Annotated in this window: 61 protein-coding genes and 1 pseudogene (2 of these 62 cut by a window edge); 3 read left to right on the forward strand and 59 right to left on the reverse strand. The window is 34.5% G+C overall.

Translation table 11 applies throughout. The features are described from left to right. A protein-coding gene (locus tag M9897_08865; protein MCO5268990.1) for a hypothetical protein crosses the window boundary here: on the reverse strand, window positions 1-631 show its 5' portion. 119 nt of this gene lie to the left of the window's left edge; the window shows 631 of its 750 coding nt (coding positions 1-631); the start codon lies at window positions 629-631; the stop codon falls past the left edge of the window. Between the two features lie 261 nt (window positions 632-892). Here M9897_08865 and M9897_08870 point away from each other — a divergent pair, with 261 nt between their 5' ends. Next, a complete protein-coding gene (locus M9897_08870; protein ID MCO5268991.1) occupies window positions 893-1,081 on the forward strand; it encodes a hypothetical protein in 189 nt (62 codons plus the stop codon). 273 nt (window positions 1,082-1,354) lie between these two features. On the opposite strand, the gene M9897_08875 is transcribed toward M9897_08870, so the two are convergent. The 42 genes from M9897_08875 to M9897_09080 all read right to left on the reverse strand — a co-directional run bounded on the left by M9897_08875 (window position 1,355) and on the right by M9897_09080 (window position 40,902). Beyond that, a complete protein-coding gene (locus M9897_08875; GenBank protein MCO5268992.1) occupies window positions 1,355-2,158 on the reverse strand; it encodes a M15 family metallopeptidase in 804 nt (267 codons plus the stop codon). 16 nt (window positions 2,159-2,174) lie between these two features. Beyond that, window positions 2,175-3,122, reverse strand: a complete 948-nt coding sequence (locus M9897_08880; GenBank protein MCO5268993.1) for a GNAT family N-acetyltransferase — start codon at window positions 3,120-3,122, stop codon at window positions 2,175-2,177. Between the two features lies 1 nt (window position 3,123). Continuing rightward, the gene (locus M9897_08885; GenBank protein MCO5268994.1) at window positions 3,124-3,948 is read right to left on the reverse strand and encodes a 1-acyl-sn-glycerol-3-phosphate acyltransferase; all 825 of its coding nucleotides are present in this window, start codon (window positions 3,946-3,948) and stop codon (window positions 3,124-3,126) included. Window positions 3,949-3,972: 24 nt separating this feature from the next. Continuing rightward, window positions 3,973-5,262 (reverse strand): SPOR domain-containing protein, encoded by a 1,290-nt coding sequence (locus M9897_08890; protein ID MCO5268995.1) that lies wholly within the window; start codon window positions 5,260-5,262, stop codon window positions 3,973-3,975. Window positions 5,263-5,784: 522 nt separating this feature from the next. Beyond that, window positions 5,785-6,462 (reverse strand): hypothetical protein, encoded by a 678-nt coding sequence (locus M9897_08895; protein MCO5268996.1) that lies wholly within the window; start codon window positions 6,460-6,462, stop codon window positions 5,785-5,787. Then, entirely contained in the window at window positions 6,428-7,048 is a 621-nt protein-coding gene (locus M9897_08900; protein ID MCO5268997.1) for an outer membrane lipoprotein carrier protein LolA, read from the reverse strand. The genes M9897_08895 and M9897_08900 overlap by 35 nt, the downstream gene beginning before the upstream one ends. 3 nt (window positions 7,049-7,051) lie before the next feature. Beyond that, window positions 7,052-7,807, reverse strand: coding sequence for a polysaccharide deacetylase family protein (locus M9897_08905; protein ID MCO5268998.1), 756 nt, complete (start codon window positions 7,805-7,807; stop codon window positions 7,052-7,054). Beyond that, entirely contained in the window at window positions 7,800-8,861 is a 1,062-nt protein-coding gene (locus M9897_08910) for a beta-ketoacyl synthase chain length factor (protein ID MCO5268999.1), read from the reverse strand. Before M9897_08910 ends, M9897_08905 begins: the two co-directional genes overlap by 8 nt. 7 nt (window positions 8,862-8,868) lie before the next feature. Beyond that, window positions 8,869-10,062 carry a beta-ketoacyl-[acyl-carrier-protein] synthase family protein gene (locus tag M9897_08915; GenBank protein MCO5269000.1) on the reverse strand — a complete coding sequence of 398 codons (1,194 nt, stop codon included), beginning with the start codon at window positions 10,060-10,062 and terminating at the stop codon, window positions 8,869-8,871. Between the two features lie 3 nt (window positions 10,063-10,065). Then, entirely contained in the window at window positions 10,066-10,323 is a 258-nt protein-coding gene (locus tag M9897_08920; protein ID MCO5269001.1) for a phosphopantetheine-binding protein, read from the reverse strand. Window positions 10,324-10,332: 9 nt separating this feature from the next. After that, window positions 10,333-10,935 carry a 3-oxoacyl-ACP synthase gene (locus tag M9897_08925; GenBank protein MCO5269002.1) on the reverse strand — a complete coding sequence of 201 codons (603 nt, stop codon included), beginning with the start codon at window positions 10,933-10,935 and terminating at the stop codon, window positions 10,333-10,335. Continuing rightward, a complete protein-coding gene (locus M9897_08930) occupies window positions 10,935-12,086 on the reverse strand; it encodes a beta-ketoacyl synthase (GenBank protein ID MCO5269003.1) in 1,152 nt (383 codons plus the stop codon). The genes M9897_08925 and M9897_08930 overlap by 1 nt, the downstream gene beginning before the upstream one ends. Window position 12,087: 1 nt before the next feature. After that, window positions 12,088-12,531, reverse strand: coding sequence for an acyl-CoA thioesterase (locus M9897_08935; GenBank protein MCO5269004.1), 444 nt, complete (start codon window positions 12,529-12,531; stop codon window positions 12,088-12,090). Further along, entirely contained in the window at window positions 12,506-13,780 is a 1,275-nt protein-coding gene (locus tag M9897_08940; protein MCO5269005.1) for an ABC transporter permease, read from the reverse strand. Before M9897_08940 ends, M9897_08935 begins: the two co-directional genes overlap by 26 nt. Further along, a complete protein-coding gene (locus M9897_08945; protein ID MCO5269006.1) occupies window positions 13,773-14,513 on the reverse strand; it encodes an ABC transporter ATP-binding protein in 741 nt (246 codons plus the stop codon). Before M9897_08945 ends, M9897_08940 begins: the two co-directional genes overlap by 8 nt. Then, window positions 14,514-15,512 (reverse strand): BtrH N-terminal domain-containing protein, encoded by a 999-nt coding sequence (locus M9897_08950; protein ID MCO5269007.1) that lies wholly within the window; start codon window positions 15,510-15,512, stop codon window positions 14,514-14,516. It lies immediately after the preceding gene. After that, window positions 15,505-15,906, reverse strand: coding sequence for a hypothetical protein (locus tag M9897_08955; protein ID MCO5269008.1), 402 nt, complete (start codon window positions 15,904-15,906; stop codon window positions 15,505-15,507). Before M9897_08955 ends, M9897_08950 begins: the two co-directional genes overlap by 8 nt. A gap of 358 nt (window positions 15,907-16,264) precedes the next feature. Next, window positions 16,265-16,720 carry an ABC transporter permease gene (locus tag M9897_08960; GenBank protein MCO5269009.1) on the reverse strand — a complete coding sequence of 152 codons (456 nt, stop codon included), beginning with the start codon at window positions 16,718-16,720 and terminating at the stop codon, window positions 16,265-16,267. Window positions 16,721-16,730: 10 nt separating this feature from the next. Continuing rightward, window positions 16,731-17,171, reverse strand: a complete 441-nt coding sequence (locus M9897_08965) for a hypothetical protein (protein MCO5269010.1) — start codon at window positions 17,169-17,171, stop codon at window positions 16,731-16,733. A 4-nt stretch (window positions 17,172-17,175) separates the two neighbouring features. After that, window positions 17,176-18,315: a beta-ketoacyl-ACP synthase III gene (locus M9897_08970; GenBank protein MCO5269011.1), complete on the reverse strand. Its 1,140-nt coding sequence runs from the start codon at window positions 18,313-18,315 to the stop codon at window positions 17,176-17,178. A 4-nt stretch (window positions 18,316-18,319) separates the two neighbouring features. After that, the gene (locus M9897_08975) at window positions 18,320-19,228 is read right to left on the reverse strand and encodes a dialkylresorcinol condensing enzyme DarA (protein MCO5269012.1); all 909 of its coding nucleotides are present in this window, start codon (window positions 19,226-19,228) and stop codon (window positions 18,320-18,322) included. Between the two features lie 60 nt (window positions 19,229-19,288). Next, a complete protein-coding gene (locus M9897_08980; protein MCO5269013.1) occupies window positions 19,289-19,837 on the reverse strand; it encodes a 4'-phosphopantetheinyl transferase superfamily protein in 549 nt (182 codons plus the stop codon). Window positions 19,838-19,905: 68 nt separating this feature from the next. Continuing rightward, the gene (locus tag M9897_08985; protein ID MCO5269014.1) at window positions 19,906-21,408 is read right to left on the reverse strand and encodes a VWD domain-containing protein; all 1,503 of its coding nucleotides are present in this window, start codon (window positions 21,406-21,408) and stop codon (window positions 19,906-19,908) included. Window positions 21,409-21,509: 101 nt separating this feature from the next. Continuing rightward, window positions 21,510-23,123 carry a phosphoenolpyruvate carboxykinase (ATP) gene (pckA, locus tag M9897_08990; GenBank protein ID MCO5269015.1) on the reverse strand — a complete coding sequence of 538 codons (1,614 nt, stop codon included), beginning with the start codon at window positions 23,121-23,123 and terminating at the stop codon, window positions 21,510-21,512. 107 nt (window positions 23,124-23,230) lie between these two features. Continuing rightward, window positions 23,231-23,626 carry a DUF423 domain-containing protein gene (locus tag M9897_08995; GenBank protein MCO5269016.1) on the reverse strand — a complete coding sequence of 132 codons (396 nt, stop codon included), beginning with the start codon at window positions 23,624-23,626 and terminating at the stop codon, window positions 23,231-23,233. Further along, a complete protein-coding gene (locus tag M9897_09000; protein ID MCO5269017.1) occupies window positions 23,619-25,262 on the reverse strand; it encodes a DNA repair protein RecN in 1,644 nt (547 codons plus the stop codon). Before M9897_09000 ends, M9897_08995 begins: the two co-directional genes overlap by 8 nt. Beyond that, window positions 25,262-26,164: a DUF4835 family protein gene (locus M9897_09005; protein ID MCO5269018.1), complete on the reverse strand. Its 903-nt coding sequence runs from the start codon at window positions 26,162-26,164 to the stop codon at window positions 25,262-25,264. The genes M9897_09000 and M9897_09005 overlap by 1 nt, the downstream gene beginning before the upstream one ends. Beyond that, window positions 26,161-27,360 (reverse strand): bifunctional phosphopantothenoylcysteine decarboxylase/phosphopantothenate--cysteine ligase CoaBC, encoded by a 1,200-nt coding sequence (gene coaBC, locus M9897_09010; GenBank protein MCO5269019.1) that lies wholly within the window; start codon window positions 27,358-27,360, stop codon window positions 26,161-26,163. The genes M9897_09005 and coaBC overlap by 4 nt, the downstream gene beginning before the upstream one ends. Before the next feature lie 15 nt (window positions 27,361-27,375). Beyond that, window positions 27,376-27,693 carry a DNA-directed RNA polymerase subunit omega gene (locus tag M9897_09015; protein ID MCO5269020.1) on the reverse strand — a complete coding sequence of 106 codons (318 nt, stop codon included), beginning with the start codon at window positions 27,691-27,693 and terminating at the stop codon, window positions 27,376-27,378. 12 nt (window positions 27,694-27,705) lie between these two features. Further along, on the reverse strand, window positions 27,706-28,698 hold the full coding sequence (gene bamD / locus M9897_09020) for an outer membrane protein assembly factor BamD (GenBank protein ID MCO5269021.1): 993 nt from the start codon (window positions 28,696-28,698) through the stop codon (window positions 27,706-27,708). Window positions 28,699-28,811: 113 nt separating this feature from the next. After that, window positions 28,812-29,096 (reverse strand): DUF1648 domain-containing protein, encoded by a 285-nt coding sequence (locus M9897_09025; GenBank protein ID MCO5269022.1) that lies wholly within the window; start codon window positions 29,094-29,096, stop codon window positions 28,812-28,814. 98 nt (window positions 29,097-29,194) lie between these two features. Beyond that, entirely contained in the window at window positions 29,195-30,034 is an 840-nt protein-coding gene (locus M9897_09030) for a hypothetical protein (protein MCO5269023.1), read from the reverse strand. 218 nt (window positions 30,035-30,252) lie between these two features. Next, window positions 30,253-30,846, reverse strand: coding sequence for a hypothetical protein (locus M9897_09035; protein MCO5269024.1), 594 nt, complete (start codon window positions 30,844-30,846; stop codon window positions 30,253-30,255). An 80-nt stretch (window positions 30,847-30,926) separates the two neighbouring features. Next, window positions 30,927-32,495, reverse strand: a complete 1,569-nt coding sequence (locus M9897_09040; GenBank protein ID MCO5269025.1) for an IS1182 family transposase — start codon at window positions 32,493-32,495, stop codon at window positions 30,927-30,929. 405 nt (window positions 32,496-32,900) lie between these two features. Continuing rightward, window positions 32,901-33,341: a DUF2141 domain-containing protein gene (locus M9897_09045; GenBank protein MCO5269026.1), complete on the reverse strand. Its 441-nt coding sequence runs from the start codon at window positions 33,339-33,341 to the stop codon at window positions 32,901-32,903. Between the two features lie 99 nt (window positions 33,342-33,440). Continuing rightward, window positions 33,441-36,533 (reverse strand): efflux RND transporter permease subunit, encoded by a 3,093-nt coding sequence (locus M9897_09050; protein MCO5269027.1) that lies wholly within the window; start codon window positions 36,531-36,533, stop codon window positions 33,441-33,443. Between the two features lie 30 nt (window positions 36,534-36,563). Next, window positions 36,564-36,920 (reverse strand): four helix bundle protein, encoded by a 357-nt coding sequence (locus M9897_09055; protein MCO5269028.1) that lies wholly within the window; start codon window positions 36,918-36,920, stop codon window positions 36,564-36,566. 32 nt (window positions 36,921-36,952) lie between these two features. Then, a complete protein-coding gene (locus M9897_09060; GenBank protein MCO5269029.1) occupies window positions 36,953-38,032 on the reverse strand; it encodes an efflux RND transporter periplasmic adaptor subunit in 1,080 nt (359 codons plus the stop codon). Between the two features lie 26 nt (window positions 38,033-38,058). Continuing rightward, on the reverse strand, window positions 38,059-39,423 hold the full coding sequence (locus M9897_09065; GenBank protein ID MCO5269030.1) for a TolC family protein: 1,365 nt from the start codon (window positions 39,421-39,423) through the stop codon (window positions 38,059-38,061). A gap of 11 nt (window positions 39,424-39,434) precedes the next feature. Further along, a complete protein-coding gene (locus M9897_09070; protein MCO5269031.1) occupies window positions 39,435-39,995 on the reverse strand; it encodes a cytochrome b/b6 domain-containing protein in 561 nt (186 codons plus the stop codon). Window positions 39,996-40,005: 10 nt separating this feature from the next. Continuing rightward, window positions 40,006-40,302, reverse strand: a complete 297-nt coding sequence (locus M9897_09075) for a cupin domain-containing protein (GenBank protein ID MCO5269032.1) — start codon at window positions 40,300-40,302, stop codon at window positions 40,006-40,008. Between the two features lie 12 nt (window positions 40,303-40,314). Further along, a complete protein-coding gene (locus tag M9897_09080; protein MCO5269033.1) occupies window positions 40,315-40,902 on the reverse strand; it encodes a TetR/AcrR family transcriptional regulator in 588 nt (195 codons plus the stop codon). A 1,029-nt stretch (window positions 40,903-41,931) separates the two neighbouring features. On the opposite strand from M9897_09080, the gene ltrA (M9897_09085) reads away from it, so the two are divergent. Continuing rightward, complete coding sequence (gene ltrA / locus M9897_09085; protein MCO5269034.1) at window positions 41,932-43,227, forward strand: group II intron reverse transcriptase/maturase; 1,296 nt, start codon at window positions 41,932-41,934, stop codon at window positions 43,225-43,227. A 566-nt stretch (window positions 43,228-43,793) separates the two neighbouring features. Here ltrA (M9897_09085) and M9897_09090 read toward each other — a convergent pair. The 16 genes and pseudogenes from M9897_09090 to M9897_09165 all read right to left on the reverse strand — a co-directional run bounded on the left by M9897_09090 (window position 43,794) and on the right by M9897_09165 (window position 56,314). Then, window positions 43,794-44,588 (reverse strand): annotated as a pseudogene (locus tag M9897_09090) (site-specific DNA-methyltransferase). Then, entirely contained in the window at window positions 44,588-45,154 is a 567-nt protein-coding gene (locus tag M9897_09095; GenBank protein MCO5269035.1) for a hypothetical protein, read from the reverse strand. Before M9897_09095 ends, M9897_09090 begins: the two are co-directional and overlap by 1 nt. Then, on the reverse strand, window positions 45,148-45,990 hold the full coding sequence (locus tag M9897_09100) for a type II restriction endonuclease (protein ID MCO5269036.1): 843 nt from the start codon (window positions 45,988-45,990) through the stop codon (window positions 45,148-45,150). Before M9897_09100 ends, M9897_09095 begins: the two co-directional genes overlap by 7 nt. Beyond that, window positions 45,974-46,900, reverse strand: coding sequence for a DNA adenine methylase (locus tag M9897_09105; GenBank protein MCO5269037.1), 927 nt, complete (start codon window positions 46,898-46,900; stop codon window positions 45,974-45,976). Before M9897_09105 ends, M9897_09100 begins: the two co-directional genes overlap by 17 nt. Before the next feature lie 141 nt (window positions 46,901-47,041). Next, a complete protein-coding gene (locus M9897_09110) occupies window positions 47,042-47,281 on the reverse strand; it encodes a hypothetical protein (protein MCO5269038.1) in 240 nt (79 codons plus the stop codon). 117 nt (window positions 47,282-47,398) lie between these two features. After that, window positions 47,399-48,559, reverse strand: coding sequence for an IS91 family transposase (locus M9897_09115; GenBank protein ID MCO5269039.1), 1,161 nt, complete (start codon window positions 48,557-48,559; stop codon window positions 47,399-47,401). Continuing rightward, entirely contained in the window at window positions 48,556-49,407 is an 852-nt protein-coding gene (locus M9897_09120) for a site-specific integrase (protein ID MCO5269040.1), read from the reverse strand. The genes M9897_09115 and M9897_09120 overlap by 4 nt, the downstream gene beginning before the upstream one ends. 206 nt (window positions 49,408-49,613) lie before the next feature. Next, window positions 49,614-50,432, reverse strand: coding sequence for a KilA-N domain-containing protein (locus tag M9897_09125; GenBank protein MCO5269041.1), 819 nt, complete (start codon window positions 50,430-50,432; stop codon window positions 49,614-49,616). 46 nt (window positions 50,433-50,478) lie between these two features. After that, a complete protein-coding gene (locus tag M9897_09130) occupies window positions 50,479-50,676 on the reverse strand; it encodes a DUF378 domain-containing protein (GenBank protein ID MCO5269042.1) in 198 nt (65 codons plus the stop codon). 69 nt (window positions 50,677-50,745) lie between these two features. After that, a complete protein-coding gene (locus M9897_09135; protein ID MCO5269043.1) occupies window positions 50,746-50,985 on the reverse strand; it encodes a hypothetical protein in 240 nt (79 codons plus the stop codon). A gap of 117 nt (window positions 50,986-51,102) precedes the next feature. Further along, entirely contained in the window at window positions 51,103-52,263 is a 1,161-nt protein-coding gene (locus M9897_09140; GenBank protein MCO5269044.1) for an IS91 family transposase, read from the reverse strand. After that, window positions 52,260-53,111: a site-specific integrase gene (locus M9897_09145; GenBank protein ID MCO5269045.1), complete on the reverse strand. Its 852-nt coding sequence runs from the start codon at window positions 53,109-53,111 to the stop codon at window positions 52,260-52,262. Before M9897_09145 ends, M9897_09140 begins: the two co-directional genes overlap by 4 nt. Before the next feature lie 203 nt (window positions 53,112-53,314). Further along, window positions 53,315-54,133 carry a KilA-N domain-containing protein gene (locus M9897_09150; GenBank protein ID MCO5269046.1) on the reverse strand — a complete coding sequence of 273 codons (819 nt, stop codon included), beginning with the start codon at window positions 54,131-54,133 and terminating at the stop codon, window positions 53,315-53,317. A gap of 40 nt (window positions 54,134-54,173) precedes the next feature. Further along, window positions 54,174-54,371, reverse strand: coding sequence for a DUF378 domain-containing protein (locus tag M9897_09155; protein MCO5269047.1), 198 nt, complete (start codon window positions 54,369-54,371; stop codon window positions 54,174-54,176). 279 nt (window positions 54,372-54,650) lie between these two features. Then, window positions 54,651-55,085 (reverse strand): hypothetical protein, encoded by a 435-nt coding sequence (locus tag M9897_09160; GenBank protein MCO5269048.1) that lies wholly within the window; start codon window positions 55,083-55,085, stop codon window positions 54,651-54,653. Between the two features lie 11 nt (window positions 55,086-55,096). Beyond that, the gene (locus M9897_09165; protein MCO5269049.1) at window positions 55,097-56,314 is read right to left on the reverse strand and encodes a M12 family metallopeptidase; all 1,218 of its coding nucleotides are present in this window, start codon (window positions 56,312-56,314) and stop codon (window positions 55,097-55,099) included. 784 nt (window positions 56,315-57,098) lie between these two features. On the opposite strand from M9897_09165, the gene ltrA (M9897_09170) reads away from it, so the two are divergent. Then, on the forward strand, window positions 57,099-57,671 hold the start of the coding sequence (gene ltrA, locus M9897_09170) for a group II intron reverse transcriptase/maturase (GenBank protein ID MCO5269050.1). It continues 723 nt past the right edge of the window; only the first 573 of its 1,296 coding nucleotides appear in the window; it begins with the start codon at window positions 57,099-57,101; the stop codon falls past the right edge of the window.

The raw sequence follows: 57,671 nt of genomic DNA on the forward strand, positions 1-57,671 counted from the left end.
TTGGCACAGCAGTAGGAGTTAGCGTAACCGTTGTTGCCGTTCCATCAATCGGAAGATTCTCAACATTTGTTTCTTCTACAGAAGACACAGCTCCCGAAAAATCTACCTTTGCCCAACTACCTTTCAAACTTACATGTGTTGCACCTGATGGAATGCTTAGATCATTGACAGGAACAAATCCTTGCAATTCAATAACACCGGTTGCCACATCTACTGTGTAGCTTTTGTACAGGACAGAACCCAAAATTGCTCTGTTGTTAAAATTGAATCCTTTCAAGAGTGCTTTTGCAGCTGGCGTAACGATTCCTTCGCTTACTTTACGCTCACCACGGGAACTGGTTGAATCCATGTTCTTGATTTGTGTCATGACTTTCATTAACCGTGAAGTTACACGACCATCTGAAGCATTCTGCATCATCGTCCGAACCGAATCACGGAGCAATTTCCCAGAGCTGGCAGAAGAGCCGAACTCCGCACCATTTTCACGAGTCCTTGCAAACGCAGGATCGTTTTTGATACGTTCGCCCTCAACACCTCCTTTTTCACGAGCTAAAAAGCCGTCTTTGGATTTGTAGAAAGACAAATCACCAACCTTTCCAGTCAGTTTGATTATCCCTTTTTGTCTTGCCATGTTTCAAAATTTATTGGATAATTAAGCGAGTTATCAGGTCCGCTATTTTACCTGTCTTTGCGCATTGACATCACAAACATCAGATAAAACCAAACACCATCAAAGTCAACACTTCCGAGCAATAAACTTTGTGCTGTTTTAGGTTGTTTTTGCATACAGAACAACCCCTTTAAGCATGTATTTTTGTAAAAGTGAAAAGTATATCATAACCATAGAGCAAGTAAAGAATAAGCATACATAAAGCATAACCTCAATTAGAAAATGAAACGCCTTGTTATCCATACCAAAGATGTAATGATTATCACTGGAAAAAGTGAACGCTATTCGCGTTACCTCATTAAGCAAATAAAGGAAGAAATCGGGAAGCAAAACCACCAGTATTTAACCATACGTGAGTTCTGCGAATACTTGGGATTAAATCCTGATGAGGTGGAAGAGATTTTGTTTTGAGAAGCTTAAAACAGCTTGTTTATCAACCCGACAAAATCATAAAATTTAGTGCCTTTTATTTGTGTTTATCAATGATTTAGATTATATTTGTTTTATCAAAACGTTCTTTAAAATGGTACAACGAACATCGTAAAAAATGTCACCCAGTTTGTCACCAATTTTTAGAAAGTCGTTGAAAGTATTGATATCAGGTTGGTTTTAAAATATTAGTGAATCCCAGCGGGGTCACAAAAAAAGCCATCTTTTCGATGGCTTTTTTGTTTCATACTACTTCTATTTCTCTTTAATAATTTTAACAACCTCAAAGTGCATTCCATCTGGCCTACTAAAATGTCCGCCCCAATAAAAACCCCATTTATGGGCAATAGGAACTAATTCGCGCACAGAACCTTGTTCTCCCACAAGAGCAGGAGTCTTCCCTAAGCCATTCCATGCTACATTGATGTCAAAGGCTGTTCCATAAGAATGATTTGATAGGACTGTTTTACTACCACGAACAAATCTAGGAGCATAAGCCCCGGCATACGTTTTTATTAAATGTAATAAATTCTTTTTTTCAATCTCCAGAAAGAATTGCTGTAATTGATAAGTACCTAATTTATGGAATCGCATACGTGTATATTTTCCACCAGTCGCTTTCGATAGTTGTGGAAGGTCAACATACACTATATTATCTTTTTCAAAAGAATTTGTAATCTTAATCCCCTCTGGGTTATTCGAAGTAGGATTTGCAACAAATGCAATTTTCCCAAATAATTTTTCCCTTTCTGAATTAGAAACAAGAGGAGGAAAACTAGGCTTTTCAGGGTAATTTAAAGTATTTTTAGGTGTTGAAGATATATCTTCAATCTCTAAATCAAAGCCTAAAGAAACCGCTTTTGCCCATGTCATTGGTCCCACTACTCCATCAGCGCCCAACTTATATTTTTGCTGGAATTGTTTAGTTGCCTCTAGTGTTTTATTCCCAAAATCATTATCTATGACTCCTTTGTATAGATTTAGATTTCTTAAGAAGGCTTGCCAATCCCCTACAATTGGTTCTTTCATGCCTTTCCGTAGTACTATTAGTGTTCTCATGATTCGTATTTAGTAGTTATTTATGCTGTATAATATTCTTAATATGCCGTTCAGTTTTATCTTCATAGATATCATCAATTGTTACAATAATACCCGTTTCTTCTACTCCTCCAAAGTCAGGATTAATAGCCGTACCAAAGGATTTCATAGTAGATGACAAATGCATATACACATTCATAAGCGGTGGAACTGTATGCCCGTTAGCACGCACAAACTTGGTCATAGCCCGATATCCTTTGTCGAAATCTAAACCCTTAATTATCTGTTCAAATTTTGCATCAGGAGTCAATGTTTGTATGGGATGTTTGGGTATTACCAATCCTTCATCATCAGGAAAATAATGTCTTAACAAGAACAAGATAAAATCTCTAGACTCTTTATGGAAATCAGGATACATGGTTACTTTTCCAAAGAAATACTTCATTTCAGGGTGAATAACAGTCAATAATCCTAATCCGTCCCAAATATTATCTAAAGCATAAATACCTTTTCTTGGGTTATTAGAAGGCTGATAATTGGGTTGTACCCAACTCCTTCCTAATTCTATGGTATAAGGCAAATACTCTTTACGAAACTTGGATGAGAAGTTAAAATAATGAGAAGTACTCAAGGGAACTTCATCTGCGTCATTTGCAGGAACTATATGAGAACAATCAATAAAACGCATTCCCCCAACGAGTTCCTCTTCTACTGGATCCCATACTACCAATTGTTCATAACAGTTTTCACAAATGTCAAATTCATCAATATCTATCGCCATACCTGTACCCCCACCAGCATCTCTAAACGAAACCTCTCTCAATCTTCCTATTTCCTTCATTACATTTGGAGAGTTATGGTGATTGATGATATATATTTCATTGCCTCCACGTCCTGTATATCGACCAAATCTCTCTTTAGATAATTCTTGTTTAAGAATTTCTTTATCAATAGGATCTATAATTTTTTCAAATTTATCTGACATCTTACTTTCTTAATTTATACACCTCCTCTTTCACAAACTTAGCCCATCCTCTGTGTGACCTTGAATCGTCGAGCTTTTCAATATGAATGAGCTCTCCGAAACTAATTTTAATCTTAACGTTGTGTTGTTTATACAATTCATTCACAAGATAAAGCATTTCTATATTCCCTTTGATACCCAATTTCTTTCGTAGCGAATACAAGTTATAAAAAAAATTAGACAATCTGCCTTCAATATATACAGGAATTATATTCTTTTTGTGCATAATAGACCTGGATATGAAGGTTTTCTTCCATTCTAAGTCTTGTACTACCCCATCTATTTTTCTACTTACTAAACCTGCAGGAAATATACAAATAACGTTATCACTCGTAAACAAATCATCCACTTTCATTAAGGAACCATTTGCTTTTTTATTGACTACATCGACTCCCACAAAGATAGATTTTAGATTATCAAGGTTGAGCAATACATCATTCACAATAAATTTAACATCGGGTCTTTTTTCATGAATAACAGTCACCAATGCCATAGCGTCCATTCCTCCTAAAGGGTGATTCATGGCTAAAACTACTCCCCCGTTCTCAGGTACATTTTCCAAACCTTCTGTGGTGACTTGAATATTAAATTTCTTCATCACCGATAAACAAAAATCTATGGGAGAATCATCTCTATGCTCATGGATAAACTGGTTTACATCATCCTCATGTAGAATCTTTTGGATATACTTAATAATAAAAGAAGGAGCGTACTTATAGAAGCCAGGGCTCTTTTCTTTAATTACCTTTTTAACATCAATAATTTTCCTTTTGTCTTCTTCTGCCATGCTTTATAAACCAACAAGTGCAATTTAATGTTTTAAAATCCAACCACTTACTCCCGATTTTTCTTTCACTGTTTCCACATTTGCTTTCGCTTCTTCTAGGGTAGCGTAGCTTTGAGCAGAAACCTGAGTTAATCCACTTTTTCCTGAAATAATCGTAGCATCTAGTCCTTTTGATTTTAATTCATTTACCAAACGTTCTGCATTGGCTGGATCGCTGAATCCGCCAACAATAATGTGATAGTCTCCCGATGAAGGTGTGGAATTCTCTATTTCATTTGTAGGAGGAGTATCTTGATCTGTTGTAACTGACTCTGTTGAAGATGAGGATTCCTCAGGTGTTTCTTGCGAACTATTTGTTTCCACATTATCTTTTTCTTCAGTTTCCTGAGGAATAACCTTGTTTTCGGGAGCTGGAACTGTTTTAAATTTATCCCATCCCATCCAAGCTTCAATTTTTTCATAATTAAAAGCACCATAGATAGATAGACCTCCTATTGTAACCAGAATAAATAATAATATCCAAAATAAAGGAGATTTCTTTCCTTTACCTTTTTCATTTTCTGATTTAGTTAGTTTGGAGCGTGATTCCTTATATTTATTTTCCTTCTTGTTTTTGAGTGGTTTTTTTATAGGTTTCTCCTCTTTAGGAATTTCTTTTACCTCAGGTTCTTTCTGAATAGATTCTTCTTGCGGAGTTTCAGTTTCTACATTTACAGGTGGCACATATATATTCTGCTTAGAATGTTCTCCTTGAGGAATTTCCTGAACCGGCTCTTCAAAAGAAACTTCCGGAGTTGAGTCGTTTACAGTTTGTGATGGCATTTCCTCTAAGTCTTCAGTAGAAAACGATATTTCATCTTTAAGAACAGGAGTTTCCTCTTCCATTGGGGTGAAATTTGCAAACATGGAAACAACTGAAGAGCTGTCCTCTACTTTTTCAATAGGGGTCTCTTCATTCTCTATAATGTCACTAACTGTTGCTGGTGAAATATTCCTTTCCCTCTCAATATTTCCTTTAAAAAGGTAAGTGCCATCGACCTTGCTGAATTCACCTAATTGAAAGATTGAATAGGTATCTCCTTTATCAAGTTGATATTGTAAATCACGAATAAATTTATTGACAGCATTTTGAGCTTCTTGAATATTCATATTCGACTCTTTCTCGACCAATTCTTCTAACTTGTGGTCATTATAGGTCAGATGTTCATTAAACATTAGCTCCCCTGTCTCTTCATTTTCAAATACAATTGCACCAAATCCAGGTAGTATCACTTTTGAATAGGCCAGTAATAGTTGTTTGATGAATTTATCCATGTGTTCACTTTTTTTCTAAAGATATAAAAAATGTAAATATGCGAAAAGTCAATGTGGAAAATATTGATAACATAAGGTGGTTGAAAGATTTAGTTTAACCGCAAAGACCGAGTTTAACCGCAAAGACCGTAGAGGTTTGGCGCAGAGAACACGAAGTTTTTTTTGAAACACATAGGCACATAGGGAACATAGAGGATTGGGGTGTTCTAAATATGAAGATAGAATGATAATCGCCAATCGCTAGGACGCGCATTATATTTTGACGAAGTGAATATGAACTGAAAGCTACTAAAAATGGAGATAGTTCTGTAGCTTTAGCGGAAGAAATCATCGACATTTTCAGCTTTCAGGAATATTCACAAGGAGAAATATACAGCGCTAGACCCGTACAGCTGTCGGGATTTTTTGTTTCTTTTTTGGGGCGATGCCAAAAAAGAAAGCCAGAAAAGTTAATAGTCAATAGAGAAAATATTGTTTGTTTAACTGCAGAGGGCGAAAAGCTTAGCTTTCTTTGCGGTTACCTTAATCCACCGCCTTAAACGTCATCACGATAGGCATTTTCTTTGACTCAAATCGCAAGGAATCAAGTTGAATAGAATCATCCGGCGTATTTGAAGTATAAAAATCAACTTCGGCTATAGTTTTTCTTCTTTTAGATTGAATTATTTTAGAAAGCACTTGTTTATGATTAATCATTAAAAAAACAGTTCTATTATTCAATGAGGACTTATATCTTGTAGGAATACTCTCAATATAGGATAAGGTCTTAGGCTCGCACATGTTATCAATTCTTTTAGGATATCTGAAAGTTAGTTCATACTCTGACTGTGTAATCAACTGAAAATACTTCTTCAACTTGTTGACGATTATTTTCTTGTTTAAATCCTCTATAACATAGTGCACGATTACCTCCTCTCCTTTAAATTCAAAATCCATCAAGGTATTTCCAAAGTCGGAAACAAGAGCCATACGTGCATGTTGATCACCTAGGCGTTTCAATAAGAAAAAACCATGTAAATCGTTGCCATAAACTTGTATGCTAGCATCGTATTTGTACTCAGCTTGAGGTTCATTAAAATAAGGAACTACATAGCGTTCATTCATCTTATTCGAAATTCCTTCTGCATGCTTTGGACTACAAGAAAGGATAAGAAGAAGAATGCTACTAATTAGTAAAGATTTTCGGGTCAATTTTAGCATTGATTTCCTTATTTACAAACGTGATTTCTGTATAATCCCCAGAAGGTTCAATCAGTTTTACTTTAGAAACCGTAGTTTCATTATTCGGAAAGTAAAGAAATACTTCCTGTATATATTTTTTTAGTCCTTTATCACTTGGTAAAAACTTTGCTAAGGTTTGATTTCCCTCTTTAAAGTAGCTGATTACAAATTCCTTGTCGTTAAATAATTGACCATTTACACTTCCTGAAATAAGCTTATTGATACGCTTAAACACTTCATTATTAGCGTTTACAGAGTTCTTTTTACCGTTATCATCAATATATACCATATTGTTTTTAAAGATGATACTATATTTACTTGGAGATGTATATTCCCATTTCAAGAATCCTTCTTCATTTAAGAACATCTTTCCTTTGGAAATTACATCGTTTGACATAAAACTAAGGTGTTTGTTTTGGTTGAAATCAGTTTTCATGGATTTCATTTGCTTTGTACCTTGTTCTATCTTTGATTTGAATGCTTTAACTTCTTCAGTTGTCAATTGTTTTTGACTATACGTAATCAAACTGAAAATTGTAAATAAGCACACTACTACTCCTTTCATAATTCATTTTTTTAGTATTTCTTCTATTGAAACACAGGTAAAATTGTGTTCGCGAAGATATAACAATAATTGCTCCAAAATACCTGAAGTTTGCTGTGCAGTATCATGTAATAGTATAATACTACCCGGCTTTAGTTGTCTCGTAATGCGATTCAACACTTTTTTTTCATCGTGAATCGCAGTATCCAAGGAGCGTATGTTCCAGCCAATTACGTGATGTTTCGTTTGCAACAAAGCTCTACGTATCATTGGGTTGGTGACTCCAAATGGTGGTCGAAACAAGGTAGATTTTCGTTCTGTATAAGCTTCAATCAAGTCATCAGTTTGCGTAATTTCATCCACCAACACTTCTTTTTTGGTAAATCCTATCTTGGAATGAGAATAGGTATGATTTCCCAGAGCATGTCCTTCTGATACGATTCTTTTTGCTTGATCTGGGAATTTCTCTAGGTGTTTACCAATACAGAAAAAACTAGCTTTCGCATCGTATTTCTTTAAGACATCCAGTACCCCGTCCGTAAACTCAGATGGACCGTCATCAAACGTGATAGCTACTTGATTTGCTGAAGTCTTAAATGATGAAATAGCGTTGATATGATAATTACAACGAACTGTAAAAGAGCCAATTGCCACTAGTGATATCCATACAAAAAAAGCTATCAAATAATAGCCTAGTGGGAAATCATACAGAAAATAAGCGAATCCATAAAAGATTGTAAATAAACCAAAGCCGATATAGCCAATTTGGTGCTTAGACATTTCTTACAAGCATTAAACTATGATCTTTCCCTCTATATTGATTATACATTAAGATAGTACGAATCGGAGTTTGTATGTTTGCTTTATCCTTTAATAAAATCTCAGGAAGATGTTGGGTTTTTAAAATTTTAGCTGCAATCCATAGGGAAACAGCAGGTGCAGTCATAAAATCTCCAAATAGATGTTTATAGAAAGCTTTAGGAATTTGGGGTGTTTCTTGTTCTACGATATCGTAGGCATCATCAAATTGACTATCTCCATTATTTCCTAAAAGAATTAAATCTATATCCTCTAAACTTAAGTTATTGTACGCAAGGAATTGTTCGATGAAAGGTTTTAGTTTATCGTTACTCACTCTATTGCGTTGAGTTACATCAACTAATTCTGCATAAGAAGAAGACTGTAATTGGTCACTTAACACAAAAAAGACAGATCCCTCACTAGGTACACATCCAACAGAACGTTCTTTCAGGATATTTCCTGGGGCTTTACCTTCGTCTTTATAGTGATGAATGCTGCGATACAAGAAGTTCGTATAATTTGAAAGCTCATCAGTCCCTCCTATCAATACATTTGATTTATGGTTCTGAATTTTCATCAAACCATCTAATAAAGCAGACGAAAAAGAAGCACCTCCATTTACATAAGTCACGTTATAGGCTTTGCACTGAAGTCCTAAAGCAATTTGTCCCGCAACAGTATTATGAGTAGATTGAATAAAGGAAGTTGGAGTTAAATATTGTTCATCATTATCCAGTAATGAAGTCAAGAACTTCTCTGAATCTTGAATACATCCTAAGCCGGTTCCAGTGATAATCGCATCAAGTTCTGTAACACCAGCCTCTTCCATTGCAAATTTAGAAGCTAATACACCACTTTTTACAGAAGTGCTCATTCTTCGTAAAGCTCCTGCTGGGATATACGGTTTGTAATCAGGATGTAACATGCGTAACTCAAAGTGTTCAGAGTGATCAATAGCATTCTCTAAAAAACCAGCATCTGTGGTGTTTTGAGCTGTAATACAACCGAGACCATTGATATAACACTTCTTCATATTACTTTTAATTACAGAATATTAAACTCGAGCAATTACCTCCAAATCCGAAGGAGTTTGACATCACTGCATTAATCTTTTTCTCACTAATTTGTGTTTCAGGAATTAAATCAAACTCTTGCATTTTTGTTTGAAAATTCAAGTTTGGTAAAATGATTCCTTTTTGAAGGGCAAAAATACTATAAATCGCCTCCACACTTGCAGCTGTAGCTAGCGTGTGACCTGTAAATGGCTTTGTAGAACTAAATGGAGGCACATGATCTCCAAAAAGTTGTATCATAGCTCTTCCTTCTGACAAATCATTGTTTGGCGTAGCAGTTCCATGCACATTGACATAGTCAATATCGCTTACGCTCAATCCTGAGATTGCTAAAGCTTCCTTCATTGCTAAATAAGCACCTTCTCCATTTTCCGAAGAAGCTGTTTGATGGAAAGCATCGTTGGAATTAGCATATCCTGCTAAATAGGCTATTGCCTTGGCCCCTCTTTCTTGTACAGATTTATCAGATTCTAAAATCAAGTATGCTGCACCTTCTCCTAAATTCAGTCCTTTCCGATTATCATCAAAAGGTTGGTTATAGGTGTCGGAAAGAATCATCAAAGTATTAAATCCATTCATAGTGAATTTACACAAGGCATCCATTCCTCCAACAATCACTTTATCTATACGTCCAGCTTCAATAAGTCTAGCTCCCATCATAATAGCATTCGCTGCTGATGAGCAAGCAGTACTAATCGTTGTAACGTAGCCCTCGATACCTAAATCTTGAGCAATCAATTCTGTATTACTACCTGCATCATGTACATCAATATAATGGCGATGTTCCTCATTAACTTGGAATTCTTTATAATACTGTTCAATGACATCCATTCCACCTACACTGGTAGAATTGATAAAGCCTATGGATGATAAATCGTCTTTGGTGAGTCCTGCACATTGAATAGCCTCTTGGATAGCGATACGGCCTAGCATAGCTGTTCGCGAGTAATCATTCAACTTTGGTATTCCTAGTTGTTGAATTAATTCTTCGTTTGTTTTCTTAATCTCTCCAACGAGAATAGAATCTGCTAGACGTGTTGGAACGTTCTCTATTCGAGAAATACCATTTTTTATTGCCAATAAAGATTGGAGATTTTCTTCCACACTCATTCCAATGGAAGAAACCATTCCCATTCCTGTTATGGCAATTCTTTTATGCATGTTTTATTTTGTTCTATTTGCAGCAATGTACTCAGCCATTGTGTTGATGGATTCAAATATTTTCTTACCATCTTTAGAATCTGTTAATTTAATTCCATAATCCTTATCTAGAATAATAATTAACTCTAGTGCATCAATGGAATCCAATCCCAATCCTTCTCCAAAAAGGAAAGAATCATCTTGAATATCGTCTGGTGTAAGGTCTTCTAAATTTAATGCCTCAATGATTTTTTCTTTTAATTCTCTTTTTAAGTCTTCCATAATCTAAATTTAATCGTACAAATTTAATAAATTTTCTTCAGTTAAAGCAAGTCCTTCTTTGGGTTCAATTAAAAACATAAAGCCGTCGTAGGAATTACCATTTACTTCTAACCATCCTCCTAAAACTGATGTGCATTTCCCCAAATCAATCATTATACGGGCATAATCAATCATAAAAGATGGATTGAAGTGGTCAAATATAAAAAAAGAATTCTCACTTCTCAAGCTATATTTGATACTAATTTCACCCAATGCAATATTTGGAAGTGTATAAACGAAATTTCCAGGGCGAGCTCCCGCTATTCCATCTTCATCTATGTTCTTTTGATGCTCTCTATCTATATCAATGCAAGAAGATTTATTACTCAAGAGCAAGGCAGTATTTGAATCAAGACTCTCTCCTATATTATCCAGCATTAAGCTTCCCATTACCAGCGATAATTTACACAAAGGATCCATTTTGTAGAATTTTGGATAATCCCCTGTGAATTCTTTATATGCAGCTTTGATAAAGTCTAAAAACTCTGTTTGTTCGCCATGGAATATCTCTTTTCCATTCAGGTGAATTTGCTGATTACGAATACGGCAATATTGAGTAATTTGATGTTCCATTATTTCACCTTTTTAAAGATTACCGCAGTATTGGAACCACCAAAACCAGATGCTGTTTTTAATATATAGTTAGTTTCTTTTGGCAATAAGTGCATATTCACATTCAAGGGCAGAGTTAACCCATGCTCTTGAAAATTAAAATTTGGTGGGACTAAATTCTCGTCTGCAAATCGTAAAGAAATTACTGTTTCTAACAAACCAGCAGCTCCTAAGGTATGTCCAAAACACGGTTTTAAACTTGTAACTGGGGTTTCTTGTAAGTTGGAGCGATTAAAAGCCTGAGCTTCCATTTCATCGTTGTACATAGTGGCTGTACCGTGAGATGAAATACAATCAATCAAAGAGGCATCTATATTCGCTTCTATGAGTGCACTTTGAATACTTTGATAAAGTCCTTCACCAGTTCTGGATGGACCGGAAATATGGTTAGCATCATTCACCGAACCATCTCCTACAATTTCATAAGGATGTGCAAAATTCTTCTGTTCCTTAGAGATAAACATGACTGCAGCAGCTTCACCTAAAGTAATTCCATCGCGATTTTTATCGTAGGGCTTGCAAGGTTGTGAACTCACCGCTTGGAAGGCTTGAAAACCTGAAAACACAAAACGAGAGAATAAATCTCCACCAATCACTAAGAAATGATCATAGGTTCCAGCTTGTATCAAACGCTTAGCTACAGAAATCGCCATAATTCCAGAGACACATGCATTGGATAAAACAATTGGAGGACTTTGAATTCCTATCGTAGCAGCTATCTTTTGAGCTAAATCTTGTAAATAATAAGAAACTGAGGAATCGTTTTCTAAGGACTCTATATTTCCTTTAGTGGTTGACAAAATTAAGCCACATCGTTTATTTAATTTAGTCTGAAAAGTAGGAAGTAAGCGATGAATAGTGACAAGTAACATCTTTTCAAGAGTGGTAAATTCTCCCTGATAAGCAATTTGGCTAAATTCCTTATCTAAAACTGTCTTATAGATGATGGCTCCTTGAAACTCAGTTTCTGCTAAATTCGAATCTGAATGTAAGTGAATCCCCGACTCCCCTTTTTTAATCCCCTCCACATTTTCAGATAAGGATATTCCCATAGGAGTAAAACATTCTCCTCCTCCGGTAAAAACAGAAATATGTCGTTGAGAATTGTTCATTCTAATAATTCACTTTCTTTTTCCAGTCTTCGTAAAATTGGGGTGAATATAAGGCTAATTCTCCCTTCAAATCAACAAAAACTTGAATTGTTTTTCCTTCACAAGCTAAGAGACCATCCTTGTTAAATACTTGATAATGCATAATCACTTTAGCTGTAGATGTTTTTTCAATAGAGGTTACCACTTTAAAATATTCCGCATATTTCAAGGTTACTTTATAATCACAAGATAGATGTACAATAGGAGTCGAAAAACCATTGTCGTATATACTACCATAATCCAATTTGTGTTTACGTCCAAAAGCCTCTCTACCCTTCTCAAAGAATTTCACATAATTCCCATGCCATGCAATACCTAGTGGGTCTGCATCGTGAAATGAAACGTAAGATTCGTAAGTAGTTGTAAGATGCTCTACGATCTTAGGCAAGGTTGACTTTCTTTTCATAGAAAATAGAAATTAGGATATTGATTATAAAGAATACGGACAAAAACAGTAAGTATGGAGCTAAAAGCACCAAATTAGTATCTCGTAAAAGTACGTTATAAAAAGCTTCCAAGCCCCAGTTCATCGGCGATATACTTGCTACCTTTTGCATGGATTCAGACATGGCATAAACAGGAAACCAAAGCCCTCCAATCGCAGCCAGTACTACCACAGATGTGGACCCGAAAGGTGCTGCTTGCTCCAACGTTTTAGCGAAAGTTCCTATTAAAACTCCAAACCCAACAGCAGCTAAACCAGAAAAGAATGCTACAATAGTCAGATACACTAATTTACCCTCAATTTCTAAAGCAGGTAGATCCATCAATGGAAATATGTAGATACTAACCAATAACATTAAATAGAACTGTATCATGCACACCAAAAGATATACGATTATTTTGCTCGCCATTAATTGAATGGGGCGCACGGGCAACGTACGTAAACGCACATAAGTGCCCTGATTCTTTTCCTTAACCATGTTGATAGACAAAGGAATAACTATCAAAAACATAGCAAATAAAGCCCATGCAGGCATATTATGCTGAATTGGGCTTGGTGCAATTGCATCTTCATCTACGTCCAGCGTTTGCTCGTTAAATCGAATCAGTTCATCTTCCATCATAAAACTTAAATCCGCTTCAAATTCACGTTCAAAAGATTTATAAATCATGGCTGTTTCCATTTCTGAGGTTATGCGATTAATGTTGGTGCGTATATCAGACTTAATACTTTCGCTAATAATAGGATCAAAGAAGATTTGAACTTCCTTTACAACTATCTCTTCGTCGCTTATCTCTCCTTCAAAAATAGGTGCAACCTGACTGAGAATCTTTGCGATATTCTGATCTATTTTTAATTGTGCATTCTTAGAGAAATCGGCTGGGATAATCATCAATACTTTTTGTTTCCCCTGTTCAATAGCCTCTTTTCCGGATGTTTCCGTTAGAGTTTGTCCATTGATTTGCTCTATAAATTTGATGTTATTCTCTTCTTCAAGTTGTTTTAGTAACTCTTTAGATAAATTTTCTTTATCATTGTTAATCAGAAGAATAGAAATTTTTGATTGATCATCTTTAGTCTCTATACTATATTGAATGGGTGTAATGGTTAAGATTAAAATAACTGGCATTAGAAAGATGATAATCAATCCAAAAATATCTCTTTTCAAGAGAATCAATTCTTTCAATATGGCATGATAAACCTTAAACATTCTTTGTGTTTTCTACAAATATTTCTTCTAAAGACATCTTATTTTCGTGCATATCTAAAATCTCTTGAGTTGTACCTGTAAAGCTTATAACTCCTTGATTTAAGAGACCGAGGTGTGTGCAAAAAGTTTGTGCTTCATGCATCATGTGAGATGTATAGAAGATACTTACTCCTTCTTTTTGATTTAATTCTTCGAGGTAATTGATAATAAACTGTTTAGAATTCACATCTACTCCTACAGTAGGTTCATCTAAGAATAACAACTGAGGTCTATGCAACAAACCAGCTAATAGATTGATTCTACGCTTCATACCTCCTGAAAATGATTCAATTTTTCGATCTGCAAAATCAGTTAAACCCATGCTTTCCATTCCTTGCTCGATACGACTTTTTAAATCCTTTCCTTTTACACCGTATAAGCTTCCAAAAAACTCTAGATTCTCTTTAGCTGTTAGTTTTGGGTAAATAGCGTATTCCTGTGGTACCATTCCCATTATATGGCGGATTTTACGGATATCTCGTACCAAATCGTATCCTTCAATAGTTACCTTTCCATGCTGGAGAGGTAATAAACCTGTCAGAATAGAAATAAGTGTTGTTTTTCCTGAGCCATTAGGTCCTAATAGCCCGAAAATGGATCCTTTTTGTATATCCAAAGAAAAATTCTCCAAGACCTTAAAATCAACGCCTGGATATTGTTGTGAAAGATTCTCTATATGAATACTCAAACTCACTTATATGATTTTCTTTAAATCTTTATAAAACTGACGTTCTTTATCAGCAATGCCGTGCATTAACACGGATATATCTTGATATCCCTCATCACTCTTATCTCTATTTTTGCATAAACGTGAAGCACGCAAAGCAAACTCCCTCCAATCATCCCCAATGGCTGTCATACGCTCTGAAAATTCATTTAATTCAGGTTTATTTAGATAATCCATAGCTTCTTGAAGGAATGCAGCATAGACGAATCTAAAACCTCCTCCTCCAGTGCCAATCTCCTCTTGCATACGTATGATTTGAGCCAAATAATGATTCGTTTTCTTTTTACCATCATGCTTCAGCCAATATGGAATTTTATTAGCAACGAAATCGATTCCGTTAACACCTACAAAAGGTACAGGTGCTTGCATGTGATTAATTGTCTGTGTAATTCCTCGCTTAATTGCCTTCGGGAAATCCAGTTCCTTTGGGAAAGAAATGGGGTAATACATGTGACCTTTAGGAGCAAATACACCTTTGGCAAAACGAGCTCTCTCTAATTCTCGTTTAGTCATGATATTCGTAGTTTCCATGACTGGATCACTCACTAAATAATCATCCCCTTGCTTTCCATAAACAGCAATATTATGCGCATTGAAGTGGAAACGATAATAATCTGGTAAATAACGTAAATAGAAAACTCCCACTTGTAAACCTGTTACAATACCTTTCTCTAGGTTTCTATCTAGCGCTTCAAATGATTTTTCAGGATTGGAGAACTTCTCACGTTTATATTCTATCCCTAAACGTTTAGCTGTACGCGAGAAAATAATTCCCGGCATAGGACGATAGCTTACCGCTGGAGCTTGATTTACACGCAAAAAGGGAATGTAAATAAAGAAAATTCCAGATCCTATTCCAAAAGCCATAGGCTCACTGACATCAATTCCATTGTACTTAAATAGATTAGACGTCACGCCATTCTCACAATGCGCCGACTGATGATGTGTAAACTCTAGTTTATTCATTAAAATTTGTCAATTTTTGAATATCCATATCAAACACATCCGCATACTGCTTCAATATAGATTCTTTTAAATTTTTAAAAACATTGGGTTTAAAATGACGTTTGATGCGCCATTTCGCCATCCCCATATATCCAGCCAAAATGGGTAAATCCATCTTGGAAATAATCATAAAATAATAAATGGGGCTTTTTTCACCTTGATAAACTTCTTTTTTTGCGATTTCGGCTCGTTGAAGTATATCTTCCATCGTTAAATCAAGAGCAATAGTTTTTGCTTCCCAACCTGTGCTAAGTCCGGTAGCATATTTCCCATCTTCATCCACTGCATAGCACAATTCTTTCATCTGCTTTTGCTCCAAACTACTTTTATCTTGTGGTATGTTTTCTTTTTTCATTTGTTTGAATTAAAAGAATTACAAATATAATCTGTTTTTGTTTACAGAGTGCATGGATAGCGGGAATTAAGTACTGATAATTATAGGGGCGAAAGTTATAAAAAAGAAGCCTAGGGTTTCAAAACTCCCCCTTTGGAGGGGGTTGGGGGGAGGAATCTTTTACTCAAACGAATGAAACACTTTTTCCACTCCCCCTTTGGAGGGGGCTGGGGGGAGGAATCCTTTACTCAAACGAATGAAACACTTTTTCCACTCCCCCTTTGGAGGGGGTTGGGGGGAGGAATCCTTTACTCAAACAAATGACAAACACTAAACCCACTCATACTCTCTTCTAGAATGTATGGTACTCTACAGCGTTTTAAGGAATAATAATCAGAGTAAACATGCAATGCGCAATTTTTTCGCCGTTACAGTAAGTACTGCAATCCATTTTACAGTTATATAGATTCTCGACAGGGTGCATAGTAACTAATTCGCCTTTTGTTTCTATAATTGCTCCTACAGGTGGAAGGGAGAATATTTCTGCTTTTTGAATTTTAGAAATAAACCCTTCAACTCGATAATTTTCATCGTAATTTTGTTTTTCAAAATGAGGCCAACCTACGATACCAGAGCATGTCTGAGCAGCATTTTCTATCACCCCTGTTTCATTAAAGCAGCCATTTTCAATAAAAACATTGTCAGCGTCAATTTTAAAGTTTGTATGGATAATCTCTTTAGTGATATAAGTCACAAAATCCACCATTAGCATTGGTTTTCTATGTGGTAAAAAACGTTGCATATTGATAGGATAATCCAAACTTATTTTTGCCATACTGTATATTTTAGTTAGCTGGAGTTTCAGCTGCTATAAAAGTTTTCATTTTAGAGGTAAAAATCACTTGATTATTAAGCAAAATCTCTCCTTCTACTAGGGTAATTCCCATAAATTCTTGAATAATTTTCACACGGGTTTCTAACACTTCTCCAAGTTTAGGGAAATCACTAATAGAAAGATTTGTAACATTACCTATATATCCAACTGGAGCAATTTCATCCCGAATGTAAAAACCGTAACTTGTATGCAACGCGATAGATTGTGCAAAATTTTCAATCAATCCCGATTCATTCATTCTTCCATCTTCTAAGAATAAATTATCTTCTTTAATTGTAAAATGAGTCACCACTTTTTCTTCATCATAATAAGCCAAAGCATCTACCATTGCAAATGGAAATTTTTGCGGTAAAAGTTCTTTTACTTTTGCTTCGGTAATAATGGAATTCATTGACTTATACTACAGTTAATAAAGAATATACATAATTAAATCGAGCGCTTTCAGGAACAGATAATAATATCTTATCACCTTTCTTCAATTTCCCTGAATTCAATAGTTCGTCAAACATTAAAAAGATAGAACCTGCGCCAACATTTCCTACTCTATCCAAGTTAGAGAAAAATTTATCTTTTGAAATATTCAATCCTGCTTCTAAAATTCCATCCAGTAACTTATCCTTGAAAAAATAAGAAGATATATGAGGTAAAAAATACGTAATATCCTCCCCTTTCAGGTTGTGTTTTCTCATCACATTACCGAGACTCTCAACGCCTTTGGAAATAATATTTTTATCTAATAATTTCACATCTTGTTTCAATGCGAAAATAGAATGTTCACTCCACTCATTAGAAGGATAATGGCTCCATGGAATAAATTCTCCATCTTCCATTTTATCAGCACCAGCATACATGCATGTCTCTATCTCATTCGCAAATGATTGACCATCCACCCATTCTACTTCAATATTTAATTCGCTATCAGGATTTGGCTTGTTTTCCAATAAAAAAGCACCTGCTCCATCAGATAGCATCCAACGAATAAATTCTTTCTGAAAAGAAAGGATAGGTGTTTTTTCTAATGACTCAGCGATCAATAACTCATCTTCAAATTTGTCTTGTGACATCCATGTAGATGTACGTTCAGACCCTGCTACTATTGCATTATCGCTAAGTCCCGCATAAACAGACATAAATCCATATTTGAATGCAGCCATTCCCGCAGAACAAGCCCCCGACACTGAATTGATTTCCAAATTAGAATTCAGTCCCATGAGTCCATGAACCATAGCTGCATGTGAAGGCAATAATTGATCAGGGGTTGTTGTACCTACCGATAATATTTGAGCGTCTTTCATTTGAAATCGCGAGTCAAACAATCTCTTTACTGCTTCGTATGTAATTTCAGCATTCGTATGTGTAATTTCTCCTTTTTTATTTATAGCATAATACCTAGTAAGAATCCCATTATTCCTCAAGATAATGCGTTTTACTCTACTAGAACCGTTGAGAAGTCCCAATACTTCTTCCATTTCCTCATTTGAAATGGGAGGATTTGGCAAAAAATTCGATGTCTTTGTAATATAAACTTTATTCATAAACCTACACAACTCCTGTATAGTACAGTCTTTTCTTTTTAGTTTTATTAATTCTTAACGGATATGCCATTAAGAACAAAATATATACGATAGGTGAAATTATCCATATCGCAGTTAGCAAATATATCTTAAAAAATGTCACTTTTAATGCTCTATTTGAATTACTTTTCAAAATAAAGTTAGACCATTTTGTGAACATCTTATTAGCTGTTTCATCCATAAAGATAATAAATGGTGTACAAGGAGTACCTCCATTATCAATTATATTGTTTTGCAAATCATGATAATTATCTTTATTTGCAGCTTCCAATATTAACTCTCCAAATTTAGACGAGTTCTTAATATCGGAATCGGAAACTCCTGGTAAAGGAAAAATACCATATTTTTTATCTTTCTTCCCTCCCATCATCCAATGTGCGATGGTTACTACACTCACGTGATTCAAGTGCTTGTCCACCAATGCAATCTGCCCTACTAAAACACCACCTACATTCTTTATAAAGCCTTTGACCTTTTCTTGCGCTTTTGCCCACATGTTTCTACAACCTACTACAGTGATGACTTTCTTTCCTTTTAATAATTTTTCTGCAAAAGGAGATTTCATAAATGAAGTAAATGGAATAGATGGAGTTAGAAACCATATTTGATAAGCTAAAATCACTAAATCGTATTCCTTATTGAGGATTTCATCTTCAGGATGATGGATAGGTATTGGAATTTGTCGAAAAGATTCTGGAAATGCATTATAAAAATCCTTACTCTTCCAAGGAAATGTATAGTCTTGAACAGGTTTTATTTGATAATAGTCAATGTTATAATTATTTGATCCAACAAAGGGCATACAAAGATTGTCTGCAATCTCTTTAAGTTGACCAGTTTGTGTATAATATATAACCAAAACGTTTCTTTTCATTTGTAATTTAATCTATAGCTACGAAATGAAGCGCAAAGATAATACTATTTTATTTTTCTACTAATTTAATGTCCACATCAACACAAATTGTTTTGATTCTAAATACGAGAGTTTATAAAGTTTATTATCATGCTCTAGCACTATTTGTTTTATTGGAGTCTGAATACTCAAAATAGTTACATTATTTTTTAAATCTGGAATCTCTCCTCCCATCTTTTTATAGAAAGCCTCTTTTGCTGACCATATTAAATATAAGGCCTGCTCATCACTCAAAAAACACTCTTCTCGTTCATTTATAAAATAATTTCGTCCTTTCGATAATTCCCCCTTGTAACGCTGAATATCAATACCTATGTTTTCATTGGATAAATAAATAGCATATAAGCCTTGACTATGTGAAATTGAAATATTTAAAAATTTTGAATTCTTTATAATGGCAGGGCCTCCGTTTTGATGTTTTACAATAGCTCCGGGAAAATAGTGTTGTATTTTTTTAAGTATTTCATCTCTTTCCACCTCCTGTTTTGAAGCATTCGCAACTTTATTTGGATAATCTATATCTTCCCAATAATAAATAATGTGGTCTGTATTTACTTCAATCTTATTCATTCAAAAAAAAATTAAACTCTAAGTTTCCCTAGAGTTTAATTCAAATATAATATTAATTCTTCAAATTACTAACGTGCTGTACGTGTAGAAGGTGGTGTAGAAGATGTATTGGGTCTTCTTGTTGAAGTATTGCCTTGAGGTGTTGTTGGGTGTCTATACGTAGGAGGTGTTGTCCTTGTATAAACAGGTGCATGATGAGTTGCAGCTGCACCAGCTGCTGCTCCAATAAGTATTAAAGTACCTGATTTAGCTACTTCATTACCTACTTGCTTCACTGTATTCTTTTGAGCTCTATCATCATTCACCTTTGGTTCAGTCTCAATCTGTTTTGCTGGCGCAACATAATCTTGATTATAGGCAATTGGTTCTAATCCTAAATGTCCATAATCATATACTGCTCCAAATAAGTCTTCTTCAGCAACACCAGCTTCTTTAGCTTTTCGTAAACCTTCTGCAATTTGTGCATCATCCAATTCAGCTAGAGTCATGTGAATTTCAGGAAACCTTACTTCATCCTCAATATTTGTCATGCGAGTTGTAAAAGTTGATGTATTATCATCTAATTGAAACTGACGGCCATATTCTCTAGAAATAAACACCAAATCACGCGTTGCTCTATCCATCACAATAGGATTCCTTCTATTGGCACCAAAAATATCATCATAATCAGTAGAAATTTCTCCTCTTGTAATTTCTGCCCCTGATTCAGAATCACGGACTACTAAATCATTTCTTATCCCATCATTATTTCCCAATAGACCGCGATAATCGCTTTTACATTTAGGAACGATTACAGCCAAATCATACAGTTGTTTACCTTGAAATTTTCGAACACTAGCTTTCATTTGTTCCCCAGTAGGCCATTTTACAGTATGTGCATTATTTGCATAAGTCACAACACCACCTTGAGGAAGCACAAAATTAGATTTCACATTTGGCATTTGTTGTCCGTTTATAACGAAGATAATTTCTCCATTATGCTCATCAATGGAAAGCATTTCAACCTGATCGCCGTTAACATTCATAGAAACCGCACCGTTTAATGAAATACTTTTATTTAGTCTCACTTGCTGTGTTTGAATCATAAATCGATTATCAGAAGAAGCAGTCAATAAATAATCACCTGCATTTTGAAAATCAAAGCTTTCCCCATCATACGTTCTCATGTGGGGATCTCCATTCGAGTCGCCTCGAGAAGTAGAGCTGCAACGAGAACTTTTAACTACTTTCAGCCATTCTTCCCAATAGTATTGTTCATTTCTACCAGCATTACGCTCATTTTCCAATTCTTGTTGCGCAATTCTCTCTAAGCGGTCAACTCTCTGATCTCCCATAGATTGAAGTAATTCAAAAGGAGTCTTTTCTAGACCTTGTGGTCTGTGAGGTTGTTCCGAATTCATTACTAATGCATTCACGCTGTTGTATAAATATGCACCATTTGTTGCATTCCAAGCGGTAAAAATTTCCTTGATATGATCCGAATCCCTTTGTTGATAAGGAACAGGATTTGTTGTGTTTGCCCAAGTTGCTAGGACAAAGAGATTTGTTAAGAGTAGAAGTATATTTTTCATAGAATTAATTTTAAAGTTGAGTTTCACATTGCAATATTTATACCAAAAAAAAACCACTTCAAAATGAAATGGTTTTTTTGTAGTATAGTTATTTCTTCAAATTACACTAACACTTTTGGTGCAGCAGCCAAGATTTCTTGAGTTACTCCATTTTCAAAAGTTTCGAAGTTTTTAACGAATGCTTGAGCTAATTCATTTGCTTTTCTATCGTAAGCCACTTTATCTGTCCAAGTATTTTTTGGATTTAAGATTTCAGTTGGAACATTAGGACAAGCAGTTGGCATCATTAGATTAAATACTTCATCTTTTGAATATTCAACATTATCTAAGCCACCTGTTAAAGCCGCAGTGATTAAAGCTCTTGTATATTTTAAGCTAATTCTATTTCCAACGCCGTAGCCACCACCAGACCAACCTGTGTTAACTAACCAAACGTTTACATTATCTTTTTCTATTTTTTCTCCTAACATCTCAGCGTATTTTCCTGGATGTAATGGTAAAAATGGAGCTCCAAAACAAGCAGAGAATACAGTTTGAGGTTCAGTTACCCCAGCTTCTGTTCCTGCAACTTTTGCTGTATAACCAGAGATAAAGTGGTACATAGCTTGTCCAGAAGTCAATTTAGAAATCGGAGGCAATACACCAAATGCATCACAAGTCAAAAAGAAAATATTTTTTGGATCTTTTCCTTTGGAAGGATTCATAATATTGTCAATATATTCAATTGGATAAGATACACGTGTATTTTGAGTAATGCTATCATCCGCATAGTCAGGAGTTGAAGTTCCTTCTACGAATCCAATATTTTCAAGGATAGCACCAAACTTAATAGCATTATAGATTTGTGGTTCATGCTCTTGAGAAAGGTTAATTGTTTTTGCATAGCAACCTCCTTCAAAGTTAAATATACTTCCATTAGGAGCCCAACCGTGTTCATCATCTCCAATCAATCTTCTTTCTGGGTCTGAGGATAAAGTTGTTTTTCCTGTTCCTGATAAACCGAAGAACACAGCAGCATCTCCATCATGACCAACGTTTGCAGAGCAGTGCATAGAAAGCACATTCTTTTCGTGAGGTAGAATAAAGTTTAATGCAGAGAATACACCTTTTTTAATTTCACCTGTATAAGCGGTACCACCAATGATAATCATCTTTTTCGTGAAGTTCAAAATAGCAAAATTCTCTTGTCTTGTTCCATCAATTTCAGGAATCGCATGAAAATTAGGTGCACAAACGATTGTCCACTCAGGATTAAAGTTTTCAATTTCACTATCTGTTGGACGAAGGAACATATTATATGCAAACATGTTAGACCAAGGTAATTCAGTCACCACGCGCACATTCATTCGGTAGTTATCATCTGCACACACATAAGAGTCTCTAACATATAGATTTCTTCCCTCTAAATAAGCAGTCATACGGTTGTATAAAGCATCAAATTTATCTGCATCAAACTTGATATTTATTTTTCCCCACCAAACTGCATTTTCAGTTTTTGCATCGCAAACAATAAAACGGTCTTGAGGCGAGCGTCCAGTAAATTTACCTGTTTCAACAGCCACAGCTCCTGAATCAGTTAATCTACCTTCACCCATTAATATAGTGTCTTCTACTAATTCTGCTGGAGTTAGATTCCAAAAAACACTGTCTAAATTATGTAAACCAAGACTCTTTTCTAAATCGGCATTTGAACCTTTTTTACCAAATTCATTCATTTTTATCTATTTTTCGTTTTTTTCGTGTTGCAAAGGTACGGCATTCAAAAGTTTTCTCCTTATTTTTTAAGTATAATTTTCAACAAGGCAAACAAATTGTTAATAACTTACCTTGTATATGTTCTCAAAAATTTAATGAGTAAAATAAGCCATCCTAATATCATAAACAAACCACCTAGAGGTGTGATAGGCCCCAGAAATTTAATGTTTTCTATACCTAAAGAGGGTAATAAAGTGAGTGCAAAGATAGAACCTGAAAATAAAACGGTACCCCACAAAACAGCACGATAGGTAACACGTACATTAAAATCAAATTTATGAACTACTCCAGCTAATGCCATAAAAGCAATTCCCGTATAAATCAGATATCTAACCCCTACCTCAAAGCTTTTAATTCTTTCTGGAGTAACACCAACTTTTTCTAAATAATGTGCTCCCATAGCACCTAAAACAATTCCTAAAGGAATAAAAATAAGGCTTACTAATATCAGTTTTTTATCCATTGTACAATAAATTTTTTGCGTTTAACAAAGCTGCTTCTGTTACTTGACTGCCGCTCATCAATTTAGCTATTTCCACTACTCTCTCTTCTTGTGATAATGCATGTAGAAGTGTTTTTGTAGTACCTTTTTCCTCTTCTTTTTTAACTAAAATATGGTTACTTCCTTTACTGGCAACTTGAGGTAAGTGAGTAATTGCAATTAGTTGCATATTTTTTCCCATATTATGAAGATGAATACCTATTTTTTCAGCCACTTCTCCTGAAACTCCAGTATCTATCTCGTCGAAAATAACAGTTGGCAACTGCTTTTTTTGAGATAACAGATACTGCAAAGCAAGCATTAATCGTGAGAGTTCTCCTCCCGACGCTGCTTTTTCCATTACTTGAGGAGCTATTCCCTTATTGGGTGCAAAAAACAGCGTAATATCATCTATCCCATCAGAAGTAAGAGTTGTTTCAGCAAAATCGAAATGAATTGTCGCATCTTTTAATTTGAGCTGATTCAACAAGCCTGACACATTGTTTTCTACCGATTTTGAAATGTTTTTTCGTTTAGCTGAAAGATCCAAAGCTAAAAGTTGTGCTTTTTGATTTAAGGTGTCAACTTCTTTCTTCTTTTCGCGAATAAGTTCTTCCAACTCTTCTATGCCTTGTATGTCATTTGATAATTGACCAAAGAGAGTAAATAATTCATCTTGAGTCGATAAATTATGCTTTTTAAGAGCGGCAAAAAAAGCGTCCAGCAAATACGTCTTTTCGGCTAATTCTTCGGAATTCATATCTAAATTCCCCAATTCATTATCTGCCGTATCAGCAATATCTTTGAGTTCGACAATTACCGATTGAATTCTCTCCAATAGCAGTTGAATGGTAGTATCTTTTACAGATATGTTTTTTTTAACCAAATTCAATAAATCAATCGCGCCATTTTCAGCTTGCAAAGAAGAAGCAATAATACCAAAAGCGTTTTGGATATCTTCTAATTGAGAGGCTCTTTCAACATCTGTTTGAATGTGAGCGTAATCTCTTTTATCCAAATCTAATTTAGAGAGTTCTTCTAGTTGAAATTGATTAAAATCTTGTTCTAATACTAATTTAGACTTATTTTCCTCTAGTTTTTCAATTTCTGCTTGTAACTGTCTGGCTTGTTTGTATGTGAGCCTTAGGTTTTCTAACAGTTCACCATTCTCTGCTAAAATATCTAAAATAGAGCATTGAAATTTTTTATTTCTTAATTCTAAGGTTTGGTGTTGGGAATGGATATAAATCAACCGTTCAGCTAAGGATTTTAAATCGGATAATTGTACGGGAGTGTCATTGATAAAAGCACGTGACTTACCCGAATTATGAATCTCTCTACGAATAATTGTAGTTTCTTCCCAATCCCAATCATTCTCTTCAAAAAAGGACTTATACGTATTTGGATTCAAGGTGAATTCTGCTTCAACACTTGTTTTGTAGCTTTGGTCACGAATTACAGAAAAATCGGCACGTTCTCCTAAGATTAATTTTAATGCTCCTAATAGAATTGATTTTCCGGAACCTGTTTCTCCAGTAATAACAGTAAACCCATTACGAAATAGTATCTGAGCATTTTCAATAAGTGCAAAATTATGTACCGTTAATTTGGTAAGCATTACTGAAGGATTTCTTGGTACTTTGAAGTATTTACTGGGTCTATTTTTTTCAATAAGTTAAGCATATCCGCCTTTTGTTTTGGCTCAGCGTCTGCAAAGATGCCTCCTATCTCATTTCTTTTAGCCGTTAAGAAATTAATCAAATTTACAGATCCAGGGCGTGTATTGTTGACTTTATTTAATTTTTCTAAAGCTGCTTGAATTTCATTTCTAGCTTGAATTTTATTATCATACATTACATCTAAACCTTTACGATGATAATCATAAAAACATTCTCTTAAAGGAGCAAACAATTCCTGAAGAGAGTTATCTATTAGCCAAAATCTACTTTTTTGATTTTTAGCATCAGACCTCCATCCAGAAGACATACTACTCTGCGCTAGGGTTACTATATTCTGTGCCTCTCTTAAATAAGGTGTTCCTCCATTCGGGGCAAAGGAATCTCCATCTAAGCCAATAATATAATAAGCATAAAAAGCCAATACAGAGGTCAAGTTATCTGTGTACTGGTTTTCAGAATAAATCACTTTAGTTCCTCTTCTATAATTAAACGCTATATCTTCATCTAAGAAATTAAAAACTGTTGTATTATAAGATGAATTAAATACGGGACGCGTGGATTGCACTTGCAAGGTTGCTTTATAGCTTCCTCCACCACTCACTTCAATGATAGACAATTGCATAGCACAATTTATTCTTTCTTCCACATTGTATTGATCTTTAGTCCAAACGGTATTATTCATCAATTCATAGATGGACTGTTCCAATTCTTTTAAGATTTCTTTCTCGGTAGTTGTTATATCTAGTTTTGGGTTAGATTGAACAGTAACCTGACAGTTTAATTCTTGCGCAGATAATTGGAATGCGCTAAGAATTACTAGAAGTGATGTCAATAATTTCATTTTTTTATACTCAATAAATGTTCAATGATATGTTGTGCTGCTATCTTCTTTGAAGATAACTCAAAAGTAGTGATTTTATTGTTTTTATCCAATAAGGTAATCTTATTTGTATCATGACCAAATCCAGCCCCTCTATCTTCCAGTGAATTAATCACGATCATATCTAAATTCTTTTTCTTTAGTTTTTCAGCTCCAAATTCTACAGCATTATTAGTTTCTAATGCAAAACCAACTAACCATTGAGAAGGTTTTTTAATTTCCCCAATCGATTTTAACACATCAGGATTCTTTACTAGCTCAATAGTTAGTGTATCTGAATTTTTTTTAATTTTTTGACTAGCCACATCTTTCGGTCTGTAATCTGCTACAGCTGCAGCAAATATACCACCTGTACATGTCGGGAAATATTTTTGGGTTTGCGCTAATAATTCTTGTGCTGTTTTGATATCAATCCTAGTTAGATTTTTATGATAAATAGTAAGTTTAGTAGGACCTGTAATTAGAATCACCTCTGCCCCCCTATCTAAACACTCTTGAACTATAGCAAACCCCATTTTACCTGTCGAGTGATTCCCTATAAAACGAACTGGATCAATTTGTTCATAAGTTGGACCTGCTGTAATCAAGATAGTTTGACCCTCCAACGAATTCTGTTTAGCAAAGAAGTGATTGATTTCTGATAGAATCGTTTCAGGTTCTGCCATTCTACCCTTACCCACAAGACCACTAGCTAAAAAACCTTCTTCAGCAGGAATGACATGCACACCACGCTTGGCTATTTTTTCCAAATTCTCTACTGTGGTTGCATGTGCATACATATCCAAATCCATAGCTGGTGCAATCATTACGGGACATCTAGACGAAAGGTAAACAGCACACAACAGATTATCACAATAGCCATTAGCTAATTTAGCCAATGTATTTGCAGTAAGTGGTGCTATTACCATTAAATCTCCCCAAGAACCCAAATCCACGTGGTTAGTCCACACGCCATCATCTTGGTTCCAGAAATTGATATATGCTGGGTTTTGAGAAAGTGTAGAAACGGTAAGAGGTGTAATAAAATCAGAAGAGGCAGGAGTTAAAACACATTTAACTTCTGCCCCTTGTTTTTTTAATTCTCTTATTAGGATTGCGATTTTGTAAGCTGCAATTCCACCGGTAATTCCTATAACAATTCGCTTACCTTGTAACATTACGAAGGCGAGAGATTATTCCTCTACCGCTTTGAAAGTGATTTCACCTTTCTCAAATTCATCAACAGCCATTGCAACAGGCTTAGGCAAACGCTCATAGAATCTGGAAATTTCGATTTGCTCTCTGTTTTCAAAGATTTCTTCTAAGTTATCAGTAGAAGAAGCGAATTCTTGCAATTTACTTGTAAGTTCTTCTTTTAAACTAGCATTAATTTGATTAGCACGTTTAGAAATAACCACAATAGATTCATAGATATTACCTGTATCTTTTTCCAAATCTACTACATCACGAGTGATTGTTGATCTTTCTGCCTTACTGTTTTTAAAACTCATATTCAATTAATATTAACTGTTTCCTAATTCCCTTTCTGCTTTCTTAAAATAACTTCTAGCTTTTTCTAACAAATCAGAATTGGGATAATTTTTTGCAAATGTATTAAATTTTTTAATGGTTTCCTCTAAATAATAGGTTTTTTTATGCATAGACGAGGAGTGAGATGCTTCATACATTTCCACAATCTCATTATATGCATATTGCTCATTAACTTTTCCAAGTTCAACCACTAACCTATCGTTGTGTTTTTTTGTTTTATTACTATAATTCTCATCGATGAATAAGGTATAATATTTACTATATAACTCCATAGCATCTTCGATTCTTTCTTTCTTTTTACTTAATACACTATTAATAGCCAAGGTATATGCGTTTTCAAAATGAATGAAAGCCACTTGCTTTAAGAATGTTGATTGTGGATATTCTTCCAAAAAGGATTTTGCTGAAGCAACTGCAGCTCTATTATCATCCATCTTGTCATATAGCTTAACTGCTTGAAATTGTTTGGTTTCAATTTTTAATCTCAACCTATCCATGATATTGTTACATGAATCTACATATTGACTTTCTGGATAACGTATTACAAAATTTTGAAGATCATTTAAAGCTATTTCTGTTTCCGTTTGATCTAAAGTGTAATTGGGGCTGTTTTGAACTGAACATATAGCTTTTAAGAATAGTACTCTTTCATTCTTCTCACTTACAGGGAAACGGCTTGGAAATTGACCAAAATAATAACCTGCCATTATATAATCTTTCATAAAATAGAAACCTTCTCCTAATCGAAAATAAGAAACTTCTCCTTTATCTGTTCGAGGATAGTATTGATAAACCTGTTCGTACAAATTAATTGCTTTATCATACATTTTCTTGTCATACATCCGATTAGCTTCATCGAATTTAGCATCATAATCTGTCCCTTTTAGGATTTTATTATAATCACTACAAGAAACAATCAGGAGAACTGATACAAGGATTAATATGGATTGTGTAATTGTTTTCACGTTGCAAAAGTATAACTTTCAAGGAATAAGTAAGTATTTTTTTTGCAGTTTAACGAAAATTGGGGAAATATGAGGTGTTATTGGACTCGGCATGGCAGGTTGCATTGTTCTTATCAGGTTAGAAAGGCGTTAGATCCCGTTCGCTGTCTGTACTTGTTTAAGACTGTCAGTCCAATGAAAAGAACTGTCGCAATCAAAGGTAATGTCAAGATGTTTCCTTTTCCACCAAAACCATCTGCCATCCCTGCGCCGTTGTAATGAATTGAAATTGTGTCAGGCAAGTTTGTGTAGTTTGAAATTGTTAAAATCCAAATTGAAAGAATTGAAATCCAACCAAGAATCTCAAGTGTCTTGTCAAATGTTGATAATTCCAATTTTATTTTCGGGCGTTCATCCATATTGTTTCATATTTGTGCAGGGACATTTTTAGTATTAGTAAGAAAAACTGAAGCATTTTTACTCTCCTTGCGTGCAGATGGTATGTTAGCAGCAGCCGTTATTCATCTTTTTCCTTTTTCTTATTTCTCTTTTCTTGGTTTTTGTTTATTTTTTTAACTGTACTCATTGGAATTACGGTCAGTTGGTCTGTTTCACAATCCCAAATGTTCAAATATTTTTTTGAAACAACATTATGAGTTTTCCATTTTGCAAACTTTTCGTAAAGCATTATTGTACAAATGTCTGTCGCTGTAATAAAATCGCCTGTTTCTGGCAAATGATTGTGCATAGCATCTTCAATTACATTACCATCTTCTTCATTGCCATATTCTATTGGAATGATGTTTTTATGAAGTTGTTTTTTCGTTACAAGTTTGTTGTTCTTGTCAAATGTCAGCAAGTAGTCGTTACCGAAAATTACAACACCACTTACTTTCGGTCCCGTCAAAATGTAAACTTTCTTTTCTTCTCCATTGATTAGCGGAATGATGTTTGGACTTGTGTTCTGGTAAAACTTGAAAAGCCCATCTGTGTTTGTGTTTAATTCGTCTAATGCAATTTTTCGAATTTGATATAATTCGTTTTCAGTTGGAGTAAATTCTCTTTCTGTCAAGTCGGTTTTTGCGGTCTCTATGCTGTAAGTATTGTCAAATGAAATTGTCCCGATCACTTTCGGATTTTCTGCTCTTGAGAAGAAAACACATTTTGCAATGTCATTATCGGTATAAGAAAAATAACCGCCAATATTTTCTCTTTCTTGGTAGTTTTCTAAAAACAGATCTGTCCCATACCACGAGGCCAGTTCAGATTTGTAGAGAAGTTTACCTTCCGCAACAATTGGTTGTGCTTCGTCTGTCGGATTTTTTTGTCCAAATATACTTAAAGAAAAAAGTATCAAGAATAATGTCAGTGTTCTGTTCATTTTGCTGCGTTGTTTTATGGTTGTTACTAACGGTTTAACGACTTGCCTCAGGGCGAATTTATCGGTAAATGCTAGAACGAATATAAAACTTTTTTCTTAGAATAAATGTAAAAACAGTCTGTATTGAGCTAGCTTGCACTGAATTTATTGAAGTGAAATAAAGCGTTTTGCCCACCTTGCGTGCAGATGGCGTGTTAGTGGCTGTTTTCATTTATTCGTTTAATTATTTCGGCCTCTTCATCTGTATAGTCTATCAGTTTGCCTTTTTTATTAAATCCCCAAGTCTTAACTGGGTAATTTGCTCCTTCAATATATTTGTCGATTGCTTGTATTCGGCCGTTTGAATAGTAACTTGTCCAATAGCCGTGTTTCCAATTATTATAGTATTGACCTGTTAGCAATGGAACTCCATTGAAAGATTTGATTATATATGTTCCAGTTATCATAAGTCCATCGGAAATCTGTCCATAAAATGTAGTAGTGGTTTTGTCGATACCGTTACAGCAAACAATCTCAATATTTCCATTACCTAATGCTTGATTCACATATATTTTACACTTATTGTGGTCTCTGTCTAAGCTTTGTAAATAGTTACATTGAATCACATCAGAGTTGTTAGGGAAATAAAAAGTGTCTCGATTATCCAAAATGTAATAGTTAATAAATGTGGAGTCGATTTTTACTTTGGATTCTTTTTGAAACTTCACTTTAAGAATTAGATTGTTGTCTTGCCCAAATGAAGCAAGAGTAATTAATACCATCAATATTGTTATTATTCTTTGTCTCATAAAATTCTGACTAACGGCAGTCCGTCTAAATACCGTCTTTATCTATATACTCTCTACTAAACTACTCATTTATTTTCATTTTAAACCACTTTAGAATACTCTTTTTTAAAAACACCAATCGTTAAATAAGAAAACAAAAACCTGTAAAACGCATCTAAATGCTTTATAAAATACGAAAAATTCAAATCAAGCTCTCTTAGGTACTTTTTGAGTACATTTTGGTTAAGAAGATTGAATATTCTACGTAAATTGAAAGCTGTAAAGATGAGTCCTACGTCTGCCGAAGCCCTTTCTTTGCCTTTTTTTGTTACGATATAATAAAAATCCCATTGTCTCTTTATGATTCCAAAGGGGTGCTCCACGATTGCCTGTCGTTTTTTATAGATTTCATAATTTTCTCTTACTCGCTTCTTGTTTTTTTCTAGCAAATGGGCATAGATTAATCGTTCAATGACTCGCCCACGTTTATTGGCTGCTTTGGTGCATAAATCGTAAACGGGACACGTTTTACAGGCATCTGTTTTGTACTGCTTCATTCGGATGGATTCTTGCTTCTTTCTTCCTGGATGATTTCTACTTTTGGAATACCATTTCCCATTGGATTTTAATGTGTTTCCCTGTGGACAGGTGTAAGAGTTAGTTTCTTGGTTATAGGTAAATTCGGAAATGTTATAAGCAGGATCAGGTGCCATGGAAGAGGTGGGTAAATCGGGAACAGCAACCAATACATCAACTCCTAATTCTTCTGCTTTTTCAAACTCTGTTCCGGTGTAATATCCTTTATCAAATATGGCTGTAAATTCATTGTGACCTAAAACTTCCACAGCTTGTTCAAGCATTCCGCCCATTGCTTTGGAATCGTTTTCATTGGTTACTTCGTAATTGATTGGAATGCTGTGTTTTTCATCCACTGTTGACTGAACATTATAGGCTACCTCTGTAATGACATTTCGAATAATTAACTGCCTACTCTCAGGATCAGATGTAGAGATTTGAACCTCTCCTGTTTCTTCTAGTTGTTTTTCTAAATCCTTATATTTCTGTTGGTGTTGGAGGTGTTGCTCTATCTTTTGTTTTGCTTTTAACTTTTGTTCAACATCCCCATCTTCACTTGCAAGAACTGCATTGTATTCCTCTAGTTTTGTTTCAATATAAGCAAGATGTCTATCAATTTTTGCTTGGTTGTAGTTGTTCTTTTTAGAATTTTGGGCACGTAATTTTGTGCCGTCGCCAGCAAGTAGTTTTCCGCCAATCAAATCAAAGTTTTTGGCAAGCTCCACAGTAGCTCGAAACACTTTTTTGATTGCTAAAGGATTGTCCTTCCTGAAATTAGAGATGGTATTGTGGTCGGGGGCGAGTCCTCGCATAAGCCACATTACTTCCAAGTTTCGGTTACACTCTTTTTCCAAAAGTCGAGAGGAGCGGATGCGATTCATGTAGCCATATAAAAATAACTTCAATAAAACACTTGGATGATAAGCAGGTCTTCCTCCCTGTGGATTGACTTTCTCTTCTACAAAACCAAAGTCTGCCAAGGGTAAACTATCCACAAAAAGCTCAATCAACCGAACTTCATTGTTTTCATCAATTCGCTCCTCTAAGCAAAATAACTCGAATTGAGTTCTGTCTTTTCCGATGATGTATTTCATAGGGTAAATATACTGAAAATCAATGAGGTAACAAATATTTTAGAGTGTAAATTATTGACAATTAGAATGTTAATAGGTTGGGGGGTTTTTAGACAGTTTGACGGTTTTCAGCTTGGCGAAGACGGCATTCTTATTACAAATCTTCAATCGAAGCGAAAGTTCCAAATTTAGCAAAAAACTATAAATCGGAGCGTTTCTTGCCGTTTTTGCCAAACTGATGTTACAGGCTGGCGTTCTTTATATGACCAATTCTAATGTATTTCTGACTTCAATCCACATTTAAAAGCTAAAAAAATAGGGTAGGAAAATAATTTTTTTGGTGGGTGGAAGGTGAAAGTTCTTCTCGCATTTTTGCTTTAGTGTGGGTTTGTGCGAATGCGAGATGTGCTTTCACATTGGTTGGGATTACATATAAATAACTTTTACTCTTATCGTTTTATTCTGATTTAATTCAAAACTTGCCTTATTGAAATTTGGGCGATTTGTTAATCCAATGGAAGTGAAGTTTGAAAATCCGATTCCCTCTTTTGGTAAAATAAATCCTTTGTCAATTTTTCCGTTTTTATTTTCATCGTGTAAAATGTTTACAGCATAATTCCCTTTTGGTAAGTTTGAAAAGGTTATTTCTGCTTTACCATTTTCGATAGTTGTTTTGTCAATTTTAAAATAATTTTTATAATCTTCATCAGGAATTGGGCCGTCTTTGTTATAGAGGGAGAATTGCACAACACCTTTAGAATTTCGTAAATTTTCTACCTTAATCGTTAAATCGTACACTTCCTTTGTGTCAGGTGATATAAATGCCAAAATAGAGGCTGAAATAATAGATAAAATAATTGTTTTCATTTTGCTTTTTCATTTATAAAATTGTGCTTTGGCAAGGAGAAGAAACGACTAATCATTACAAAACTCAACATTCTTACTCCCGCCAAAGACTTAAAATTATTAATTTTTCTTACTTAACTTAGCTTTCAAACTGTCCACGATATCATAAACCATTGGCACTAAATACACTGTTAATGCTAAGGATGAAAGTAACCCTCCGATAATTACCCACGCTAAACCATTTTTCCATTCTGCTGATGTTCCTGTACCTAATGCAATGGGCAACATTCCGATAGCCATTGATAAAGTAGTCATTAAAATTGGTCGCATTCTTCCCTTACTTGCTAAGACAATAGCTTCTTTATAGTGCTTCCCTTCTGCTTTCATTTGGTTGGTAAAGTCCACAATTAAAATGGAGTTTTTGGTAACTAATCCCATTAACATAATTAAGCCAAGCAATGCAAATAGACTTAAATGGCTTAACGATAAATTGAGTGCCAAAAATGCACCGATAGCCGCAACTGGAATGGCAAATAACGCAACAAAAGGATAGATATAACTGTCGTAAAGTGCCACCATTATTAAATAAATCAAGATAAATGAAATTAGCAAGACAGAACCCAATGCACCGAAACTATCATTTTGTCGTTTAACATCGCTTCCCCAAGTCATTTCTATTCCGTCCGGCAAAGGGTTGTTTTTTACATAAGCAACTACATCATCGGCTACCGTTCCTGACGGACGACCTAAAGCATCTGCGGTAAGTGTAACTGCTGGTTGGCGGTCTTTTCGCTCTAATAATGAAGGGGAATTATCTTTCTCAATTGTTGCAACTTGCGATAATTCGATAGGTACACCCATTGGATTGATGATGTTAAATTGCTTTATATCATCCTCATTCTGACGACTGAATTTATCCAACCAAATTCGAACAGGATATTCTACTCCGTTTTCGGTTAATGTTGCGTCATCATTCCCTGTAAATGCTGTTCGCAAATTCATTCCGAGATAGGCGGTATTTAATCCTAATCGTTGCATTTTGTCTTTATCAGGAATGATTTTAAGCTCTGGACTCCCTGCTTCCACTGATAAACGAACATTATCTGCTCCAGGGACTTTTTCAATGATGTGTTTCAAGTCATTACCTGCTTGCATTACTTGATTTAAGTCGCTACCACTTAATGTGATTTCAATAGGTGCTGTTCGAGGAATTAAGCCTAATCCCATGATAGAAAAATTAATTCCTGAAAAATCTTTTTCTAAGTCAGTTCGTAAATCTCTCATAAATGCTTCTGTGGAAAGGTTTTGGGTCTCTTCCTTAGATTTTAGTTGAACCGTAAATTCCGTTTTATTTGCAGAACCTACTCCTAAACTTCCCATTCCTGTACTTGGTCCACCAACATTACTAAAAACAGATTCAACTTCGGGCTGTTGTAAAATATAGTTTTCTATTTTTTCCGAAACTATATTGTTTTGTTCTAATGAAATGTTTTTGTCAAATTCTAATGCCATTCTAAACTTTCCTTGGTCTCCTGTGGCAATTAATTCTTTTCCAATAATTCCCTGTTTCATCATTATTCCTGTTCCCGCAAATAATAACAAAACAATGCCTGTAAAGATGAGTTTATGTCGTAAAACCCAATTTAAAGAGTTGCCATACCAATTAATAAAACGATCCAACTGTTTTTCAAACCAAAGTAAGAAACGATTAAAGAAATTGGTAGGTTGCAAATTGTCTTTTTCACCAATGCGTGAAGCTAACCAAGGAGTCAATGTAAAACCAACTAACAAACTGGTTAAAACAGTTACAATAATTACCACAGAAAACTGTTTGAGCATATCCGCTACAAAAACTTGTAAGAATAGAATAGGAACAAAAACAACAACGTCCACCAAAGTAATCGAAACAGCTGAAAATCCAATCTCCATTCTACCCTCCAAGGATGCTTTTCTCTTTTCTTTCCCCATATCCAAATGGCGTTGAATATTTTCTAAAACTACGGTAGCATCATCTACTAAAACCCCGATGACTAATGACATTGCCAAAAGTGTCATTAAATTCAGCGTGTAACCTAAAAGCCACATCGTCCCAAATGCTGTAACCAATGAAGTTGGAATAGCTACCGCAACAATGAATGCGTTTCGGTAACTTCTTAGGAACAATAACATCACAAAAGAAACCAAGATAACAGCTAAAATTAAGTCGATAACTACTGAATTAACCGCAGAAATTGTATTGTCGGTACTATCATCAGTTACCACAAATTGTACTTCTGAATTCGCATTGTGTTTTTCAATACTCTGAAACTTTTCTTTTATCAGAGTAGAAACATCTACTGCATTGGCATCTCCTTGTTTTTTAATCAGTATTCCAATTCCTGTTTTTCCGTTAAAACGGCTATAAGAAGAAATTTCTTTAATGCCATCGCTTACTTCTGCAACATCTTTTACATAAACAGGACTATTGGGAAAAGGCATGGCAACTTGTACGCTTTTAATCGCATTAATATCATTGTATTTCCCCACTAAACGCACTGAATTATTCTCCGTTTCTGTTTGAATTTTCCCCGCTGGCAAATCTATTCCCGAACGATTGATAGCTTCTACCACTTGAAGCAATGAAACTTTATAGAGTTTCAATTTTTCTTTATCAACCTTTACTTGTATTTCTCGTTCTTCGCCACCAAGCATTGTAATTTCTGCTACTCCTTTAATTTGTTGAACTTGCGGAAGAAAATCATCTTTCATTTTCTGATAAAACTCCGTAGGTTCTAAATTACTTGTTGCACTAATAGACATTATCGGCAAATCATTAGGAGAGACCTTGCTCATTTCAGGACTTAGAATGTCTTTCGGCAAATCTTTTCGGATATTGTCAATATAGCGTTGAGCATCTTGCATTGTTTTATCCAAGTCTGTTCCATACTTTAAATTGGCAATAATGACGGAAGCATTAGGCAATGATTTTGTTACTAAATAATCCACTCCTTCTAAATTGGAAAGTGCATCTTCTATTTTTCGAGAAACAGAAGTTTCTACTTCATTAGGTTCAGCTCCTGGATAGATTGTTTTAATTACCACAACGGGTTGATTGAAGTCGGGCATTAATTCATAGCTCAAATTCTTAAAACCAATGATTCCTATAAGGGCAAACACGCTGAAAAGCACAATAATCAGCGATGGTCGTTTTATTGATATTTCTGTAATATTCATTTTATTCAATTAAAAATTAAGAATTAAAAATTATGAATTGTTTTGCTTTGAGGTTAGTAAAATAGAAGAGAGTATTTTGCACAATTCTTCTGCATCCTCTAATAGCGATTTTGATAAATCATTTTCTAAATATCCAGTAGCAACCAATAGTTTTATCCAGTATTTTGTTTCTCTAGCCTCTTTAAAAGAAATTGAGATTTTTGCTATAAAATCTTTCTTGGATTGCCCACCTGTTGCTTCTTCCACATTAGCACCAATGCTTGTTCCAGAGCGTAATAGTTGCTTGGACAATACAAATTCCTTCTTTTCATTTTGCAGATATTTATAGGCATTCACTATTCTAACTGCAAAGTCAAAACTCTTTTTTTGAATAATATTCTCTTTCATAATTTCGATTTTTTAATTGAACTCTTAATTCTTCATTTTTCACTCTTCACTCTTAATTCTTCACTCTTAATTAAAATATTCGCATTTTCAAACAGATTAATAAACCCACTTGTTACAATTATATCTCCCTCTTGTAAACCTTCTTTTACCACGGTTTTATTTCCAATATTTTGAGAGGTTTCAATTGTTTTTAGCATTGCTTTTCCATTTTCAATAATATAGACTTGCGTTTTTTCATCATTATTTAGAATGGCGGAAGAAGGAATTAAAAATCCTTCTTCTGTTTGGTTGTTTGTAACATTTACATTTCCAAACATTCCTGCTTTAATATCTAATTGTTTGGTGTTTTCTACTTGAAATTGTACAGGAAAACTATTTCCCATATTTGCTTTACTACCAATCATTGTAATTTTTCCAAGTAATGAAATTTCTGGAAACACATCTGCTGAAATGGTATATTGTTCACTTGACTTAAATTGGGTTAAGTTGTTTTCAGCAACATTTACTGTAAATTTCAGGCTATTTAAATCTGTAATCTGCAACAATGGAACTCCCGGTGCTGCAAATGCACCAATCTCACTTAGCTTAGCTGTAACAACACCACTAAACGGAGCTTTAATAGTTGTTTTGTTAATTTGTTCTTGAATGGTTGCTCTTTGAACTTTTGCAGATTTTAATCCCAATTTGACTTTTTCTAATTGTACGCCTTGCACTGCATCTGCTTCGGTTAAAATTGTATAGCGGTTTACATCGTCTTGTAATCCCTCAATTTGTACTTCTATTGTTTGTAGTTGCAATTTCAACAATGAGTTATCCAATTGAATGAGTGTTTGCCCTTGCTGAACAATATCTCCCACATCTACTAAAATTGAGTTTATTTTCCCTTGTGTTTCAGCACTTAATTTGACTTCTTTATTAGGTTCAAATGTTCCTGTAAAATTTCCTTTTTCATTTATAAGTTCAAGACGAATAGTGTCCACATCTACCAAAATAGGTTTTTCTTTATCAAATTGATAGACTTTGCTTTCTGTTGTTTTCTTATTACTCACAAGTTTAAACACCACTAAACCTGAAATAGCAACACCAATGATTATCCAAATTATCTTTTTCATTTCTATTATTTTTAATTCGTATTTTTTTAATTTTTAATTGATTGAATTGTACCTGTCAATTTTCTAAACTCTAAATCAGCTTTTAAAAAGTCGATAATTGCGTTTAAATAGTTTTGTTGTGCCTCTCGTAAAGCATTGTCTGCTAATAAAACATCTGTCAAACTCGCTGTTCCTTGTTTTTGTTGTAATAGCGTTTGTTCATAAATAGTTTGGGCTAAACTGATTTGGTTTTCGGTGTTTGTAATGGTACTTTGAGCAACAATTCTTTGACGAATTACATTTTTTATTTCCATTTCTATTTTATCATTAATTTGGTGTGCTTGTAATTCGTTGTTGTTTATTTCTAGTTTCTTTTGATTTATTTTTCGTTGGGTAACAGTTCCATTAAAAAGTGGATAACTCAATTGTAATCCTGCAAATCCCATAGGGTAAAAATCTAAAAATTCATTAGGTGTTTTATCATATCCAAAACCTGTTGTTCCATAAGATGCAATGAAGTTTAAAGAAGGCAAAAACCGAGAGCGATTTAATGTTTTTAATTCATTGTTGAGTAATGTGTTTTGTGCATTTATTAGTTTTAAATCCAAAGAGTTGCGTGTGGTATTTTCTGTTAAATTGGTTTGAATTATTTCTGTTTCAACAGTAATCGTTTGTTCTATTGAGATACCTATATTCAACTTTAGCGCATTTAGAATTTGTAGATATTTGCTATATACATTTTCTCGTTGTGTAGTTAATTGTTCTGCTTGTAATTGAATTTTACTCACATCTGTTCCTTTTGCTAAAAGTTGGTCTTTTAGTAATTGAATATTCTTTAAAAGTTGGTGGCTATTCTCTAAATTTGCATCTATAAAATCAAGTTGATGTTGAAGTATTTGAGCATTGTAATAAAGCGTTGTAATGTCAAATAATACTTGTTCTTCCGTTTTTTGATATTGCAATTCAGCTAACTCATTGGCAACCTTGGTGTTTTCAATTGCTCCATAAATCTGTGGATTATACAAAGGCATCACTAATTGAACATTGGCATTAATATTATGTGGTACTCCAAACTGTATATCTCTAAATTGTCCTTCAGGTGCTGACGGATTGAGTGCATTCATCGGCATTAACTGTGTGGGTAATTCAAAAAAGTATTTATAGTCAGCATTAGCTATTATTTTCGGAATCAAATTAGCTTGTGCTTCTTTTCTTTTTTGTTGGCTGATATCAATGTTATTTCTATTGATTTGCAAATTCTTATTTTGAACTTGTGCCGTGTCAATACATTGTTTTAAAGTCCATACTTCCTGTGCTTGTGTGGCATTAGTCATAATAACTAAGGTTAAGGTAAAAAATAGTTTGCGAGTACTCACTAACTCATTAAGGTAAAATTTTTTATTCTTTTTCATATTAATTCTATTTAATCTCCACTAATCATTTTTGAAGTTATTCCTTTTTTATTTGAAAATTCTGCAATTAAAATCCCTGCAAGATGTAGCAGAATAAATATTGGGAACCAGTAAATTCCTAATTTGTGAATACTTTCAATATTCCCTTTCCATTCAGGAAAAAATCCTTTTTCAATAAATATTCCTGTAATTGCAGAAATAAATACAAAAAGATAAAAATAAACATAGGTAAAACCTTGCAAACGTTCCTTTAGTGGTTGTTTACCCTTAAATGGATTGGGAAAACGAATGCCTTTAACAAGCATATAAATTATTCTTGCTAAAAACGAAAAAATCATTACGTGAGCAAAAATAAAATGCCATTCCCACATAGGTTCTCTCAATACTTTATAGACAGCTTTTGCCTGTTCTTTAGATACTTCAATATCTTGTGAAGCTATGGCATCGGCTACTGCTTGCTTTCCCATCCAATACATTCTTAAAAAACCGGTTAATAACAAAATGGACATTGCTGTTGCCATTATCCAATGCAATAGTCTGTGAAATCCTGTGAATTTTTGATTTGTATTCATTTTTCAGATCTTAATTAAAAAACTCAAATTCTATTTTATTAGGCATAAAATGAATTCCTTTGAAATCTGTAATTCCTTTGAATTGATGTTTTATAAAAGGGGGGATTGTAAATGCGTCCCCTGGTTTCATCACTATCTCTTTTTCATTGATAAATAAGATACATTCGCCTTCGTGAATGAAAATAACAGATTCAATGTTAGATGAATGTTCTGGCAAAAACTTATCTTTTTTACCATTCATCTCTTTTGTTGTGAAACTTTCGCCTATTGAGAGCGTTTTTACTTTCGGTTTAATAACTTCTTTCATCATGTATAATTTTTATTTTTCAGTCATTTTTAAAATTCCGTTCAAAACAGATTTACCGTCTTTCATTAAATTGGATTTATGTCCTGACAATTTCCATTTTAGAACAGTCATTCTCATTCCCCCAATTATTATCGTGGTCAGAGTAGAAGCACCAATTACTTTGCTGTATTGTCCATTTTCTTGTCCATTTTTAACGTTTTCCAAAACATAGTTTTGCATTAAATCCATTATTTCAGCTACTTTATTACTCAAGTTTTCATCAAAATGAAAAATACTTTCAGCAAAAATTACGCTTACAATAGCAGGTTTATCAGTGAATGTTTGTAATTGAGAGTTGAAAATCAATCTAAGTCTTTCAGCATAGCTATCATCTTCCTTAAATTGGATAGATTGAATACGATTTTGCATTTCCATTTTGAAATATTCCAAAACACTCAGTAAAATTTCATTCTTACTCTTAAAATGACGATATAACGCTGGTTCTGATAATCCTATATCTTCTGCTAGCGTTTTAATTGTCAAATTTTGAATTCCATATTTTGAAATTCTATTTGTCGCTGCTTCCATTATTTCTATTTGTCTTTCTGTAAATTCTTGCATACTTTTAAATTAAAAAGTTAGTTAGTATTCGCTCACAAAGGTAGGTGCATTTTTTAGATAAGCAAATATATTCTGAAAAAAAATATTTTTTTAGAGTATTCTTTTAATAGAGAGTTGGAAAAATTGGCGCTTTTGTGGCTTTTAGCTGATAGCATTGTGGGTAGGAAAGCCACAAATGTGCCAATGAGCGAAAGGAAATTCTTTTGTGCGTTGGCTTTTTTAGCTTTTAAATTCCTTATTTCTAAAGTCAGAAATACAGTTAATTATTCATTAGATTTCGGAAAGTTGTTGATAGAGGTGTTTTTTTACGCTTGACTGTAACGGTCGGTAGCTTGACGCAGGCAGGGATTTTTAGCACTACTGTTGATGCGAAGACCGAACTTCAAATATAGCACAAAATTTCAATCGGAGACGGTTCGCCCTGCTTGCGTTCAAACCGATTGTGTGTGCTCTGCATGAGCAGAAGCACACGCTAGTGTAAGCTATCATAAAAATTCAAAAATACAAATTTATTTTGTGATAACAAACATTAGTGTGATGCTTCAAATTTCCAGAGGGTGAAAGTCCCTACCACGCGGAGTAACGACCCGAAGTGTAGCAAGTCGCAAGGTTGCTAACCGTGAGGTTAGGACTAAAGGAAGCGAGACTGCAAAATCCGGTACTGACGAACAGAAAGTACATAAGAGGCATTATGAAAAGGATGAGTATCCACAGCAATACGACGTCCAACATCAGCAATCGAACGCTGACTCATCGCAGAGATGATTTTCATGATGTAGATGTACCAGGGATTGGATGAAGGAAAATGCTCTTACCAGAGGAGGTCTTGGAATAGATTCGGTTTCTATATGCCAAGAAGTCAGCAGAGGTCATAGTACTTTGTAGCAACGAGCTAAATGAAAAGTGAAGAAAAGTTTAGAGGTCTCACAAACAAAGGAAGGACTGAACGCAAGTTGGTTCACAATTCGGAATGGAATTGAAAGATAGCCACCCGAAACGTGAACAGGTTAAATAAAATGTAAATTAAGAATGGTCGAACAAGTAGTACATCCTTACAACCTGCAAAAAGCCTTACGACAAGTTGTTGTCAATAAGGGGAGTGCAGGTATTGACGGCATGAAAATCTCTGAACTTTCGGAAGTATTCCGAAAGGAAAAGGATGCTATTATCCGCTCAATAAAAGACGAAAACTACTTGTCTCAACCCATTCTTGGAGTAGAAATTCCGAAAGGAAATGGAAAAACACGTCTGTTAGGAGTTCCAACGGTAAAGGATAGATTACTCCAACAAGCAGTATCACAGGCTTTAATGCAACATTGGGAAAGGGATTTCAATGAAAATAGTTTTGGTTTTAGACCCAACAAGAATGCCCGCCAAGCCGTAGGCAAAGCGATGCAATACATTCACGAGGGCAGAACTTATATTGTGGACATTGACTTAAAAACCTTTTTCGATGAAGTTGACCACTGCTTACTCTTAAACCTACTGTACCAAAAGGTAAAATGCCCTAAAACACTAAAACTTGTACGTCAATGGTTACGAGCACCGATTAAAATCAAGGGTAAATTACAAAAGAGAAGAAGAGGAGTTCCACAAGGTTCACCTTTAAGCCCATTGTTATCTAATATCTTACTCAACGAGTTGGATAAAGAATTAACAAGACGGAAACTCAAATTTGTACGTTATGCCGATGATTTTAGCATTTACTGCACATCACGAATACAAGCAATAATGACAATGAAAGCAATTTCAAGTTTTCTGAAAACCAAACTAAAACTCACGCTGAATGAGGAAAAGAGTGGAATACGAAAACCTGTTCAGTTTGTAATACTTGGGTTCGGCTTCGTACCAACTTACAAGAAAGGAGACAAAGGGAAATACCAATTAGTAGTAGGGGAGAAAGCATGGAAACGCTTAAAACAAACCTTGAAAACGATTACAAGGAAAACAACGCCGATGAGCTTCGATGAGCGAATTACGAAGATAAAAGAAGTACAACGAGGATGGTTAACCTATTTTCGAGGTACGAGTATCCAAGGTAAGCTCCGAGACTTAGACGGTTGGTTACGTAATCGTTTAAGGTATTGTATTTGGCACGACTGGAAAAAGTGGCGAAGAAAACGAGCTAATCTTATTAAATTAGGAGCAAGCGAAAGAGATGCCACACGCTGGAGCATGACACGAAAAGGAGGTTGGACGATAGCTCAAAGCCCTATTTTAGGTACAACCATTACCTTGGAACGATTACGAAGACGTGGTTATGTTTCACTATCAGAAGTTTACATTGCATTGAACCCATCAACTTGCGAACCGCCGAGTACGTGAACCGTATGCTCGGTGGTGTGAGAGGCGCACTCCGTTCCATTTTGGGCGGAGCCGTCTACTCGATTAGCCGATCGCCACAATTCCTAAATACTTTTTAGTTTTTCTATTGTCGTAATTGTTGGGAGATATTGTCTAAACATTTCTCTGTTTTTTACATCCGATTTTTCAAATAAATTTTCAGTGTCAAGAGTGAAAATATAATTTTCATCTTCTATAAATTGATGTAATTCAACTTCGTAATAATATTCTGTTTTAGAGTTTTCTTTATCTTTTATGGTAGATTTGTGCTTTAAATTTACGGATTTTATTTCTCCGTACAAACCTGAAAGTTTTATAGGTTTACTTCGTCCTCCTGTATAAATAAAAAGTTTTTTTGTTGAATGAATTCCTGTCGGAAAATCTAAAATTTTGGTATCACTCTTGATTGCGTGAAAATAAAAAACATTTTTTTCTTTTAGTTTTTTTAAGCCTTTTACACGACAAAAACCTAAAGCTATTTTTTCTGGTTCTTTTGAAATTTCAGTATGTAAAAACTCTTTGAATTGCCTTTTATCTATAAATCCTGCAATTTTGTTTCTATACTTATTTACAATTTCAGGATTTCCAATTTCTAATTTTCGGTTCTTGCTGATTTTCAAAAATTCTTCTTCTTGATCAATTCCTAAAAATCTTCTATTTGCCAAATTAGCTGCAATTCCTGTTGTTGAACTGCCTGCAAAAGGATCTAAAATCCAAGCGTTTGGTTTTGTAGAAGCTAAAATAAGTCTTGTCAAAACCGATAAAGGTTTCTGTGTTGGGTGTTTTCCACAAGATTTTTCCCAAGGTGCAATTGCTGGCAATTTCCAAACGTCTTTCATTTGTTTATCGCCATTTAATTGCTTCATAAGCTCGTAGTTGAAATAATGCGGAATTTTCTCATTTTTTCTTGCCCAAATGATTTGTTCTGATGAATGTGTAAAGTAACGACACGAAAAATTGGGTGGAGGATTTGTCTTTTCCCAAGTTACAATGTTGAGAATTTTAAATCCTAATTCTATTAAAATTTGTCCAACTGAAAAAATGTTGTGCATTGTTCCGCTAATCCAAATTGTCGCATCATCTTTCATCTTATCACGAACTAATGAAAGCCATTTACGGTTGAAGTCGTTTATAAATTCAAATCCTTCGGATTTGTCCCATTTTCCTTTATTTACACTTACTATTTGTCCGTTTTGAATTGACAAACCATTATTTGATAAGAAGTATGGTGGATCAGCAAAAATCATATCAAATTTGTGGTCAAATTGAGGCAAAAGATCCATCGTATCTCCGTGAAGAAGATAGAAATCTTTGTCGTCAGATTTGAAATAAGGTTTAATCATTATCTTCTGTTATGAGTTGCAATAGAAACAATTTTATAAATGTCTTTATGTGCTTCAAGTGCTTTTAGTAAATTCTTAAACATAAAAGCAGTCGATAAATTAGTCTTTTCTTGTATCATCAAAAGTTTTGCGATAAGATAAAGGAACTTGATACTATATTCTCCTTTGTTTGCTAATTCGGGATATTTACTGGCTTCTGTATTAGCTTCACTTTTCAATTTTTCTACATCTAAAAGCAAGTTTCTTTCATCATCTGTTTTTAATGGTTGAATTTGATTATCCCATAAGTCAATTAAAAATTGTAAGAACTTTTTTGTTTCGGTATCATTATGGTGCATTTTAATAATTGCATCTACTGCCCAATGAATATGTTTTGGTGTTCTAATTCTCGACCAACCTGATTTTGTGTTTTCATCTTTCTGTCTGTATCTAAGCAATAAATCATATTCCGACAAAGATCCTTGATAAACGCCTAAAATATAAGTGTCGTTTACTTCAATAATAGCCAAAGGTTCAATTCCTTTGACGATCATATGTGGCGTTTTATGTGTTTTGCTTCTTACCATTCGCTATTTATTTGTTCCTCTTGAATTTTCTTAATAAAATCTTCAAGCGTTATCAAATTGTACAAACTCGGAATAATGTTGTACGCTTCTTCCAATTTATTCTTTGCTGAAAACCAACCTTGTCCGTCCGTAATCCAAACAAATTCGTAGTTTTCGTATTGATTGATTTTTGGTGCAACATCAGAATAAGCTCTTGCAGTTTCATTTAATTTTGAACCACCACTATTGTAATAATTTGTTTCAATTAAATAGGTTTTCTTCTTCGTTTTAATAACAAAGTCAAAACGCTTTACATCTGCTCCCAAACTTATTATTTCAGGGAAAACTGTATTGTTAACTTCTTTTTTGTAGAAAACACCAGCCTTGTCAAAAATCAAAGAAACAGCTTTGGACATATTATCTCCACCTCTGTTTTTTCGAGCATTTGTATCTAAACCAACTTCTATTCCGAAAACGTAATCAACTAGATTCGTAACATCTTTGTTCTTAAAGACCTCTGCTAATCCTGTTTCTACGATGTATTCCAAAATCAATTCAGGTGAAGTGAAATAAGTATCAAGTAAAACAATTTCTCCATTGTTGTTGAAAGTTTTAGCTTTTTTGTTTTTACGAATAGCAATCAGAATGTCTAAAACTTCAAACACTTTCGGATTTTCATCATAAAGTTCGTTTACAGCTTCTTTTAAATTCTCTTTTCCAATCAGATAATTTAACTGATTGAGTTTAATTGAAATTTTGTTTACATTACTTTTTATTTTCTTGAAATCCGTAAAATAATCAAGTGTTGCATTAGTTTCCGAAAGTTGCGATAAGAAGGTTTTAAATTGCTCTGACATAATCTTTATTGTTCACTTGATTAGTAATTAGTAGTTCTGTTAATTTTCCTCTTTTTTCGGGGTTGGCATTAATATTTCTTTTTGCTTCAACTCGTTGAATATTAAAGTCAGAATATAAATCATCAAAGAAATTATCATTTTCATCTTTTCCTTTCACGTCTGAATTACTTAAAATCCAAGTGTGATTTAAGATGTCAAGTTTGTTGCAGAAATCTCTTAATCGAATTTGTTCGCTGTCGTTAAATTCGTCTTTTGCATAAGAATTAAAACTTGAAGTTTCGCTCAACGGTTTGTATGGCGGATCGAAATAAAATAGCGAATTTTTGTCTGCGTATTCCAACGTTTGTTCAAAATCTCCACACAAAATTTCTACTTTTTGCAACGCTTCACTTACCGCTAAAATATTTTCTCTGTCGCATATTGTTGGCTTTTTATAACCACCCATCGGAACATTATATTCGTTCTTACGATTCACTCTATAAAGTCCATTAAAACAAGTACGGTTTAGAAAAATAAACAAAGCGGCTTGCCCGCTTTGTTCTTCTTTTCTTGTATTGTACAAAGCTCTTTTTTGGTAGTAATAGAGTTTTTTATTCTCCTCATTTCCTTCCAAATTATGAAATTCATTTTGTAAAATTTCAAGAATTGAAATCAATTCTTTTGGTTTGTTTGCAATGGTTTTATAGGTATTTATTAAGTCTTCATTGATGTCGTTTATTACAGCTTTTTCGAGGTTTGGAAAGTTGTTTAACATCCAAAAAAGTACAGCTCCGCTACCAACAAAAGGTTCGATGTAAGTAAATTTTGAGCGAACTAATTCTTGTGGTATTGATTTTTCAATATCATTAATTAGTTGGGTTTTTCCTCCTGCCCATTTTAAAAACGGTTTTGCTGTTTTAAATTTAGTCATTCTTCTCAATTTCTTAAGTTACGCTTCAAATTTACAATTTTAATTCTTGTTTAAGAATTTAAGAAGAAGAATTTTGTTTTTAGTACGAGCGTTCAAAAGTGGTGTCGGCTAACTCTATACGATTGTATCGTTATTTTTCTTTCAAATATACATAAAATCAGGAACAAAAAATACCCATCCCCATTTTTTTGAAAATGAAGCCAATAAAGCTAAAATAAAGAAAATTGATGATACAATGAAGTTGAACGAAGCCTGAGTAATAATTGAGCTTGAGATGGTTTTAGGAGCTATGGGCATGGTATTCTCTCGAATAATATTTCGATGATGAAAAAGCGTTTTTAATTGCTTTTTTGGGCTCTGAAAAGAATAAACCCCATTCATTCATATCGTTTATTTTTACAATATGTTACCGATAAGACATACCTATCCCGTTACGGTTTTGTCCCGTTTTAAAAAAAAAACTATCTTGAGTCAAAGAGCGTTTCACTAAATATACTGTCACGAAGGCGCCCTTTCTATCGGCTTTCGAATGACCATGTGCCCCTTCTTACACTTCGGGCATAGCAAAGGATCTTGCTGTTTGATTTCTCGATATACCTCATAGGCATTTAAGCCTTCATACTTCGGAAAGAAACGTTCACTTTTGTTTATGGTGGCACATAACTCTACGTTTTCTTTTAGATGTCGCAAAGCTAAAAAACCAATGTACCTTACCTTGCAAAGACCTGAAGGCAGAATGTGCTGTAAAAATCGTCGGACAAATTCTGATTCATCCAATGTCATTACACTTTTAAGTCCTGCTTTCTTGTAGTTTTTGTAATAAAAAGTGACTTTCCCATTTTTATGACTGATAATTCGTTGATTGGAAATCGCAACTCGATGTGTGTAATTGCCAAGATATTTGATGATGTTATCAGGAGTAGTAAAAGGTTTTTCACTGTAAACAACCCACTTTTTCTGATAACAAGTATCTTTAATTTGCTTAAAATTTTGAATATCATCCGGCAGCTTTAATTTGCCGATAGCATACTCTTTTTCTAACGTTTTCATCAATAGTCCTCGAAAAATAGCACTTAAAACTTTCACTGGCAGAAAGAACTTTTTATGGGATGGCACCCATTCAAAGCCGTCTTCTGTTAAACCTCCCGAGGGAACAATCATGTGAATGTGTGGGTGGTAGGACATAGTTTGTCCCCAGGTGTGTAGCACTGCTACGCCTCCCATTTTAGCACCAAGATACTCGTTGTTTTCTCCGCATTGCATAAGTGCTTGACTGGCAGCCTTAAACAAACTATCATAAGCAATGCGCTGATTGATGTAAAACAACTTGTTGAGTGATTCTGGAATGGTAAAAACCAAATGAAAATGCTTCACTTCTGGTAAATTGCTTTTCAGTTTATCCACCCACTGTATTTTTCGTGTCATTTGACACTTCGGGCAATGTCTGTCTCTACATGAGTTGTAGGCGTTTCTGTAATGATGACAGTGATTGCACTCTGCAACATGTCCTCCTAGTTTTACTGTTCGACAAGCTAAAATAGCCTGAAATGCTTTTTCTTGAAAAGGATGCAAGTCATTCAGATTCAGTCCTTTGTTGAGTACTTCACTAAAAATATCGGACAACTCTACTTTTTGTCGTTTATTTTGCTTTGTTTTCATAAGCGAAGATCATCAAAAGGTGAGACAATGTTTTTTAAGCTAGCATTTGAAAGATGCAGGTAAATCGAAGTAGTTCGGATAGAACTATGCCCCATAAAAGATTGAATAATCTTTAGGTTAATTCCTTTGTCCAAGAGATGGGTAGCAAAACTATGTCGTAGCAAATGAGGGGTTACTCTTCTTTTGATGCCCGCTCTTTGTGCAGCATCATGAATTACTTTATCAAAAGTTCGGACACTCATCTTCTTCCCTGGATGCCCATTTGGTTCAAACAAGTAAACTTTTGGTCTAAAACACTTGTAATAATAGCGTAATTCCTCTAGGGTTTGCTTTGAAAGAATCGTTCTTCGGTCTTTCTTTCCTTTACCTTGACGCACGATAATAAAACCGTTTTCTGAGTCAATGTCCTTCGGTTTTAACTGCAATAATTCCATTTTGCGCAATCCTGCCGTGTACATGGTCATAATCATCACCCGATGTTTGATGTTTTGAGTACGCTCAATCATCAATTTAACTTCTTCCAAGGAAATAATTTCGGGTAGTTCTCGCGGCAATCTAGGACGTTTTATTGCAATGGGTTCCCATTCTTTTTTTAACACATCTTCGGTGTAGATTTTAAACGCACTAATCTTTTGATTGATATAAGATGGTGAAACTTTTTTTGACTTTACTAAATGATGCAAGTATTGTTTCAAATCCTCGCTGGTCAGTTTATCCAAGGTCTTGTTTGCATACGACTCGAAGACCTGCATAGTCTCACAGTAGCTTCTCACAGAGCAATCGCTGTAATTGCGAATCTCCATTTCTCGTTTTAACAGCGCTATGGCTGGGGAAAATTTATTCTCCATAACTTTTTGATTTTTAAAATGAAATCTAAAAGTTATGGAATGTTTTGGGAATTACCGACTTGGTCGGTTTAGTTCAACGGTCTGGCACTAAAAGCTGGCCGACTTTTCGGATAAAACCCAAGCTCGAAGCACAGATGTAAATTTAAACAAAAATTTTAAATCGGAGCGTTTATCTCGGCTTGCTTTTAATGACTTGTTATAGGGCGTTATTTTAATCGTTTAAGTGAATTTTGCTTCATTAAAGATTTCATTTGAGTAATGGCTACCTGATTTAATTCAATCAACCGTTCTTTCTGCGATAAATTTTGTCTGATTAGCAGTGCATTTATACTTTCCATATTACTTAACACTACAAGTTGATCAAGCGTTGCAAAATCTCTAATATTTCCTTTTTTATCAGGGTTGTTTTCTCGCCATTCTTTTGCGGTAATGCCGAAGAGAGCGATATTTAAAACGTCAGCTTCATTAGCATAAATTATACTTGCTTGTTTACTAGTTATTTCGTTAGGTATTAAATTTTCTTTGATAGAATCGGTATGGATTTGATAATTTACTTTAGCGAGAGTACGTTGTAAATTCCATTGTAGTTTATTTCTATTATTTTCCTCATCTTTAAGTCTTTGAAATTCATTTATTAAATAAATCTGAAATTCTGGACTTAGCCACATAGCAAAATGAAAAGCAATATCTTTATGGGCATAAGTTCCTCCGTATCTCCCCGCCTTTACTATCATGCCGATTGCCCCAGTTCGCTCAATCCATTGTCCTACGGACATTACAAAACGATTTACTCCTGCTTCATTTTTAATTACCCCGAATTCGGGGTAATTAAAATTAGTATTCTTTAAGTTCTCCCATACACCTAAATATTCAAGTGTATTTTTGTTTGTAATCCATTTACCAATTAAGCCACTTCCTTCATTAGAGTTACCAGTCATGTCGGTTAAACTAATGTAATCAGTTTCATTCTGACTGATGACTTTTATTGTTGACTCTTTGACTTGTAAAATTCTTTCTTTAGCCATAAATTTCATTTAGACATTTAAGAAAGCCAAATTACTAAAATAGTTCCTATTTTTTTGCTGTAAAGGATGAAATAAGACTAAAAATAGCAGATAGACCTATTATAATTCTAATAAAATCACCTCCAATTGTTCTGTCACCACCAGTAATTTTTGAAATTACGTCAATTCCTGCCATACTGAATAGTAAGTAGAAAACCGCTCCTATGACAGTTAATACTAATGTTATTTTGCTTAAGTTTTTCATATTATTTTGTATTTATTGGTTACTTTTTAATGCCCTATAACTCTATACGATTGTATCGTTATTTTTCTTTCAAATATACATAAAATCAGGAACAAAAAATACCCATCCCCATTTTTTTGAAAATGAAGCCAATAAAGCTAAAATAAAGAAAATTGATGATACAATGAAGTTGAACGAAGCCTGAGTAATAATTGAGCTTGAGATGGTTTTAGGAGCTATGGGCATGGTATTCTCTCGAATAATATTTCGATGATGAAAAAGCGTTTTTAATTGCTTTTTTGGGCTCTGAAAAGAATAAACCCCATTCATTCATATCGTTTATTTTTACAATATGTTACCGATAAGACATACCTATCCCGTTACGGTTTTGTCCCGTTTTAAAAAAAAAACTATCTTGAGTCAAAGAGCGTTTCACTAAATATACTGTCACGAAGGCGCCCTTTCTATCGGCTTTCGAATGACCATGTGCCCCTTCTTACACTTCGGGCATAGCAAAGGATCTTGCTGTTTGATTTCTCGATATACCTCATAGGCATTTAAGCCTTCATACTTCGGAAAGAAACGTTCACTTTTGTTTATGGTGGCACATAACTCTACGTTTTCTTTTAGATGTCGCAAAGCTAAAAAACCAATGTACCTTACCTTGCAAAGACCTGAAGGCAGAATGTGCTGTAAAAATCGTCGGACAAATTCTGATTCATCCAATGTCATTACACTTTTAAGTCCTGCTTTCTTGTAGTTTTTGTAATAAAAAGTGACTTTCCCATTTTTATGACTGATAATTCGTTGATTGGAAATCGCAACTCGATGTGTGTAATTGCCAAGATATTTGATGATGTTATCAGGAGTAGTAAAAGGTTTTTCACTGTAAACAACCCACTTTTTCTGATAACAAGTATCTTTAATTTGCTTAAAATTTTGAATATCATCCGGCAGCTTTAATTTGCCGATAGCATACTCTTTTTCTAACGTTTTCATCAATAGTCCTCGAAAAATAGCACTTAAAACTTTCACTGGCAGAAAGAACTTTTTATGGGATGGCACCCATTCAAAGCCGTCTTCTGTTAAACCTCCCGAGGGAACAATCATGTGAATGTGTGGGTGGTAGGACATAGTTTGTCCCCAGGTGTGTAGCACTGCTACGCCTCCCATTTTAGCACCAAGATACTCGTTGTTTTCTCCGCATTGCATAAGTGCTTGACTGGCAGCCTTAAACAAACTATCATAAGCAATGCGCTGATTGATGTAAAACAACTTGTTGAGTGATTCTGGAATGGTAAAAACCAAATGAAAATGCTTCACTTCTGGTAAATTGCTTTTCAGTTTATCCACCCACTGTATTTTTCGTGTCATTTGACACTTCGGGCAATGTCTGTCTCTACATGAGTTGTAGGCGTTTCTGTAATGATGACAGTGATTGCACTCTGCAACATGTCCTCCTAGTTTTACTGTTCGACAAGCTAAAATAGCCTGAAATGCTTTTTCTTGAAAAGGATGCAAGTCATTCAGATTCAGTCCTTTGTTGAGTACTTCACTAAAAATATCGGACAACTCTACTTTTTGTCGTTTATTTTGCTTTGTTTTCATAAGCGAAGATCATCAAAAGGTGAGACAATGTTTTTTAAGCTAGCATTTGAAAGATGCAGGTAAATCGAAGTAGTTCGGATAGAACTATGCCCCATAAAAGATTGAATAATCTTTAGGTTAATTCCTTTGTCCAAGAGATGGGTAGCAAAACTATGTCGTAGCAAATGAGGGGTTACTCTTCTTTTGATGCCCGCTCTTTGTGCAGCATCATGAATTACTTTATCAAAAGTTCGGACACTCATCTTCTTCCCTGGATGCCCATTTGGTTCAAACAAGTAAACTTTTGGTCTAAAACACTTGTAATAATAGCGTAATTCCTCTAGGGTTTGCTTTGAAAGAATCGTTCTTCGGTCTTTCTTTCCTTTACCTTGACGCACGATAATAAAACCGTTTTCTGAGTCAATGTCCTTCGGTTTTAACTGCAATAATTCCATTTTGCGCAATCCTGCCGTGTACATGGTCATAATCATCACCCGATGTTTGATGTTTTGAGTACGCTCAATCATCAATTTAACTTCTTCTAAGGAAAGAATTTCGGGTAGTTCTCGCGGCAATCTAGGACGTTTTATTGCAATGGGTTCCCATTCTTTTTTTAATACGTCTTCGGTGTAGATTTTAAACGCACTAATCTTTTGATTGATATAAGATGGCGAAACTTTTTTTGACTTTACTAAATGATGCAAGTATTGTTTCAAATCCTCGCTGGTCAGTTTATCCAAGGTCTTGTTTGCATACGACTCGAAGACCTGCATCGTCTCACAGTAGCTTCTCACAGAGCAATCGCTGTAATTGCGTATCTCCATTTCTCGTTTTAACAGCGCTATGGCTGGGGAAAATTTATTCTCCATAACTTTTGATTTTTTAAATGAAATCTAAAAGTTATGGAATGTTTTGGGAATTACCGACTTGGTCGGTTTAGTTCAACGGTTCTCAAATAGGCAACGGCCACATTTTACGTTAAACGCTGATACGAAGATACAAATATTATCTTTGCAAAAAACGTTGTGCGAAACCTTTATTGTGGCTGGTGCTTATTTGATGTTATAGGGCGTTATTTTAATCGTTTTGTCGAATTTTGTTTTGTTAGCGACTTCATTTGGGTTATAGCAACTTTATTAAGCTCAATTAATCTTTCTTTTTGCAATAAATTTTGCCTAATGAGCAAAGCATTTATACTTTCCATATTACTTAATACAACAAGCTGGTCAAGAGTTGCATAATCTCTAATATTTCCTTTCTTTTCTGGGTTTGCTTCTCTCCATTCTTTTGCAGTAATTCCGAATAGAGCTACATTTAAAATATCGGCTTCATTTGCGTAAATGTGACTAGCTTGTTTATTCGTAATTTCTTCTGGGATTAGATTCTCTTTAATGGAATCTGTGTGAATATGATAATTGACTTTTGCCAATGTTCGTTGAAGATTCCACTCCAATTTATTTCTATCGTTTTCTTCATCTTTTAATCTTTGAAATTCGTTGATTAGGTAAATTTGGAATTCAGGACTTAGCCACATTGCAAAATGAAAAGCAATGTCTTTATGAGCATATGTGCCACCATAACGACCAGCTGTAACAATCATTCCGATTGCGTTTGTTCGTTCAATCCATTGCCCAACAGACATGACAAATCGATTTACACCTGCTTCATTTTTAATTACCCCGAATTCGGGGTAATTAAAATCATTGTTTTTCAAATTCTCCCAAACTCCAAGATATTCAAGTGTGTTCTTATTTGTAATCCACTTACCAATCAACCCACTTCCATCTTTGAAATTTCCAGCCATATCAGTTAAACTTATATAATCAGTTTTATTCTGATTAATGACTTTAATCGTAGATTCTTTAACATGTAAAATTCTACTTTTCGCCATAATATTCAATATTCGAAAAGCTAATTTACGAAGATAATCTCTATTTTCTTGGAATAAACAAAGAAACAAGACTGTAAATAGCGGATAATCCGATAATGATTCGGATAAAATCTCCTCCGATTGTTCTATCTCCTCCAGTTATTTTAGAAATCAAATCAATTTCAGCCATACTAAATAGAATATAAAGAATGGATCCTAATACAGTTAAAATAAGAGTGATTTTACTTAGATTATTCATATTTTTCGTTTTTATTAGTTACTTTTTAATGCCCTATAACGGTTCTCAAATAGGCAACGGCCACATTTTTCATTAAACACTAATACGAAGTTACAAATTTAATCTTTGCGAAAAACGTTGTACGAAGCATTTATTGTGGCTGGTGCTTATTTGATGTTATGAGCATTTTAGTTTTAAAGACATCATCAAAAACGGTTTTCTTGTAATTGAACTGGTCTAATATAACAAGAAAAATAGCAAGACATATTTTTGCCTTGCTATATTAACTGATATTAAGCACTACTCTCCAATCATATCATCCGTGATTGTCATTTTGTATTCTGCTTCCCTATCTGATATTTTTTGATAAACCCAATTATCAGGTTGCCATAAATCTTTTTCTAATTTAATTCCATTAATATAGGTATTAAAAATTAGCTCGCTAAACATATTATCGAAACTAGTTTTCAGGTGATCATTAGGATTAATACCTCCTAACTTAAAAGTCCTGACATCTTTCTTTTCTTCTGGATATAAAACAACTTCTTGCCAATTAATTATGTCGTTATCATTAAAAGAATTATCATAATTTAATTCTTTCAAGAATTTTATTGAAATGGTATCTTGTGTGTCATTCTTGATATTAAAAGAATAAGTACTCCAAAAATCTTTATCAGTGGTGCAACTAAAAAAAAGAGAGAAGCACAAAACGGTACAAAAAAATATATTTTTCATAGTCTTTAGTTTTAATTATAGATCTGTCTAATTACGTTTTTATCTATTGGTGAAATTGTAGTGGGAGCGTAAAAAAATGTACCATCTTTCTTTAACATAGTTGCTACATTAATGTTTTTTTGGCCTTGATTAGAACCATAGAGCATTATAGAATTAAAATCAAAAGTAGAGCCATAATAATTATAAGAACCTGCTGTCATTTTTGTAAATTGGCTCTTTGCTCCTGCTTTTACGTTATCTGGATAATATGTTATGTAATTATCCCTATCACGTCTTTGGTGTTCATGGTATAGACCTAAATTATGTCCTAGTTCATGCCTGAAGGTTCTATTGTTAGCAGAATTTGTGAAATTCATATTTGCCCAGGGAACCCTTCCGATAGTAGAACTTCCAGAATAAGAGTTTGAATTTACTGTGTTTATTCGGATAAAATATTTCCATCCCATAATCCAGCAAGTCTTATTCCAATTTATGTTTTTGGTTATTTCCACAAATGAAATTTTATTGTTTGCAGCCGATTTCCATTCATTCATAGCCGAAAGCACGCCTGATTTGGTGCTTTGATTCGCACCGTTCCACATATACTCTATCTTTTTTGTCCATTTTAAATGTAGTGTATATCTAACTGCCTTTGTAATAGGCTCTATCGGTGGTAAACTCCATTCTTCATCCCCAGTAAGATTCTGACGCTCTGCATACAGACTTTTGATGTCGATACCATTTTCGTAGTATCTTAAAATTTCAAATTTAGGGATAGCATCATTGCAATCAGAACCTGTGTTGAATAACATATCTCGTTCATCATAGTCTTCTATCAAAGCAAATGAATTTATAAACTCTTGAAGATAAGAGTGACTGTTGATTTCATTCATCAGTTCAGTCTCTAAATCTTGATAAAATTGAATATCAACACTGGATTCTATAGCTTGTTTTTCGGTTTTCATTGAGTCAATAAGAGTAATCATGTCTAATTTTTCTTGAAATGAAAACTTTTCAGAATCATACTCTACCCCATCTTTTTTTAATTCATAGGTAAGAACCGTATCCAAATACTTGTTCTGAAGATAGGTAAATGGATGCTTATGAAAATCCTTCGGCATGACTTTTAATGCATTTGAACCGCCTATGGATTCAGATGTGGAGGAGGGAAGTAAAATTTCTTTTTTACATCCAGTCAGGGCAAAACCAACTAAAACGAGGAACATTATTCCATAAATAATCTTCTTCATATTACTAAATTTTTAAAATTATATGATAGACGTAAATAATGTTAAAAGGTTGCTTTCCAGTTTTCAAGTTGCTCATAACGGTTTGCAGCTACCCGAAGGTGGCGATTTCGAAGCACTTCATTGTCAGCCAAGCACAAACTTTGATAGTAGCACAAAGCTTGATTTAACCACTGAACCGCCACTTTTGGGTAGGTGCTGTGTGTGCTCTGCATGAGCAGAAGCACACGCTAGTGTAAGCTATCATAAAAATTCAAAAATACAAATTTATTTTGTGATAACAAACATTAGTGTGATGCTTCAAATTTCCAGAGGGTGAAAGTCCCTACCACGCGGAGTAACGACCCGAAGTGTAGCAAGTCGCAAGGTTGCTAACCGTGAGGTTAGGACTAAAGGAAGCGAGACTGCAAAATCCGGTACTGACGAACAGAAAGTACATAAGAGGCATTATGAAAAGGATGAGTATCCACAGCAATACGACGTCCAACATCAGCAATCGAACGCTGACTCATCGCAGAGATGATTTTCATGATGTAGATGTACCAGGGATTGGATGAAGGAAAATGCTCTTACCAGAGGAGGTCTTGGAATAGATTCGGTTTCTATATGCCAAGAAGTCAGCAGAGGTCATAGTACTTTGTAGCAACGAGCTAAATGAAAAGTGAAGAAAAGTTTAGAGGTCTCACAAACAAAGGAAGGACTGAACGCAAGTTGGTTCACAATTCGGAATGGAATTGAAAGATAGCCACCCGAAACGTGAACAGGTTAAATAAAATGTAAATTAAGAATGGTCGAACAAGTAGTACATCCTTACAACCTGCAAAAAGCCTTACGACAAGTTGTTGTCAATAAGGGGAGTGCAGGTATTGACGGCATGAAAATCTCTGAACTTTCGGAAGTATTCCGAAAGGAAAAGGATGCTATTATCCGCTCAATAAAAGACGAAAACTACTTGTCTCAACCCATTCTTGGAGTAGAAATTCCGAAAGGAAATGGAAAAACACGTCTGTTAGGAGTTCCAACGGTAAAGGATAGATTACTCCAACAAGCAGTATCACAGGCTTTAATGCAACATTGGGAAAGGGATTTCAATGAAAATAGTTTTGGTTTTAGACCCAACAAGAATGCCCGCCAAGCCGTAGGCAAAGCGATGCAATACATTCACGAGGGCAGAACTTATATTGTGGACATTGACTTAAAAACCTTTTTCGATGAAGTTGACCACTGCTTACTCTTAAACCTACTGTACCAAAAGGTAAAATGCCCTAAAACACTAAAACTTGTACGTCAATGGTTACGAGCACCGATTAAAATCAAGGGTAAATTACAAAAGAGAAGAAGAGGAGTTCCACAAGGTTCA

The organism is Brumimicrobium sp. (genome assembly GCA_023957385.1).
In the GTDB taxonomy this organism is placed as follows: Bacteria; Bacteroidota; Bacteroidia; order Flavobacteriales_D; family Crocinitomicaceae; genus Brumimicrobium.

What these genes read in the sequence shown, in the direction of transcription:
- M9897_08870 (MCO5268991.1), top strand. Translation starts at nt 893, where the DNA reads ATGAAACGCCTTGTTATCCATACCAAAGATGTAATGATTATCACTGGA.
- M9897_08875 (MCO5268992.1), bottom strand. Translation starts at nt 2,158, where the DNA reads ATGAGAACACTAATAGTACTACGGAAAGGCATGAAAGAACCAATTGTA.
- M9897_08880 (MCO5268993.1), bottom strand. Translation starts at nt 3,122, where the DNA reads ATGTCAGATAAATTTGAAAAAATTATAGATCCTATTGATAAAGAAATT.
- M9897_08885 (MCO5268994.1), bottom strand. Translation starts at nt 3,948, where the DNA reads ATGGCAGAAGAAGACAAAAGGAAAATTATTGATGTTAAAAAGGTAATT.
- M9897_08890 (MCO5268995.1), bottom strand. Translation starts at nt 5,262, where the DNA reads ATGGATAAATTCATCAAACAACTATTACTGGCCTATTCAAAAGTGATA.
- M9897_08895 (MCO5268996.1), bottom strand. Translation starts at nt 6,462, where the DNA reads ATGCTAAAATTGACCCGAAAATCTTTACTAATTAGTAGCATTCTTCTT.
- M9897_08900 (MCO5268997.1), bottom strand. Translation starts at nt 7,048, where the DNA reads ATGAAAGGAGTAGTAGTGTGCTTATTTACAATTTTCAGTTTGATTACG.
- M9897_08905 (MCO5268998.1), bottom strand. Translation starts at nt 7,807, where the DNA reads ATGTCTAAGCACCAAATTGGCTATATCGGCTTTGGTTTATTTACAATC.
- M9897_08910 (MCO5268999.1), bottom strand. Translation starts at nt 8,861, where the DNA reads ATGAAGAAGTGTTATATCAATGGTCTCGGTTGTATTACAGCTCAAAAC.
- M9897_08915 (MCO5269000.1), bottom strand. Translation starts at nt 10,062, where the DNA reads ATGCATAAAAGAATTGCCATAACAGGAATGGGAATGGTTTCTTCCATT.
- M9897_08920 (MCO5269001.1), bottom strand. Translation starts at nt 10,323, where the DNA reads ATGGAAGACTTAAAAAGAGAATTAAAAGAAAAAATCATTGAGGCATTA.
- M9897_08925 (MCO5269002.1), bottom strand. Translation starts at nt 10,935, where the DNA reads ATGGAACATCAAATTACTCAATATTGCCGTATTCGTAATCAGCAAATT.
- M9897_08930 (MCO5269003.1), bottom strand. Translation starts at nt 12,086, where the DNA reads ATGAACAATTCTCAACGACATATTTCTGTTTTTACCGGAGGAGGAGAA.
- M9897_08935 (MCO5269004.1), bottom strand. Translation starts at nt 12,531, where the DNA reads ATGAAAAGAAAGTCAACCTTGCCTAAGATCGTAGAGCATCTTACAACT.
- M9897_08940 (MCO5269005.1), bottom strand. Translation starts at nt 13,780, where the DNA reads ATGTTTAAGGTTTATCATGCCATATTGAAAGAATTGATTCTCTTGAAA.
- M9897_08950 (MCO5269007.1), bottom strand. Translation starts at nt 15,512, where the DNA reads ATGAATAAACTAGAGTTTACACATCATCAGTCGGCGCATTGTGAGAAT.
- M9897_08955 (MCO5269008.1), bottom strand. Translation starts at nt 15,906, where the DNA reads ATGAAAAAAGAAAACATACCACAAGATAAAAGTAGTTTGGAGCAAAAG.
- M9897_08960 (MCO5269009.1), bottom strand. Translation starts at nt 16,720, where the DNA reads ATGGCAAAAATAAGTTTGGATTATCCTATCAATATGCAACGTTTTTTA.
- M9897_08965 (MCO5269010.1), bottom strand. Translation starts at nt 17,171, where the DNA reads ATGAATTCCATTATTACCGAAGCAAAAGTAAAAGAACTTTTACCGCAA.
- M9897_08970 (MCO5269011.1), bottom strand. Translation starts at nt 18,315, where the DNA reads ATGAATAAAGTTTATATTACAAAGACATCGAATTTTTTGCCAAATCCT.
- M9897_08975 (MCO5269012.1), bottom strand. Translation starts at nt 19,228, where the DNA reads ATGAAAAGAAACGTTTTGGTTATATATTATACACAAACTGGTCAACTT.
- M9897_08980 (MCO5269013.1), bottom strand. Translation starts at nt 19,837, where the DNA reads ATGAATAAGATTGAAGTAAATACAGACCACATTATTTATTATTGGGAA.
- M9897_08985 (MCO5269014.1), bottom strand. Translation starts at nt 21,408, where the DNA reads ATGAAAAATATACTTCTACTCTTAACAAATCTCTTTGTCCTAGCAACT.
- pckA (MCO5269015.1), bottom strand. Translation starts at nt 23,123, where the DNA reads ATGAATGAATTTGGTAAAAAAGGTTCAAATGCCGATTTAGAAAAGAGT.
- M9897_08995 (MCO5269016.1), bottom strand. Translation starts at nt 23,626, where the DNA reads ATGGATAAAAAACTGATATTAGTAAGCCTTATTTTTATTCCTTTAGGA.
- M9897_09000 (MCO5269017.1), bottom strand. Translation starts at nt 25,262, where the DNA reads ATGCTTACCAAATTAACGGTACATAATTTTGCACTTATTGAAAATGCT.
- M9897_09005 (MCO5269018.1), bottom strand. Translation starts at nt 26,164, where the DNA reads ATGAAATTATTGACATCACTTCTAGTAATTCTTAGCGCATTCCAATTA.
- coaBC (MCO5269019.1), bottom strand. Translation starts at nt 27,360, where the DNA reads ATGTTACAAGGTAAGCGAATTGTTATAGGAATTACCGGTGGAATTGCA.
- M9897_09015 (MCO5269020.1), bottom strand. Translation starts at nt 27,693, where the DNA reads ATGAGTTTTAAAAACAGTAAGGCAGAAAGATCAACAATCACTCGTGAT.
- M9897_09025 (MCO5269022.1), bottom strand. Translation starts at nt 29,096, where the DNA reads ATGGATGAACGCCCGAAAATAAAATTGGAATTATCAACATTTGACAAG.
- M9897_09035 (MCO5269024.1), bottom strand. Translation starts at nt 30,846, where the DNA reads ATGAGACAAAGAATAATAACAATATTGATGGTATTAATTACTCTTGCT.
- M9897_09040 (MCO5269025.1), bottom strand. Translation starts at nt 32,495, where the DNA reads ATGAAATACATCATCGGAAAAGACAGAACTCAATTCGAGTTATTTTGC.
- M9897_09045 (MCO5269026.1), bottom strand. Translation starts at nt 33,341, where the DNA reads ATGAAAACAATTATTTTATCTATTATTTCAGCCTCTATTTTGGCATTT.
- M9897_09050 (MCO5269027.1), bottom strand. Translation starts at nt 36,533, where the DNA reads ATGAATATTACAGAAATATCAATAAAACGACCATCGCTGATTATTGTG.
- M9897_09055 (MCO5269028.1), bottom strand. Translation starts at nt 36,920, where the DNA reads ATGAAAGAGAATATTATTCAAAAAAAGAGTTTTGACTTTGCAGTTAGA.
- M9897_09060 (MCO5269029.1), bottom strand. Translation starts at nt 38,032, where the DNA reads ATGAAAAAGATAATTTGGATAATCATTGGTGTTGCTATTTCAGGTTTA.
- M9897_09065 (MCO5269030.1), bottom strand. Translation starts at nt 39,423, where the DNA reads ATGAAAAAGAATAAAAAATTTTACCTTAATGAGTTAGTGAGTACTCGC.
- M9897_09070 (MCO5269031.1), bottom strand. Translation starts at nt 39,995, where the DNA reads ATGAATACAAATCAAAAATTCACAGGATTTCACAGACTATTGCATTGG.
- M9897_09075 (MCO5269032.1), bottom strand. Translation starts at nt 40,302, where the DNA reads ATGAAAGAAGTTATTAAACCGAAAGTAAAAACGCTCTCAATAGGCGAA.
- M9897_09080 (MCO5269033.1), bottom strand. Translation starts at nt 40,902, where the DNA reads ATGCAAGAATTTACAGAAAGACAAATAGAAATAATGGAAGCAGCGACA.
- ltrA (MCO5269034.1), top strand. Translation starts at nt 41,932, where the DNA reads ATGGTCGAACAAGTAGTACATCCTTACAACCTGCAAAAAGCCTTACGA.
- M9897_09095 (MCO5269035.1), bottom strand. Translation starts at nt 45,154, where the DNA reads ATGGTAAGAAGCAAAACACATAAAACGCCACATATGATCGTCAAAGGA.
- M9897_09100 (MCO5269036.1), bottom strand. Translation starts at nt 45,990, where the DNA reads ATGTCAGAGCAATTTAAAACCTTCTTATCGCAACTTTCGGAAACTAAT.
- M9897_09105 (MCO5269037.1), bottom strand. Translation starts at nt 46,900, where the DNA reads ATGACTAAATTTAAAACAGCAAAACCGTTTTTAAAATGGGCAGGAGGA.
- M9897_09110 (MCO5269038.1), bottom strand. Translation starts at nt 47,281, where the DNA reads ATGAATGGGGTTTATTCTTTTCAGAGCCCAAAAAAGCAATTAAAAACG.
- M9897_09115 (MCO5269039.1), bottom strand. Translation starts at nt 48,559, where the DNA reads ATGAAAACAAAGCAAAATAAACGACAAAAAGTAGAGTTGTCCGATATT.
- M9897_09120 (MCO5269040.1), bottom strand. Translation starts at nt 49,407, where the DNA reads ATGGAGAATAAATTTTCCCCAGCCATAGCGCTGTTAAAACGAGAAATG.
- M9897_09125 (MCO5269041.1), bottom strand. Translation starts at nt 50,432, where the DNA reads ATGGCTAAAGAAAGAATTTTACAAGTCAAAGAGTCAACAATAAAAGTC.
- M9897_09130 (MCO5269042.1), bottom strand. Translation starts at nt 50,676, where the DNA reads ATGAAAAACTTAAGCAAAATAACATTAGTATTAACTGTCATAGGAGCG.
- M9897_09135 (MCO5269043.1), bottom strand. Translation starts at nt 50,985, where the DNA reads ATGAATGGGGTTTATTCTTTTCAGAGCCCAAAAAAGCAATTAAAAACG.
- M9897_09140 (MCO5269044.1), bottom strand. Translation starts at nt 52,263, where the DNA reads ATGAAAACAAAGCAAAATAAACGACAAAAAGTAGAGTTGTCCGATATT.
- M9897_09145 (MCO5269045.1), bottom strand. Translation starts at nt 53,111, where the DNA reads ATGGAGAATAAATTTTCCCCAGCCATAGCGCTGTTAAAACGAGAAATG.
- M9897_09150 (MCO5269046.1), bottom strand. Translation starts at nt 54,133, where the DNA reads ATGGCGAAAAGTAGAATTTTACATGTTAAAGAATCTACGATTAAAGTC.
- M9897_09155 (MCO5269047.1), bottom strand. Translation starts at nt 54,371, where the DNA reads ATGAATAATCTAAGTAAAATCACTCTTATTTTAACTGTATTAGGATCC.
- M9897_09160 (MCO5269048.1), bottom strand. Translation starts at nt 55,085, where the DNA reads ATGAAAAATATATTTTTTTGTACCGTTTTGTGCTTCTCTCTTTTTTTT.
- M9897_09165 (MCO5269049.1), bottom strand. Translation starts at nt 56,314, where the DNA reads ATGAAGAAGATTATTTATGGAATAATGTTCCTCGTTTTAGTTGGTTTT.